Annotated in this window: 50 protein-coding genes (2 of these 50 only partly in view); 24 read left to right on the forward strand and 26 right to left on the reverse strand. The window is 73.0% G+C overall.

The features are described 5' to 3' along the window. The 5 genes from manD to ACYUD3_RS10675 all read right to left on the reverse strand — a co-directional run. A protein-coding gene (gene manD / locus ACYUD3_RS10655; RefSeq protein WP_470967201.1) for a D-mannonate dehydratase ManD crosses the window boundary here: on the reverse strand, positions 1-974 show its 5' portion. It extends 253 nt beyond the left edge of the window; only the first 974 of its 1,227 coding nucleotides appear in the window; it begins with the start codon at positions 972-974; the stop codon falls past the left edge of the window. Continuing rightward, positions 971-1,927 carry a 2-hydroxyacid dehydrogenase gene (locus ACYUD3_RS10660; RefSeq protein ID WP_470967202.1) on the reverse strand — a complete coding sequence of 319 codons (957 nt, stop codon included), beginning with the start codon at positions 1,925-1,927 and terminating at the stop codon, positions 971-973. Before ACYUD3_RS10660 ends, manD begins: the two co-directional genes overlap by 4 nt. A gap of 448 nt (positions 1,928-2,375) precedes the next feature. Then, the gene (locus ACYUD3_RS10665) at positions 2,376-3,362 is read right to left on the reverse strand and encodes a LacI family DNA-binding transcriptional regulator (protein WP_470967205.1); all 987 of its coding nucleotides are present in this window, start codon (positions 3,360-3,362) and stop codon (positions 2,376-2,378) included. 433 nt (positions 3,363-3,795) lie between these two features. After that, complete coding sequence (locus tag ACYUD3_RS10670) at positions 3,796-4,413, reverse strand: tRNA-specific adenosine deaminase (protein WP_470967207.1); 618 nt, start codon at positions 4,411-4,413, stop codon at positions 3,796-3,798. A 328-nt stretch (positions 4,414-4,741) separates the two neighbouring features. Continuing rightward, positions 4,742-5,179 (reverse strand): molybdopterin-dependent oxidoreductase, encoded by a 438-nt coding sequence (locus ACYUD3_RS10675; protein ID WP_470967209.1) that lies wholly within the window; start codon positions 5,177-5,179, stop codon positions 4,742-4,744. Positions 5,180-5,577: 398 nt separating this feature from the next. On the opposite strand from ACYUD3_RS10675, the gene ACYUD3_RS10680 reads away from it, so the two are divergent. The 5 genes from ACYUD3_RS10680 (at position 5,578) to ACYUD3_RS10700 (ending at position 10,365) form a co-directional block, all read left to right on the forward strand. After that, entirely contained in the window at positions 5,578-6,621 is a 1,044-nt protein-coding gene (locus ACYUD3_RS10680; RefSeq protein WP_470967212.1) for an aromatic ring-hydroxylating oxygenase subunit alpha, read from the forward strand. Positions 6,622-6,635: 14 nt separating this feature from the next. Next, positions 6,636-7,592, forward strand: a complete 957-nt coding sequence (locus tag ACYUD3_RS10685; protein ID WP_470967214.1) for a PDR/VanB family oxidoreductase — start codon at positions 6,636-6,638, stop codon at positions 7,590-7,592. A 111-nt stretch (positions 7,593-7,703) separates the two neighbouring features. Further along, positions 7,704-8,660, forward strand: coding sequence for a GlxA family transcriptional regulator (locus tag ACYUD3_RS10690; RefSeq protein ID WP_470967431.1), 957 nt, complete (start codon positions 7,704-7,706; stop codon positions 8,658-8,660). Between the two features lie 99 nt (positions 8,661-8,759). Further along, positions 8,760-9,791 (forward strand): type I glyceraldehyde-3-phosphate dehydrogenase, encoded by a 1,032-nt coding sequence (gap, locus tag ACYUD3_RS10695; protein ID WP_470967216.1) that lies wholly within the window; start codon positions 8,760-8,762, stop codon positions 9,789-9,791. Between the two features lie 205 nt (positions 9,792-9,996). Beyond that, entirely contained in the window at positions 9,997-10,365 is a 369-nt protein-coding gene (locus ACYUD3_RS10700) for a peptidase inhibitor family I36 protein (protein WP_470967218.1), read from the forward strand. Positions 10,366-10,477: 112 nt separating this feature from the next. Here ACYUD3_RS10700 and ACYUD3_RS10705 read toward each other — a convergent pair whose 3' ends face one another. Then, complete coding sequence (locus ACYUD3_RS10705; RefSeq protein ID WP_470967221.1) at positions 10,478-11,077, reverse strand: hypothetical protein; 600 nt, start codon at positions 11,075-11,077, stop codon at positions 10,478-10,480. A gap of 404 nt (positions 11,078-11,481) precedes the next feature. Here ACYUD3_RS10705 and ACYUD3_RS10710 point away from each other — a divergent pair, with 404 nt between their 5' ends. Next, positions 11,482-11,658, forward strand: a complete 177-nt coding sequence (locus tag ACYUD3_RS10710; RefSeq protein WP_470967224.1) for a hypothetical protein — start codon at positions 11,482-11,484, stop codon at positions 11,656-11,658. Positions 11,659-11,886: 228 nt separating this feature from the next. On the opposite strand, the gene ACYUD3_RS10715 is transcribed toward ACYUD3_RS10710, so the two are convergent. After that, positions 11,887-12,948, reverse strand: a complete 1,062-nt coding sequence (locus ACYUD3_RS10715; protein ID WP_470967226.1) for an amidohydrolase family protein — start codon at positions 12,946-12,948, stop codon at positions 11,887-11,889. Between the two features lie 233 nt (positions 12,949-13,181). Next, the gene (locus ACYUD3_RS10720; protein ID WP_470967229.1) at positions 13,182-14,099 is read right to left on the reverse strand and encodes an AfsR/SARP family transcriptional regulator; all 918 of its coding nucleotides are present in this window, start codon (positions 14,097-14,099) and stop codon (positions 13,182-13,184) included. A 252-nt stretch (positions 14,100-14,351) separates the two neighbouring features. On the opposite strand from ACYUD3_RS10720, the gene ACYUD3_RS10725 reads away from it, so the two are divergent. From ACYUD3_RS10725 to ACYUD3_RS10745, 5 genes are read left to right on the forward strand one after another with little or no spacing between them, the layout of a single operon-like run. Then, a complete protein-coding gene (locus ACYUD3_RS10725) occupies positions 14,352-15,317 on the forward strand; it encodes an ABC transporter ATP-binding protein (protein ID WP_470967231.1) in 966 nt (321 codons plus the stop codon). Further along, a complete protein-coding gene (locus ACYUD3_RS10730; RefSeq protein ID WP_470967234.1) occupies positions 15,314-16,102 on the forward strand; it encodes an ABC transporter permease in 789 nt (262 codons plus the stop codon). Before ACYUD3_RS10725 ends, ACYUD3_RS10730 begins: the two co-directional genes overlap by 4 nt. A 40-nt stretch (positions 16,103-16,142) precedes the next feature. Then, on the forward strand, positions 16,143-17,132 hold the full coding sequence (locus tag ACYUD3_RS10735) for a UDP-glucuronic acid decarboxylase family protein (RefSeq protein WP_470967236.1): 990 nt from the start codon (positions 16,143-16,145) through the stop codon (positions 17,130-17,132). Beyond that, entirely contained in the window at positions 17,129-18,268 is a 1,140-nt protein-coding gene (locus ACYUD3_RS10740) for a UDP-galactopyranose mutase (protein WP_470967239.1), read from the forward strand. Before ACYUD3_RS10735 ends, ACYUD3_RS10740 begins: the two co-directional genes overlap by 4 nt. Further along, positions 18,265-19,197 (forward strand): NAD-dependent epimerase/dehydratase family protein, encoded by a 933-nt coding sequence (locus ACYUD3_RS10745; RefSeq protein ID WP_470967241.1) that lies wholly within the window; start codon positions 18,265-18,267, stop codon positions 19,195-19,197. The genes ACYUD3_RS10740 and ACYUD3_RS10745 overlap by 4 nt, the downstream gene beginning before the upstream one ends. A gap of 63 nt (positions 19,198-19,260) precedes the next feature. On the opposite strand, the gene ACYUD3_RS10750 is transcribed toward ACYUD3_RS10745, so the two are convergent. The 9 genes from ACYUD3_RS10750 to ACYUD3_RS10790 are packed head-to-tail and all read right to left on the reverse strand — an operon-like array spanning position 19,261 to position 28,013. After that, a complete protein-coding gene (locus ACYUD3_RS10750) occupies positions 19,261-20,544 on the reverse strand; it encodes a UDP-glucose dehydrogenase family protein (RefSeq protein WP_470967244.1) in 1,284 nt (427 codons plus the stop codon). Between the two features lie 8 nt (positions 20,545-20,552). Continuing rightward, positions 20,553-22,028: a glycosyltransferase family 2 protein gene (locus ACYUD3_RS10755; RefSeq protein WP_470967246.1), complete on the reverse strand. Its 1,476-nt coding sequence runs from the start codon at positions 22,026-22,028 to the stop codon at positions 20,553-20,555. Beyond that, entirely contained in the window at positions 22,025-23,221 is a 1,197-nt protein-coding gene (locus ACYUD3_RS10760) for a glycosyltransferase (protein ID WP_470967248.1), read from the reverse strand. The genes ACYUD3_RS10755 and ACYUD3_RS10760 overlap by 4 nt, the downstream gene beginning before the upstream one ends. 21 nt (positions 23,222-23,242) lie before the next feature. Further along, positions 23,243-23,971, reverse strand: coding sequence for a thioesterase II family protein (locus ACYUD3_RS10765; RefSeq protein WP_470967251.1), 729 nt, complete (start codon positions 23,969-23,971; stop codon positions 23,243-23,245). After that, positions 23,968-25,002, reverse strand: coding sequence for an HAD-IIIC family phosphatase (locus tag ACYUD3_RS10770; protein ID WP_470967254.1), 1,035 nt, complete (start codon positions 25,000-25,002; stop codon positions 23,968-23,970). Before ACYUD3_RS10770 ends, ACYUD3_RS10765 begins: the two co-directional genes overlap by 4 nt. Then, on the reverse strand, positions 24,999-26,117 hold the full coding sequence (locus ACYUD3_RS10775) for an acyl-CoA dehydrogenase family protein (RefSeq protein ID WP_470967257.1): 1,119 nt from the start codon (positions 26,115-26,117) through the stop codon (positions 24,999-25,001). The genes ACYUD3_RS10770 and ACYUD3_RS10775 overlap by 4 nt, the downstream gene beginning before the upstream one ends. After that, entirely contained in the window at positions 26,114-26,374 is a 261-nt protein-coding gene (locus ACYUD3_RS10780; protein ID WP_470967259.1) for an acyl carrier protein, read from the reverse strand. Before ACYUD3_RS10780 ends, ACYUD3_RS10775 begins: the two co-directional genes overlap by 4 nt. Positions 26,375-26,403: 29 nt before the next feature. After that, positions 26,404-27,270, reverse strand: a complete 867-nt coding sequence (locus tag ACYUD3_RS10785) for a 3-hydroxyacyl-CoA dehydrogenase family protein (RefSeq protein WP_470967262.1) — start codon at positions 27,268-27,270, stop codon at positions 26,404-26,406. After that, on the reverse strand, positions 27,267-28,013 hold the full coding sequence (locus ACYUD3_RS10790) for a phosphopantetheine-binding protein (protein WP_470967264.1): 747 nt from the start codon (positions 28,011-28,013) through the stop codon (positions 27,267-27,269). The genes ACYUD3_RS10785 and ACYUD3_RS10790 overlap by 4 nt, the downstream gene beginning before the upstream one ends. 139 nt (positions 28,014-28,152) lie before the next feature. Between ACYUD3_RS10790 and ACYUD3_RS10795 the strand changes: the two genes are divergently transcribed. Further along, positions 28,153-29,136 (forward strand): FkbO/Hyg5 family chorismatase, encoded by a 984-nt coding sequence (locus tag ACYUD3_RS10795; RefSeq protein WP_470967267.1) that lies wholly within the window; start codon positions 28,153-28,155, stop codon positions 29,134-29,136. Between the two features lie 13 nt (positions 29,137-29,149). Here the strand turns inward: ACYUD3_RS10795 and ACYUD3_RS10800 are convergent, their stop codons facing one another. Next, entirely contained in the window at positions 29,150-31,351 is a 2,202-nt protein-coding gene (locus tag ACYUD3_RS10800) for a BTAD domain-containing putative transcriptional regulator (protein WP_470967269.1), read from the reverse strand. 530 nt (positions 31,352-31,881) lie between these two features. On the opposite strand from ACYUD3_RS10800, the gene ACYUD3_RS10805 reads away from it, so the two are divergent. Then, entirely contained in the window at positions 31,882-32,580 is a 699-nt protein-coding gene (locus ACYUD3_RS10805; protein WP_470967272.1) for a LuxR C-terminal-related transcriptional regulator, read from the forward strand. Positions 32,581-32,596: 16 nt separating this feature from the next. Here the strand turns inward: ACYUD3_RS10805 and ACYUD3_RS10810 are convergent, their stop codons facing one another. The 3 genes from ACYUD3_RS10810 to ACYUD3_RS10820 form a co-directional block, all read right to left on the reverse strand. Beyond that, positions 32,597-34,189, reverse strand: coding sequence for a benzoate-CoA ligase family protein (locus ACYUD3_RS10810; RefSeq protein WP_470967274.1), 1,593 nt, complete (start codon positions 34,187-34,189; stop codon positions 32,597-32,599). Between the two features lie 150 nt (positions 34,190-34,339). Beyond that, positions 34,340-35,377, reverse strand: a complete 1,038-nt coding sequence (locus ACYUD3_RS10815) for a DMT family transporter (protein ID WP_470967276.1) — start codon at positions 35,375-35,377, stop codon at positions 34,340-34,342. Positions 35,378-35,535: 158 nt separating this feature from the next. Further along, positions 35,536-36,138 (reverse strand): TetR/AcrR family transcriptional regulator, encoded by a 603-nt coding sequence (locus ACYUD3_RS10820; RefSeq protein WP_470967279.1) that lies wholly within the window; start codon positions 36,136-36,138, stop codon positions 35,536-35,538. A gap of 80 nt (positions 36,139-36,218) precedes the next feature. On the opposite strand from ACYUD3_RS10820, the gene ACYUD3_RS10825 reads away from it, so the two are divergent. From ACYUD3_RS10825 to ACYUD3_RS10860, 8 genes are all read left to right on the forward strand, one after another. Beyond that, complete coding sequence (locus tag ACYUD3_RS10825) at positions 36,219-36,713, forward strand: MarR family winged helix-turn-helix transcriptional regulator (RefSeq protein ID WP_470967282.1); 495 nt, start codon at positions 36,219-36,221, stop codon at positions 36,711-36,713. 167 nt (positions 36,714-36,880) lie between these two features. Further along, positions 36,881-38,008 (forward strand): ABC transporter substrate-binding protein, encoded by a 1,128-nt coding sequence (locus ACYUD3_RS10830; protein ID WP_470967285.1) that lies wholly within the window; start codon positions 36,881-36,883, stop codon positions 38,006-38,008. A 113-nt stretch (positions 38,009-38,121) separates the two neighbouring features. Further along, entirely contained in the window at positions 38,122-38,850 is a 729-nt protein-coding gene (locus tag ACYUD3_RS10835; RefSeq protein WP_470967288.1) for a polysaccharide deacetylase family protein, read from the forward strand. A gap of 239 nt (positions 38,851-39,089) precedes the next feature. Then, positions 39,090-39,542 carry a hypothetical protein gene (locus ACYUD3_RS10840; protein ID WP_470967290.1) on the forward strand — a complete coding sequence of 151 codons (453 nt, stop codon included), beginning with the start codon at positions 39,090-39,092 and terminating at the stop codon, positions 39,540-39,542. Beyond that, positions 39,542-40,822 carry an ATP-binding protein gene (locus tag ACYUD3_RS10845; RefSeq protein WP_470967293.1) on the forward strand — a complete coding sequence of 427 codons (1,281 nt, stop codon included), beginning with the start codon at positions 39,542-39,544 and terminating at the stop codon, positions 40,820-40,822. Before ACYUD3_RS10840 ends, ACYUD3_RS10845 begins: the two co-directional genes overlap by 1 nt. Positions 40,823-41,228: 406 nt before the next feature. Beyond that, complete coding sequence (locus ACYUD3_RS10850; RefSeq protein WP_470967295.1) at positions 41,229-42,941, forward strand: hypothetical protein; 1,713 nt, start codon at positions 41,229-41,231, stop codon at positions 42,939-42,941. Between the two features lie 52 nt (positions 42,942-42,993). Continuing rightward, positions 42,994-44,601, forward strand: coding sequence for a cytochrome P450 (locus tag ACYUD3_RS10855; RefSeq protein ID WP_470967297.1), 1,608 nt, complete (start codon positions 42,994-42,996; stop codon positions 44,599-44,601). Next, entirely contained in the window at positions 44,598-45,815 is a 1,218-nt protein-coding gene (locus ACYUD3_RS10860) for a polyprenyl synthetase family protein (RefSeq protein ID WP_470967299.1), read from the forward strand. Before ACYUD3_RS10855 ends, ACYUD3_RS10860 begins: the two co-directional genes overlap by 4 nt. A gap of 222 nt (positions 45,816-46,037) precedes the next feature. On the opposite strand, the gene ACYUD3_RS10865 is transcribed toward ACYUD3_RS10860, so the two are convergent. The 3 genes from ACYUD3_RS10865 to ACYUD3_RS10875 all read right to left on the reverse strand — a co-directional run bounded on the left by ACYUD3_RS10865 (position 46,038) and on the right by ACYUD3_RS10875 (position 53,180). Continuing rightward, positions 46,038-46,886 carry an alpha/beta fold hydrolase gene (locus tag ACYUD3_RS10865; RefSeq protein WP_470967302.1) on the reverse strand — a complete coding sequence of 283 codons (849 nt, stop codon included), beginning with the start codon at positions 46,884-46,886 and terminating at the stop codon, positions 46,038-46,040. A 110-nt stretch (positions 46,887-46,996) separates the two neighbouring features. Then, the gene (locus tag ACYUD3_RS10870; RefSeq protein WP_470967305.1) at positions 46,997-49,822 is read right to left on the reverse strand and encodes a WD40 repeat domain-containing protein; all 2,826 of its coding nucleotides are present in this window, start codon (positions 49,820-49,822) and stop codon (positions 46,997-46,999) included. 97 nt (positions 49,823-49,919) lie between these two features. Beyond that, a complete protein-coding gene (locus ACYUD3_RS10875) occupies positions 49,920-53,180 on the reverse strand; it encodes an nSTAND1 domain-containing NTPase (protein ID WP_470967308.1) in 3,261 nt (1,086 codons plus the stop codon). 395 nt (positions 53,181-53,575) lie between these two features. Here ACYUD3_RS10875 and ACYUD3_RS10880 point away from each other — a divergent pair, with 395 nt between their 5' ends. From ACYUD3_RS10880 to ACYUD3_RS10890, 3 genes are all read left to right on the forward strand, one after another. Next, positions 53,576-54,133, forward strand: coding sequence for a GNAT family N-acetyltransferase (locus ACYUD3_RS10880; RefSeq protein WP_470967310.1), 558 nt, complete (start codon positions 53,576-53,578; stop codon positions 54,131-54,133). A gap of 346 nt (positions 54,134-54,479) precedes the next feature. After that, positions 54,480-55,673 carry an AMP-binding protein gene (locus ACYUD3_RS10885; RefSeq protein ID WP_470967313.1) on the forward strand — a complete coding sequence of 398 codons (1,194 nt, stop codon included), beginning with the start codon at positions 54,480-54,482 and terminating at the stop codon, positions 55,671-55,673. A 72-nt stretch (positions 55,674-55,745) separates the two neighbouring features. Further along, positions 55,746-56,141 carry a YunG family protein gene (locus tag ACYUD3_RS10890; protein ID WP_470967315.1) on the forward strand — a complete coding sequence of 132 codons (396 nt, stop codon included), beginning with the start codon at positions 55,746-55,748 and terminating at the stop codon, positions 56,139-56,141. Between the two features lie 17 nt (positions 56,142-56,158). Here the strand turns inward: ACYUD3_RS10890 and ACYUD3_RS10895 are convergent, their stop codons facing one another. Beyond that, positions 56,159-56,986: an SDR family NAD(P)-dependent oxidoreductase gene (locus ACYUD3_RS10895; protein WP_470967317.1), complete on the reverse strand. Its 828-nt coding sequence runs from the start codon at positions 56,984-56,986 to the stop codon at positions 56,159-56,161. 43 nt (positions 56,987-57,029) lie between these two features. Beyond that, a protein-coding gene (locus ACYUD3_RS10900) for a hypothetical protein (RefSeq protein WP_470967319.1) crosses the window boundary here: on the reverse strand, positions 57,030-57,068 show its final stretch. The gene runs 279 nt beyond the window's last position; 39 of the gene's 318 nt are visible here — the last part of the coding sequence; its start codon lies beyond the right edge, outside the window — the gene reads right to left on this strand; it ends in the stop codon at positions 57,030-57,032.

Genomic DNA, 57,068 nt, shown 5'->3' on the forward strand with positions numbered 1-57,068 from the left:
GGGGAGATGTCGGAGGGGCCGTGCGGGCCGAGCCTGACCTGCCAGACATCGGCGAGGGCGGCGATCTTCCGCAGGTGGCTGATGCCGCCGGCGTGCGTGACGCAGGCGCGGACGTAGTCGATGAGCTGCTCGGTGATCAGAGTCTGGAACTCCCAGACGGTGTTGAAGACTTCGCCGATCGCGAGCGGGGTCGTGGTGTGCCGCCGGACGTGCCGCAGCACTTCCTGGTTCTCGGCCGGGGTGACGTCCTCCAGCCAGAACAGCCCGACGTCTTCGAGCGCCTTCCCCAGCCGGGCCGCCTCGCCCGGGGTGAGCCGGTGGTGGGCGTCGTGCAGGAGGTGCAGCTCGGGTCCGGTGTGGTCGCGGACCGCCGCGAGGACGCCGGGGGCGTGGCGCAGATAGGCGGCGGTGTCCCAGGTCTCCTCGGCGGGGGCGGTGCCGCGCCCGGCGGGCTCGTAACCGGCGCCCTTCGAACTGACCCCGTACACGGTGTCGAGTCCCGGCACCCCGGTCTGGGCGCGGACCGCGAGGAAACCCTCCGCGCGGCGGGCGTCGACGGAGTCGAGGAGCTGGGGGGTGTCCCAGCCGGTGGCGTGCGTGTAGGCCAGGATCCGGTCGCGGACGGGCCCGCCGAGAAGCTGATGGACGGGCTGCCCGGTCGTCTTCCCCTTGATGTCCCACAGCGCGAGGTCGACCGCGCCGACGGCGGTCATCGTCACCGGCCCGCGCCGCCAGTAGGCGCCCCGGTAGAGGTACTGCCAGGTGTCCTCGATCCGCGCGGGATCGCGGCCGAGGAGCAGCGGGACGACGTGTTCGCGCAGGTAGGCGGCGACGGCGAGCTCCCGCCCGTTGAGCGTGGCGTCACCCCAGCCGGTCAGTCCCTGGGCGGTGCTGACCTTGAGGGTGACGAAGTTGCGCCCGGGGCTGGTGATGAGGACATCCACGGCGACGATGGAGTCGGGCTTGCCGCTCATCCGGCCACCGCCACGACGTTGCTGAGGTCTTCGCCTGCCGCCAGGCGCCGGATGTTGGCGGCGATGTCCGCCGCCCGCCGGGTGAAGGTCTGCCGGGCGAGCCCCGAAGAGTGCGGTGTCATCAGGGTGTTGGGCAGCTCGTGGAACAGATGCCGGCTGGGCCGGCCTTCTCGGTCGGCCCCCGGGTAGTCGTACCAGACGTCGAGGGCGGCGCCGCCGATCGCGCCGGAGCGGAGGGCGTCGTACAGCGCGTCCTCATCGACGACCGGCCCTCGGCCGACGTTCACCAATATCGCCGTGTCCTTCATGCGGGCCAGCTCCTTCGCGGCGATCAGTGAGGTGGTGCCGGGGGTGAGGGGGAGGGAGACGATGATGATGTCGGAGGTGTCGAGGAGGGCGGGGAGGTGGTCGGGGGTGGCGGTCCAGGTGAGGTGAGGGGCATCGGTGTGTCCGCGTCGGGTGACGGCGACGCCCTTCGCGCCGAGGGAGTGGAAGTGCTGCCAGGTCCGTGCGCCGATGTGGCCGAAACCGATGAAGCCGACGGTGGCCTCGGTCAGGAGGCCCGGGTAGGACGGCGGTTCCCAGTGCCCTCGCCGCAGCGCCGCGTCCTGGCGGAGGAAGCCGCGCCGGAGCAGGATCGCGGCGGCGACGGCGTACTCGGCGATCGCGTCCTCGTGGTGGAAGGTGTTGGCGACCAGCGTGCCCGGCGGGAGCGCGGCGACATCGATCCCGTCGACGCCCGCGCCGGCGGCGTGCACCAGTTTCAGGCGGGGGGCGGGGACGGGGCAGGTGCCGGAGACGAGGACATCGGCGCCGGCGAGGGCTTCGCGCACCGCGCCGGGGTCACCGGGGTCGGGCCAGCGGACGGCGGTGCCGGGCGGGAGGGCGGCTTCGAACTCTTCGCGGAGGTGGCGGAGATGGGGGTCGGAGACGACGACGGTGAGTGCGGGCATGTGTTCTCCGGGGCTGGTGGGGGGCCGGGGAGTTCTGGGGGTGTGCGCGGGGGCGCTGGGGGTGGGGGGGCGCGGGGGGCGGTGGGTTGCGGGCGGAGACGTTGCAGGCGGGGGCGGCGGAATCCGGGGCGCTGCGGGTGGAGGCCCCGGGGGCAGGGGGTGTGGGGTCCGGCGGGCTGTGGGCGGGGGCCGCAGGGGCCGGCGGGCTGTGCGCGGAGATGCCTAGGGCAGGGGCCGCGGGATCCGGAAGGCTGTAGGCGGGGGCCGCAGGGGCCGGCGGGCTGTGGGCGGGAGGCGCGGGATCCTGCGGGCTGCGGGCGGAGATGCCGGGGGCAGGGGGCGTGGGGTCCGGAAGGCTGCGCGCGGAGACGCCGAGAGCGAGGGCTGCGGAATCCGGAAGGCCGCGCGCCGAGACGCCGAGAGCGAGGGCCGGTGGGGCCCGGGAGTGTCACGTCTCCTCCCGGTTCGCCGCGCGCGCCAAGTTCGGCTGTGCCGTCGAGTCGCGGACGACGAGTTGGGTCGGCAGCCGTAGCGTGCGGGGCTCGTGGTCGTCCCCGGTGACCGCCCGTGCGAGCAGTTCCAGGCTCAGTGAACCGGCGCGGGCCATCGGTACGGCGATGGTGGTGAGGGCCGGGTGGGCGGTGGCGGCGAGCGGCATGTCGTCGATGCCGACGACGCTGAGGTCCTCGGGGACCCGTACGCCCAACTGCCGTGCGCCGGCGATGACTCCGAGGGCGACGAGGTCGTTGTGGGCGATGACGGCGGTGGCGCCGGAAGCGAGCACGCTCGCGGCGGCGGCGGTGCCGCCGGCCACCGTCTCGGACTGCCAGCCCAGCACCTCCAGCCGCAGCCCCGCCCGTTCGGCCTGCGCGCGGGCCGCGTCGACGCGGTGGCTGTTGGACCAGGAGTGCTGGGAGCCCTGGACGTAGGCGAGGTGGCGGTGGCCGAGGGCGGCGAGGTACTCGGCGGCTTGGCGCAGCCCGTCGTCCGCGTCGGCGAGGACGCAATCGGCCGTCGTGCTCTCCCTGTTGACCAGGACGACCGGGGTGTCCCCGCACAGCCCCAGGACGTCCTGCGCGTCGAGCCGGGGCGCGCAGACGACGAGCCCCGCCGACCGTGCGGCGAGATGCGCGATCACCTCCCGCTCGCGGGCGGGGTCGAAGTCGGTGTCCGCGAGGACGATCGTCTGCCGCCGATGCCACCCCTGCGCCTGGGCCGCCTTGACGAAGGCGCCGAAGACGGGGTTGGCGATGTCCGGAACGACCACGGCGACGGTGCCGGCCCCCGGGGTGACCTCGACAGCCCGCACCGGCGGCTCGTACCCCAGCTCGACAGCCGCTTGCCGCACCTTGCGCAAGGTCTCCGCCCCCAGCCGCTGCGGATCACTGAAGGCGCGAGAGGCGGTGGAAAGCGCGACATCCGCACGTTTCGCCACGTCGGTGAGGGTGGGGGCCACGTTGCCGGTCCATTTCTTTCGACGGTGACCGCCGGGAGCCGATCCTCAACCAGGGGGATCCCAAGCGGCGTCCGCCATCGTCGGCAACCTTGCACAACCTTGTCAATCCCCGTGCACGGCCCAGCAGTTCACCGGCTCAGGGAAGCAGCGGATCCGGCCGGACCAGCACCTCCGCCAACGGCACCCCGTCCCGCACGGCAACCACCCGCCGCACCCGCACATCGGCCCACGTCCGAGGCCGGTACTTGGGCTCTCCGCCAGCGCGGATCAGAGGGCGGGCGCAGTTCCTCCCGCCCGCCGCCCGCAGGCCGCTTGAAGCTGACCCGGCAGGAGACACACGCGTAGTGCGGCTTGTGGCAGACCATGCCGTAGAAACACACCGGGTCACCGTACCCAGGGAAGAACCCCCGGCTCACGCCCGCCCCTTGACCGCCCCCGTCCCCCGCGCGTTGTACACCACGACGTCCGTGCGCTCCCCGTACGCCCGCAGTACGTCGACCGCCTCCCCCCGCAGCACCCCGGAGACGACCTCGATGCCGCGGCGGCCGAACTGTTCGGCCCAGTCCTCGCGCATGGGGCCCTCGTCGAAGCCGGTCAGGTCCTCCACCTCGCGGCCGTGGCCCGCGATGAGGAGGCGGCGGACGCCGGACCACATGGCGGCGCCGTAACACATCACGCAGGTCTGCCAGTTGACGACGAGTTCGAGGGCGGGGCCGCCGGGTGCGCCCAAGTCCCAGCCGCCGTGGGCGGTTTGGGCCAGGGAGAGGGCCACCACCTCGGCGTGGGTGGAGGAGAGCCCGGACGCCAGCACCAAGTTGACGCCCGCCGAGCGGATACGGCCGGTGGCGGTCTCGACGACCAGCGCGGCGAACGGACCGCCGGTGCCCTCCTGATGGTTGCGGGCGGCGAGGCGGTTGACGACGCGGACGCGGTCCTCGTCGGTGGGCAAAACATCGGGCACGTCGGCGAGTTCGGACGTCACCCAGTCAGGGAGCTGGACACCGAAACGGGTGGGCAGGGCGGAAGGCATGGCGGTCCTCACGGGAGCGGGGAAGCGGTGGACGACGACGTATCGGCTGCCGCCCGAGGCCACGCGAAAAGCGGAACCCGCCGGAAAGCGGAAACCCTGTGCGCGGCGGCGGACTCAGCCGTCCCGTCGGCCGTGAGCGATCCGCCCGCTGCTCCACGCGCACTGCCGGGCCCCGCGCCGGAGGTCGGCGCAGCACACGGAACGAACACGCACGGCGACCCCCTCCGTCCTGAGCTGAAGTGGCTGCTCACGCTGCCATGGGGTGATGTCCGGAACATTTCGGCCCGGTTTCCCACCGGGATCACGCCGCACCCCCCACCGAGCCACCTCAGCCCCAGGCGACGTACCCCCCGTCCACCCGAATCGCGTCGATCCCGCTGATGTGCCGCGCCCCGCACCGATCCTGCGGCAGCACCAACTGCGACCCGGCCCGATCGAGCGGCACACCGTCGAGCGTGACCGCCAGCAGCACGGGCGCCCGCCCGAAATCGGGATCGATCTCCGCCCAGGACAGCAGCGCCTGATGCCCGTCCGCCCCGTGCACGGCGATCAGAAAGCGCAGCCGGTCCTTGCGGCGCACCGGATCGAAGCCGGGCCCCGCGTCCATGAGGACGTCATGCAGCAGCGGACCGGTGAAGACATGCCGCTGCACCCCGCTGGACGCACACTCGAAGGCGACCTCGGCGCGGTGCTGCGGCCAGCCGAGCAGATCGGCCACCGCCAGCCGGCCCGGCCGGTCCAGATCCCCGGTGAGGACGAGTCGCACGGACCACCACCTCCCGAACGACCGTACCCGAACGCCCCAGCCCCACAAACGCACCTGCGAGCCACCCACGGCAAAAACATCGGCGCGTACGACTCCCCCGCCGCGAACCCCCTCGCACCTGCGCCGAGCACCCCGCCCCCGAGGTCACCCACTCTTAACAGCCGCGGAACGGACCCGACACGACGTTCCGCCAACGTCACCCTGACCGCAGGAAACCGGACAGGAGAGGAGGCGGCGCCATGAAGTTCGTACGCGGACGTCTCGCCGATCTCCGCTGCCGTGTCCACCAGTCGGCGTGGACGCGCGGCCGGGTCGCTCACGGGGTGCGCGGGGCGTAAGGCCTCAGCCCCACTTTTGAGCCTCGCCCCGTCAGCTCCGGCCCCCTGCGAAGGACCCCCATGCCCACGCTCGCCCAAACCCCCGTCACCCTCCCCCGAGACTGCACCTTCGACCCCGCCGACTGGGCGATCCTCGCCCGCCAGTGGTACCCGGTCGCCCTCTCGACGGAGATCGCCGAAGCCCCCGTCCCCGTCCGCCTCCTCGACGAACCCCTGGTGGTCTACCGCGCCGCCGGCGAGATCGTCGTCGCCGGCGACATCTGCCCCCACCGCGGCGTCCCGCTCAGCAAGGGCTACGGCGCCGGCGACGGGAGCGGCATCCGCTGCGGCTACCACGGCCTGCGCTTCGGGGCGGGCGGGCGCTGCACGGACGTACCCGCGCACCCCGCCGCGAAGATCCCGAGCCGGCTCAACCTGCGCAGTTACCCGGCCGTCGAGCGCTACGGCCTGGTGTGGACGTGCCTGGACCCCGGCGCGGAACCGGTGCTCCCGGCCATGCCGCACTGGGACGACGCCGGCTTCCAGCAGATCAACTGCCCCTGGATCGACATCGCCGCCTTCGCCGGCCGGCAGGTCGAGGGCTTCCTCGACGTCGCCCACTTCGGCTTCGTCCACCTGGAGTCCTTCGGCGACCCGGACAACCTGGAGGTCCCGGACTACACGCCGGTCCGCCATGAGCACGGCCACTCCGTCGACTACTGGAGCACCGTCAGCAACTACCCGCGCGGCACGAAAGAGGCCCCGCCCGGCTTCCGCTGGCTGCGCCGCTTCGACGTGCACCTGCCGTTCACGGCCACGCTCGTCGTGCACTTCCCCGACGGCGGACTGCTCAGCATCATGAACGCCGCCTCCCCCGTCTCCGCCCGCCACACCCGCATGTTCGCGCCCATCGCCCGCAACTTCGACACCGACCAGCCAGTGCGGAACGTATACGACTTCAACCGCACGGTGTTCGAGGAGGACCGCGCGATCGTCGAGGTCCAGAAACCCGAGAACCTCCCCCTGGACCCCAAACTGGAGGTCCACATCCCCGCCGACCGCAGCTCCATCGCCTACCGCCGCGGCCTGCGCGACCTGGGCCTGAGCCACTTCTTCACGGCGTGAAGGGGCCCCTCCCGATGCAGACCGTCGTCCACGCCGTCACCCTGGCCTGCCCGTCCGGCACGAGCCGCATGTACGAACTCCGCCCGGCCGACCCGGCGGACCAGTTGCCGCCCTTCGAGGCGGGCGCCCACATCGACGTCCACCTGGGACCGTCCCTGATCCGCCCGTACTCCCTCCTCAACTCCCCCGCCGACAGCGGCCGTTACCTGATCTGCGTACGCCGCGACGACACCGGGCGCGGCGGCTCCACGGCCCTGCACCGCGATCTCACGACCGGCGATCAGGTACGGATCTCCGCCCCGCGCAACCTCTTCCCGCTGCTGCCCGCCCGGCGGTACGTCCTCGTCGCGGGCGGCATCGGCGTCACCCCGCTGCTGTCGATGGCGGAGCAACTCGCCGCGAACGGGGCCGAGTTCGTCCTGCACCACTACACGGCCGGTGAGGCGCCGCTGCTGGAGCGGATCGAGGGGTCCGCGTTCGCCGGTCAACTCCGGTCGCACCGAAGCGACTTGGGCGACAGCGTCCGCGCGGGGCTGCCCGCCGAGCTGCGCGAGCCCGATCCGGCGGCGCTGGTCTACGTGTGCGGTCCGGACGGTTTCATGCGGCACGTCACCGAGGCGGCGACGGCGGCGGGCTGGCGGCCGGACCAACTCCACCTGGAGCGCTTCACCCCGGCCGCCCCGGAGCCCGGCACATCCGCCGGCGGCGAGTTCCGGGTCCGGGTCGCCAGCACCGACGCGAGCTACCTCGTACCGGCGGAGAAGACCATCGCCGAAGTCCTCACCGAGGCCGGCGTGGAGGTCGAGCTCTCCTGCGAGCAGGGCATGTGCGGCGCCTGCCTGACCCCGGTCCTGTCCGGCGAGCCCGACCACCGGGACGAGGTCCAGACGGAGGCGGAGCGGGCGGCGAACACGCAGCTCACGATCTGCTGCTCGCGTTCGCGGAGCGCGGAGCTGGTGCTGGATCTCTGAGGGGGCGGGGGGGCAGGGGGCGCGAGGCGCGGCGGGCCGGGGCCACTGGGGGCGCGGCCGTACGTCGGCTCCGTGTCCCTCGTCCCCACGTACCCTCTCCCCGTGCCCCCCGTGCCCCCCTCCCGCCTGCACCGCGTCGCCGTCCTCGTCCTCGACGGCGCGAAACCGCTCGACGTCGGTATCCCCGCGCAGGTCTTCACGACCCGCGCGAGCATGCCGTACGAGGTGCGGGTCTGCGGGGCGGCGCCGGGGCTGGTGGCCGGCGGGGACGGGCTCGCCTATCACGTGGCGCACGGGCTGGACGCGCTGACGTGGGCCGACATCGTCTTCGTCCCGGGGTATCGCTTCCCCGACCGCGACGACCCGCCGCGCGCCGTCGTCGACGCGCTGACCGCCGCCCACGCGCAGGGCACCCGGCTCGCGGCGATCTCGACGGGGGCGTTCGCGCTCGCCGCGACCGGGCTGCTCGACGGGCGGCGGGCGACGACGCACTGGCACTACACGCGGGCGCTGGCGGCGAGGCATCCGCTGGTGCGGGTCGACGAGAACGTGCTGTTCGTCGACGAGGGCAGCCTGCTCACCTCGGCCGGCGCCGCCTCCGGGATCGACCTGTGCCTGCACATCCTGCGCGCCGACCGGGGTGTGGCCGCGTCCAACCACGCGGCCCGGCGGCTGGTCGCCGCCCCCTACCGCAGCGGCGGCCAGGCCCAGTACGTGCCGCGCAGCGTCCCCGAGCCGTTGGGCGAGCGGTTCGCGGCGACCCGGGAGTGGGCGCTGCGGCATCTGGGCGAGCCGCTCACCCTCGCGGTCCTCGCGCGGCAGGCCGAGGTCTCGGCGCGCACGTTCTCGCGGCGCTTCGTGGAGGAGACCGGGTGCACGCCGATGCAGTGGGTGATGCGGGCCCGTATCGACCTGGCCCGTGAGCTGCTGGAACGCTCGGAGCGCGGGGTCGAGCAGATCGCCGCCGACGTCGGTCTCGGCACCGGCGCGAATCTGCGCCTGCACTTCCAGCGGATCCTCGGCACGACGCCGAGCGAGTACCGGCGCACGTTCACCCGGGGCGAGTGATTCCGCGTGGCGGGATGCTTGTGAACCATGGCGATCCGGCCACTGTCAGCGGTGCGCGGCACGGGCGAGCCTGGTGGACGAAGGGAAGGGACACCACTCATGACTCGCATCGCCATCAATGGATTCGGCCGCATCGGACGCAATGTGCTGCGCGCGCTGCTGGAACGGGAGAGCGCTTCGGGAACCGACGGCGCCTTGGGCAGCGGCGCTTTGGAGATCGTCGCCGTCAACGACCTCACCGAGCCCGCCGCGCTCGCCCGCCTCCTCGCCTACGACAGCACGTCCGGCCGGCTGGGCCGCCCGGTGACCACCGACGGGGACACCCTCGTCGTCGACGGCCGCCGCATCAAGGTCCTGGCCGAGCGCGAGCCCGCGCAGCTGCCGTGGGCGGAGCTCGGCGTGGACGTCGTCCTGGAGGCCACGGGCCGCTTCACCTCGGCGAAGGCCGCCGGTGCGCACCTGGCCGCAGGCGCGCGGAAGGTCCTGGTCAGCGCCCCGTCGGACGGCGCGGACGTCACCCTCGCGTACGGCGTCAACACCGGCGCGTACGACCCCGCCGCGCACACGATCGTCTCGAACGCGTCCTGCACCACCAACGCGCTCGCCCCGCTGGCGCAGGTCCTCGACGAACTCGCCGGGATCGAGCACGGGTTCATGACCACGGTGCACGCCTACACCCAGGAGCAGAACCTCCAGGACGGCCCCCACCGCGACCCGCGCCGCGCCCGCGCCGCCGGCGTCAACATCGTCCCCACCACGACCGGCGCGGCCAAGGCGATCGGCCTGGTGCTGCCGAACCTGGACGGCAAGCTGTCGGGGGACTCGATCCGGGTGCCGGTGCCGGTGGGCTCGATCGTCGAACTCAACACCATGGTCACCCGCGAGGTGACCCGCGACGATGTCCTGACGGCCTACCGCACCGCCGCCCAGGGCCGCCTGTCCGGCATCCTCGAATACTCCGAGGACCCCCTGGTCTCCACCGACATCACCGGCAACCCGGCCTCCTCCATCTTCGACTCGGCCCTGACCCGCGTGGACGGCCGCCACATCAAGGTGGTCGCCTGGTACGACAACGAGTGGGGCTTCTCGAACCGCGTGATCGACACCCTCGAACTCCTCGCGGCGGGCTGACCGAAACTTCCGCGCCCCAGACGGCCACCGCCCGATCCGGCGGTGGCCGTCTGCGCGGCGGGGGCGGCCCAGCCGTCGGCTCACGCCCTAGCTCTGTCAGCCCCGCGCACCCCCATTACCCGAAGGAGTGATCGGCAGGCGATGCCGCTCCCCCCTAGCATCGAACCGTTCGCGCTCGATCGACTCCAAGGAGTGATGGATTCCGTTGAAAGCATGGGCAATCACACGAGCGACGGCAGCCGCCGCCGTTCTGCTCGCACTGGCCGCCTTCCCCTCGACAGCAGCAGGCGCCCGGTCGTTCGGCGACTGTCCGGACAACCGGTTCTGCGCGTGGGCTTCGTACGACGGGAGCGGGGCCCGCGTCGGCTTCACCAATGGTGCGGACGACCTCAGCCGCGTCGGTCTGAACGCCGGGGCCCGGTCGGTCTACAACCGGACCGGTGCGACGTGGTGCATCTACAGCGAGACCGAGTACCGGGGCCGCAAACAGACCGTCTCCCCGGGTGTCCACTTCAACCCCGAGTTCGTCGTCCGCTCCCTCTACCGCCCCGACGGCCTCCGCTGCCGCACCTGACCGAACAACTCCCATAGAAACAAGGGCCGTCGGCACTCCCGGCGGCCCTTGCCGAGGTGGCACTCGACACTCAGGGCCGAGTGGACAGCGGCGGCGTCCGTACAGGGGCGGCTCAGCCGGACCGGCGTTGCGGAAGCGGGGCTCGTCTCAACCGTCCGGGCGGGACGGCCCGATGCCCTTGAGGCCTCCGCTCGGGGCCACGCCCGTCAGAGGCGATCGCCGAGTCGGTGCGCCGGAGCACACGCTTGCTGCGCCCGTTGACGACCACGATTTCTTCCTCGACGTGCCCCAGCCGGATCAGACGAGCGACGGTCTCCGGATGAAGGAGGCCCATCAGATGGAGGGCCTTCCCGGACGAGCGGTCGTTGCAGATGGAGGAGACCGCGGTGACCTTGTCCTTGAAGGCCTTGTGCAGTGTCTGCTTCTGGACCCGACAGGAGTCGGCGGCCTTCTGCCACGTTCCCCCGCTCGCCAGCAACTCGGCGATGAGCAAGGCTTTCTCCGCCTCGACGGACCGCTCTATGGCCCTCAGACGACACAGCGCGTCGAGGAGTTCCTCGGCCCCGCCCGGCCGGGGCTGTTCGGCCAACTCCCGCAGCCGTGTCATGGCTTCACGCAGTGCGCGGGTCGGCAGCGGGAGCGTGAGGCCGTCACCGTACGATTCGGGACTGTCGTCGAAATATGACGGCCCGAGCCATCCCCGTTCTGTCATCCGTCGAAAATAGCTGACAGCTTCTGCGCGGCATCAGGCCCGGAATCAGCCACTCACGCCTTGCCTGAATAAATGCGCGCGACGCCCGCCGCACGGCTCTCATCAGCGCTATTACTGGTTGATGGATCAGAAAGCCATGAATCCGAACCAGCCAGATTCCCGCCGGAGGCTTGTCAAATCACGTTTTCGCACTCTCGGCGGGCGAACTCGTAGGTTCAGCGCCCCCGTTACCCTTGGGGGAAGGGAGACTGGCCGCCACCGCACATGCGAACGGCCCCCGATGGCGCGGGAGCCGTCTCCACCTTCGTCCGATCGAGGAAGGTCTGCTTGAAAGAAACCATAAGGCGCTCTCGGGGCATCGGGCAAGACGGAATCGCGCGGACGTCGGCAACGAGGGGGCGTCGATGACGGTACCGGCCGGTGCGTGGGCAAGGGCATTTCTGATGTTTCCCGTGACACTCCTGATCGCCGCGCTCAGCCTGGTCTGGCTGATCGCGGTGGCCGTCCCTCCGGCTCGCCAGTACGCACTGGAAGTCGGTAAACAGGCGGCCGGTATGGTGCGGGCCCTGACTCGCCAGTAGCCGGTGCCCCGAAGCCGAGTGCGCGGCCGGTACGTCCACCGGCCGCGCATCGTGCGGTGCCGACTCGCGATCGCCCGCCGAGGTCGCCCAAGTCCTGTGTGCGAAAGGCGCGTTGGCCTGGGCCCAGCATCTCGACGGCTGCCGGTCGGCGAAGCTCGCCCGGCGGGCGTACGCGGGTCCATGGCAGCCTCCGCCGGCCGACTTGTGCCGCCGGTCCCCCCACGGCGCTCACCCCCGCCGCCGCACCACCCTCCCCCGCAGCACCACCACCTCCGGCCGCCCCAGCACCCCCAGATCCGTCCGTGGGTCACAGCCGTACACCACCGCGTCCGCCGGTGCCCCCGCCACCAGCCCCGGCAGGCCCAGCCACTCGCGGGCGGTCCAGGACGCGGCGGCGAGGGCGTCGTGGGGGCCGAGGCCGGCCTCGGTCACCAGGGCCCGCACCTCGTGCGCGACCCCGCCGTGCGGGCGGACGTCGGTGCCGGCGAGGACGGTCACGCCCGCCTCGACCGCCTGGCGGACCAGCTTGGGGTGGGCCTCGGAGCCGCGCAGGTACCAGTCGCGGGGGGCGCCTTGGGGGGCGTGGTCGCGGATGTCCTGGGTCGGCTTGGTGATCATCGCGAGGGTGGGGGTGAGGGCCGTGCCCTGGGCGGCCATCCGGTCCAGGAGGCCCGCGTCGAGGCACATGCCGTGCTCGATGGAGTCGACCCCGGCGAGGACGGCCGCCTCGCCGCCGGACTCGTGCGTGGAGTGGACGGCGACCCGGCCGCCGACGGCGTGCACGGCGTCGACGACGCCGGTCAGGACGTCGAGGGGGATGGCGTCGCCGTCGTGGACCCAGTCGACGACGAGCTTGACCCAGCCGGTCCGCAGCGCCTGCGCGGCGGCGGCGCGGGCCATCTCGGCGTGGTCCAGCGGCAGGCCCCAGCCCGCGAAATACTGCCCGGCTTGCGTGATCCAGCGCCCGGCGTGCCAGGCGCGGGGCTGGTCGGGGGCGGTGCCGAACCAGTCGGGCGGGTCGGCGGGCAGACCGGGTACGCGGACGGCGGTGACACCGGCGTCGACATGGCGGGCCAGGTCCTCGCGCAGGAGGTCGTCGTCCAGCGGGGTGCCGTATCCCTCGGCGAGGCCCGGGTGGGTGTGGGCGTCGACGAGACCGGGCAACAGCCAGCCCTCGGCGACGAGTTCGGCGCCGGGGACGGGGTCGGTGGTCCAGCGGTCGCCGTCGGCGTAGAGGTCGACGTACTCGCCGTCGGGGAGGGCTCTGCCGCGGACGCGCAGCACGGTCATGGTGGGGCTCCGGTTTCGAAGTGGGGCTGGTTCAGGGGGAGTTCGGGGTTTTCCGGTCGGCGCGGCGGACGCTCGACGGAGGCTCGGCGAAGGCTCGATCCGGCTCGGCGAAGGCTCAGCAGCCTCCGGCCCGGCGAAGGCCCGGCCGGCCTCCGGCCCGGCGAAGGCTAAGCGCCCTCGGCAGACACCCGGCAGCTTCCGGCGACTTCCGGCGGCATCCGCCGGCATCCGCCTCAAGCGACATGCCCCACCCCCGCATGCACCCGAATCGTCCCCCGCGGAGTCTCCGCCAGCGCCGCCAGCCCCTCGTCAACTACCGCCGCCGCCACCCGAGTCCGCCCCCCATGGATCGTCCGGTCCGGCATGAGCAGCGCGGTCACCACCCCCAGCCGCTCCCGTACCGCCTCCGCCGCCGCCCGCGCCCGCTCCAGCGCCGGCTCGGCCGCGAGGTCGTCGGGGAACGCGGCCACCCGCAGCGACCCGAACTCCGTGCAGACCAGGCCGTGTCGCCGGTCGATCTGGTCCCGTATCTCCCGCGCCAGCCGCATCTCGCGCCCGAACGCGGCCCCCGCGTCGGCGGCCCCGCGCCGCTGCTCGGTGTTCAGCAGCAGCACCGCCCCCGCCCCGGCGGCGAGTTGGCGTACGACCCTCCCGCGCAGGTCTTCCAGGGCGCGCCGTTCGGGCCAGCGGGCGGAGGGGCCGGGCGCCGGGGTGAGCGCCGGCCAGAGGGCGAGCGCCGAACGCAGGGTGCGCAGCGCCTCGTTCTCCGCGCCGCTCTCCAACTGGGCGAGTCCCGCGCGGGCTTGGCGGGCGAAGGCGAGGGCGTCGACCTCGTCGGGGTCGACGCGCAGGACGTAGCCGGAGCCGTGGGTGAGCAGGACGGCCTGAGGGAGGCGCCGGGTGCCGCTCGCGGCGTACCACTCCTGGGCGGCGATCCAGGAGCGCAGTTCGGAGACGACGTTCTGGACCATCTTGCGGGCGGTGCGCGGCGGGGGGCCGTCCCAGAGGGCGGCGAGGAGGTCGTCGACGGCCACGACGGTGTTCGCGCGCAGGGCGAGGCAGTGCAGCAGCGCCCGGTGCTTGGGGCCGCCGAGGGGGAGCGCCGTGCCGGCCACGGTGAGGTCGACGCTCTCCAGTACACGCACGAGCATGGGTGGGGGTCCTCTCGCGGTTTTCGTTATTGCGCAACTGAACGCCAGCTGTTCCGCGAATTCCAGCGGCTCCCGGCAGAACTAAGGGTTTTCGCAGCTCGGAGGGTGTCCGGTTACCTGCGGATGAGCGGGCGATGGCGGCGCTCCCTGGCCGGACCCCGGCCCCGGCGAGGAGCCTGCACACAGGCTGCGGGGGGCTTTCGAAGGGAAGTGTGATGCGGGTTCTGACTGCCGTCGTCGACGGGCTGTGCCGTGCCGTCCACTGAACACGCCGTCCGCACACGGGACTTGGTCAAGCGGTATCCGAAGCGCGACCGCGCCGCCGTGGACGGGCTGACGTTCTCCGTCGCGGCCGGCGAGATCTTCGGGCTGCTCGGCCCCAACGGCGCGGGCAAGACGACGACGATCGGCGTGCTGACGACCCGGGTGGTGCCCACCCGCGGCGAGGTGTCGGTGGGCGGGGTGGACCTGCTGCGCGACGGCGCCGAGGCCCGCCGCCGGCTGGCCGTCGTCAGCCAGCACAACAATCTCGACCGGGGCCTGACGATCCGTCAGAACCTGTTGATGCACGGCCTTTACCACGGTCTCTCCCGCTCCGAGCGGCGCCGCAGGGCCGACGGGCTGCTGGCCGAGATGGGCCTGGCCGACCGGGCCGGCGCCAAGGTCGGCCAGCTCTCCGGCGGCCAGCAGCAGCGCGTGAAGATCGCCCGCGCGCTGATGCACGAGCCGTCCGTGCTCTTCGTCGACGAGCCCTCCACCGGCCTCGACCCGCAGTCCCGGCTGTTCGTGTACGACAAGCTGTCCGCGCTGCACGCCAAGGGCGTCACCGTGGTCATCACCACGCACGACATGGAGGAGGCCGCCCGGCTGTGCGACCGGGTCGGCATCATGGACCACGGCAAGCTGATCGCCCTGGACACCCCGAAGGCGCTCACCGCGTCCCTGCCCGGCGGCACGGCCGTGGACCTCGTGGTCGACGGCGACGCACGGGAGTTGACGGCGGCGCTGGCCCGCGAACCGGGCGTCTCCTCCGTCGAGTCGGCCGATCCCGCCGCCCCGGGCCGCCTGCGGCTGCACACCACCGCCGACCCCACCCCCCTCCTCGCGCGCGTCCTGCGCGTCATCGGCGAGCACGGCTGCGAGGTGCGCGACGTCGGCGTGCGCCGCCCGAGCCTGGAGGACGTCTTCATCCGCCTGACCGGCAGGGGACTGCGATGAGCGCGGCACAATCCGTCACCCGTGCCTGGCACGGCTTCCGTACGACCCTCTGGCGCGACCTGTTCATCATGGTCCGCGAACTGCCGCGCGTGCTGGCCCAGACGATCGTGCAGCCCTTCTTCATGCTGCTGGTCCTCGGCAGGGTCCTCACCGAGATCGGCTACGTCCGCGAGGACTACGCGGCCGTCCTGCTGCCCGGCATCATCGCCCTGACCGCGTTCCTCGGGGCGCTCCAGAACACGGCGCTCGGCCTGGTCTTCGACTTCGACCTGACCCGGGAGCTGGAGGACCGGCTGCTGATCCCGGCCCCGCTGTATGTCGTCGCACTCGCGAAGATGGCGTTCGGGGCGCTGCGCGGGGTGCTGTCGGCGGTGGTGATCCTGCCGGTCGGGTTCCTGCTCCTCGACACGGTGTGGTCGGGGCGTGAACTCGCCCTGGCGGCGCCGCTGATCGTGCTCGGCTCGGTGGCCGGGGCGGCGGCCGGGCTGCTGCTCGGCACAAGTGTGGAGTCCCGCAACATCGCCGTCTGGTTCGCGATAGCGGTGACGCCGCTGACGTTCACGGGTGCGACGCAGTACCCGTGGCCGCTGCTGGAGCACACGCTGTGGTTCCAGGTGCTGTGCGCCCTCAATCCCCTCACCTACCTCAGCGAGGCGCTGCGGGCCGTGACCGCGCCCGGGGTCCCGCACATCGCGCTCGGCGTCGACGTCGGCGTCCTGGCGGCCTCCGTCCTGTGCTTCGGGGCGCTGGCCGTACGGGGCTTCCACCGGCGCGCGCTGGACTGAGCCAGACATTCGACCTCCGCAGCATCCAAAGGAGTTGGCCATGAGCGACGTTGCTCCACCGCCGGGCGCCGCGCCCGGGCCCCGGCGGGTCGTGGTGACCGGCGGCGCCGGTTTCCTCGGCTCCCACCTGTGCCGCGCCCTCGTCGCGGACGGCAGCGAGGTGATCTGCGTCGACAACCTGTGCACCGGCCGCCTCGCGAACCTCGCCGACCTGGCGGACCACCCCCGGTTCAGCTTCGTCGAGGCGGACATCACCGAGCCGCTGACGGTCGACGGACCGCTGACCGCCGTGGCGCACCTGGCCTGCGCCGCCTCCCCCGTCGACTACTTCAACCTCCCCGTCGCCACCCTGCGCGCCGGCGGCCACGGCACCTACCACCTCCTCGAACTCGCCCGCGCCAAGGGCGCCCGCTTCCTGCTGGCGTCGACCTCCGAGGTGTACGGCGACCCCCTGGTCCATCCGCAGACCGAGGAGTACTGGGGCAACGTCAACCCGGTGGGCCCGCGCGCGGTGTACGACGAGTCGAAGCGGTTCTCCGAGGCCATGACGGTCGCCTTCCGCAAGGAGTTCGGCGTCGACACCGGCATCGCCCGCATCTTCAACTCCTACGGCCCCGCGATGCGCGCCGACGACGGCCGTGTCGTCCCCACCTTCATCTCCCGCGCTCTGCAAGGCGATCCGCTGCCGGTGATGAGCGACGGCCGCCAGACCCGCTCGCTGTGCTACGTGGACGACACCGTCGCCGGCCTCCTGGCCCTGCTGGCCGGCGCCGAGCCCGGCCCGGTCAACATCGGCAACCCGAACGAGATCACCGTCCTTCGACTCGCCGAGCTGATCCTGGAGATCACCGGCAGCCGCTCCCCGCTGGAGCACGTCGAGCCGCACCCGGACGACCCCCGGCGCCGCAAGCCGGACATCACCCGCGCCCGGACCCGGCTCGGCTGGGAACCCCAAGTCGCCCTGGACGACGGCCTGAAGCGGACCGTCGCATGGTTCACGAACACTCTCACCGGAGGCACCCGCCGATGACCACCCCCAGCATCGCGATCATCGGCGGCGGCTGGAGCGGCTGCACCGCCGCCCGCCTCCTGCACGACCAGGGCTACAAGGTCCATCTCTACGAACGCGACCAGCAGTTGGGCGGCCACTCCCGCTCCGAGGTGCTCGGCGGAGTCGTCTTCGAGCCCAACGGGCCGCACATCTTCCATACTTCGAACACGGCCGTCGCCGACTTCGTCCGACTGCACGGCATGCGGCGGGCGTTCCAGCACAAGGTGCTGACCGAGATCTTCCTCGACGGCGAGGACGAGCCGCGCTACCTGTCCTGGCCGCCGCAGGTCGACGAGATGCGTGAACTCCCGCTGTGGGGACGGATCGAGAAGGAGCTGGCGGACCTCCCCGAGACCCCGTCGACCGCCGACTTCCAGGCGTACTCGGAGTCCCTCATGGGCCCGACGCTGTACGACCTGTTCGTACGCGAGTACACCGTCAAGCAGTGGGGCCGTGAACCCGCCGAGCTGTCCGCCGACTTCGCGCCCAAGCGGCTCGACCTGCGCACCGACGGCAACCGGCGGCTTTTCAAGGACACGTGGGAGTTCTACCCGGAGCGCGGCTTCCAGGAGATCATCGAGCGGATCGCCGAGCCGGTCCCGGTGACGGTCGGCGCGACCCTCGACCACACCGACCTGGAGGAACTGGCGCGCGAGCACCAGGCGGTCGTCGTCACGGCGGCCCTGGACGACTTCGCGGGCAGGCCGGACACCCTGGAGTGGCGCGGCATCCGTACCGTCTCCCGCTACCTCCCCGTCGACGACCCGGCGGCCACCCTCACCCCCGGCTACCAGGTCAACCGCCCCTCGCTGCGCCGCCCTTACACCCGCACCATCGAGTCCAAGCACGCCACCGGGCAGCGGATCAAGGCGACCGTGGTGAGCGAGGAGTACCCGGGGGCGCCGTACCGGCACTACCCCGTGCCGACGGTCGGTTCGCGCAACGAGAAGCTCAACGTCCGGCTCCAGCAGGAGATCCGGGAGAACGCGCCGCTGCCCGTCTTCTACTGCGGGCGGCTCGCCAACTACCTGTACATCAACCAGGACGAGGCGATCGCGCAGGCCATGGCGTGCGCCGAAGAGGTCCACGGGCACTTCGCGCGGGGGGCGGCGTGAACGTCCTCGTCACCGGCGGCGCCGGTTTCATCGGCTCGCACCTCGTCGACGCCCTGCTGCGCGCCGGGCACGCGGTGAGCGTCCTGGACGACCTGTCGACGGGCAGCCGCGAAAACCTGGCCACGGCACGGGAGTTGGGCCTCAAGGACGGCGATCTGCACGTCCTGGACATCGCCTCCCCCGAGGCCGCCGAGGCCGTCGGGCGGATCCGTCCGGAGGCGGTGCTGCACCTCGCCGCGCAGCCGTCCGTCGGGGTGTCGATGCGCGACCCCCGCCTGGACGCGCACAGCAATATCGCCGGTCTCCTCAACATCCTTGCCGCCGCCCGGGACGCGGGCACCCTCAAGGTGGTGTTCGCCTCCAGCGGCGGCACGATCTACGGCGAACCCGCCCCCGCGGACCTGCCGTTGACGGAGTCGGCCCCGCAGTCCCCGCGCTCCTTCTACGGCCTCTCCAAGAAGGCGGGCGGCGACTACGTCCGTCTCTTCGCGGAGCAACACGGCCTGGAGCACGCCTGCTTGGCGCTCGGCAACGTCTACGGTCCGCGCCAGAACCCCGAGGGCGAGGCCGGCGTCATCGCCATCTTCGCCCGGCGGCTCCTGGACGGCCGGCCGTGCCTGGTCTTCGGCGACGGGCACAACACGCGGGACTACGTGTACGTCGCCGACATCGCCGACGCGTTCGTGCGCGCCCTCGGCCGGGGCGGCGGGCTCATCAACGTCGGTACGGGCGTGGAGACTTCGGTGCTCGGCATCCACGCGGCGCTCGCCAAGGCGGTCGGCTCGGACGCGGCGCCCGTCCATGAGGCGGCGCTGCCCGGGGAGGTGCGGCGGATCTTCCTGTCGGTGGAGCGGGCGGAGCGGGAGCTGGGGTGGCGGCCCCGGGTGTCGCTGGAGGACGGGATTCCCAAGGTGATCGAGGCGCTGTAGCGCCAACTGCAAGGGCGGCCCGGGGAGTTCACCCCGGGCCGCCCTTCTTTAACGCGCCCGCTCTCATATCGTCGCCCGCCCCACCGCCATGCACGTGAAGCCGAGCGCGCTCAACTCCCCCCGGTCCAGGGCGTTGCGGCCGTCGTACACGACCTTCTGCCGCATCGCCGCGCCGATCTCCGCCCAGTCGGCGTCGCGGAGTTCGGCCCACTCGGTCACGACGATCAGGGCGTCGCAGTCCTGCGCCGCCTCGGGGACGGTCTTCGCGCGCTTCACCCGGGCCCATGGCTCAGTGGCGGGGAGTTTGGCCAGCGGGTCCCAGCCGGTCACCTCGCAGCCCTCGGCGAGGAGGCGGGCGGCGAGGACGGCGGAGGGGGCCTCGCGCATGTCGTCGGTGTCCGGTTTGAAGGTGAGGCCGAGGAGGGCGACGCGGCGGCCGTCGAGTCCGCCCAGCTGCTGGCGCAGGCGCTGGACCGCGCGGCGCGGCTGGAGGTCGTTGACCTCGATGACCGCCGACAGCAGCTGGAAGGGGTAGCCGCTGTTGGAGGCCATGGCGCGCAGGGCGCGGGAGTCCTTGGGGAAGCAGGAGCCGCCGTAGCCGAGGCCCGCGCGCAGGAAGTGCGGGCCGAGGCGGTGGTCCATGCCGACCGCGCGCGCCACCTCCACGACGTCGGCGCCGGTCTGTTCGCAGACGGCGGCGATCTCGTTGATGAAGGTGATCTTCGTGGCGAGGAGGGCGTTGGCGGCGAGCTTGACCATCTCGGCGGAGGGCACGGTCATGACCTCGACCGGCCCGTCGACGCCCTCGTGCAGGGCGGCGACGAGCTGGGCGGTGGTGTCGTCGTAGGCGCCGACGACGATCCGGTCGGGGTGCAGGAAGTCCTCCACCGCGCGGCCCTCGGCGGTGAACTCGGGGTTCGCGGCGTAGCCGACGTGGCCGAGCCCGGCCGTGTCCAGGGCGCGGCGGACCTTCGCGCCGGTGCCGACCGGGACGGTGGACTTCAGGATCACGGCCTTGAGGTGGGCCGCGCCCGCGAGGTCGGCGACGACCGACCAGACCCGGGAGAGGTCGGCGTCACCGGAGGCGGTGGGCGGGGTGTCGACGCAGATGTACGCGACGTCCGTCCCGTCGAGCGCGGCGGCGGCGTCCAGGGTGAACGTGAGCCGTTCGCGGTTGTCGCGGATCAGTTCCGCGAGCCCGGGTTCGTAGAGCGGGACCTGTCCGGCGTCCAGCATCGCGACCCGGTCCGGGACGATGTCGCGGACCGTCACTTGGTGTCCCAGTGAGGCGAGACAGGCACCGGTCACCAGACCGATGTAGCCCGCCCCGAAGACTGCCACCCGCATAACTTTCCCTACCTGTCGGTTCGTTGGCGTGGCCTGAGCATGCCTTGCTCTTCCAGCATGGTCAGCAGACCGGCGACGGAAACCGGATCTTCGTCCGGGTCCTGCGGGGCGCCGTAGGGCGCGGCGTCGGTGCGCAGGGCGCCGGACACCTCTTCGACGAGGGTGTCGAGGTCGTCGTCCGCGCCCAGGAACAGTGCCCGGCGGAAGGCGGCCGTCCGCTCCAACTTCGCTGTGCCGTCGCCGAGTTCGATCAGTCCGAGGCCTTCGGCGTCGGCGTCCTTGACCAACTCCGCGAGCCCTGAAGGGGACAGGCGCCAGCCCGGGGTGCAGCGCAGCCGGAAGGGGGCGGGGAAGGACGTCGGCGGGACTTCGGTGACGAAGCGCACACGGCCTTCGTGGGCGTACTCGGCGCGGATCAGCCTCAGGTCGGCCAGCGGGTCGGCGAGGACCTTGCGGCGGCCGTCGGTGAGCGTGGACCAGGGCCCGGCCAGGGTGACTTGGACGTCGGGGAGGCTGCCGTCGAGGACGGCGTCGACGCTCGCGCGGACGTCGTCGTGGGTGGCGCCCTCGACGTCGATCACGACGTCGACGTACGGGACGAGCCACTGGCGGCGGGCCACGCGGCCGGGGCGCATCGTGGGAATGCGGTCGGTGAGGTGGGGGCGGATGAAACCGAGGAGGCGGCGCTGGTCGCGGTCGATGGTCGGGGCGCCCAAGTGCCAGGAGCGGGCGGCGCGTTCGGGGACGAAGACGCCGCCGGCCTGGGAGAGGCGGTAGCCCAGCTCGCTGTCCTCGCCGAGGATCAGCTCCGGGTCGGAGTCGCCGGCGGCGCGCAGGAGGTCGCGGTGGGCGGAGGCGGTGGAGCCGACGAGGGCGGTGCCGACGCTGGGGCCGGCCTGCCGCAGGTCGTCGGTGGCCTTGAGGACGGCGTCGATCCAGTGGTTGGGGCGGCTGGCCTCCTGCGCGTACAGCCGGTCCTCCGTGCCCTCGGCGACGGCGGCGCGCACCTCCTCGGGGGTGAGGTCGCCGGGCCTGAAGTCGACGGCGCGGCGGCTGCCGAGGACGACGAGGTAGCGCGCGAGGTGATGCCACCGCAGCTGCGCCTCAAGATGCTCGCGGAAGGCGATGGTGTCGGCGTCGATCCATACGACGACGTCCCCGTCGGCGGCCTCCGAGCCGCTGCGCACGGCGTGGCTGCGCCCCCAGCCGCCGGCCGCGGAGGAGATCAACCGCGTGTTCTCGGGGGCGAGTTCGGGCAGCCGGAGCGCCGGTTCGCTGTCGTCGTCGACCACCACGACCTCGGTGAGCCGGGCCGGGTAGGACTGCGCGGCGAGCGCGGCCAGCGTGAGGTCGAGGGCCTCCTGTCCGCCGTGCGCGGGCACCACGACGCTGGCGGTGAGCCGGGGTTCCCAGGCGCCCAGCGCGGGCGGCCGGAGCGTCCCGTGGTCGTTGCCCCGGACGCGGGGTTCGGACGGCGCGGTCATCGCGGAAGTCCTTCCAGGTGATCCACCGCGGCCTCGACGGGCGGCAGAGTGAGCATGTGCCGCTGGGCGGCGCGGACGCGTACGGCGGTCTCGGCGTCGGCGAGAACCTGTGCGCAGGTCTTGGCGACGAGGTCGGCCTCGGCCTCCTCGATCCGCTGGCCCAGGCCGAGTTCGGTGACGCGTTCGGCGTTGTGCAGCTGGTCGCCGAAGAGCGGCAGCACGGCCAGCGGCACACCGGAGCGCAGGGCCTCGCGGACGCTGTTGTAGCCGCCGTGGGTGGCGAACAGGTCGGCGCACTGGAGCAGCAGGGGCTGCGGGAAGTGGTCGACTATGCGGACGTGTTCGGCGGCGAGGCTCTTGTCGACGGGGATGCCGCCGGTCGCGACGATCGCCGTGCAGCCGAGCTGGGAGAGTCCGGCGATGTACGCCTCGGGGACGATGGACAGCGGGTTCTCGGTCGCCGCGTCGGGCAGGGTGCCTTCTTCGGGGGTGAACCCGGTGAGGAGCGTGCCGCTGGCGGCGAGCACCAGCGGCTTGTCCGACGGGAGTTGGGCGATCCACTCGGGCAGGGTCTCGCCCCGGGTGACGGTCGGCGGCTGCTGGTAGGCGAAGGCGTCGGGGGCGCCGGGGCGGGCGAAGGAGAGTTGCGCCGGTACGCAGTCGAGGCGGCCGTGCCGGTAGAGGGTCGCCGGGTCGAAGTCGCCTGGCAGGCCCAGCTGTTGACACCGTTCGGCGAGCGCTTCGGCGACGGCGTCCGGGTCGAGGAACTGGCCGGTGCCGGAGGGGGCGGGAATGTGGACGACGCCCAGGGTCTCGGCGACGAGCAGGCCGGCCATGTCGGTGCCGTCGCGCAGGACGAGTTCGGGGCGGAACTCCCCGGCGAGGGGCAGCAGGGTGCGGTAGTTGTCGACGACGTGCGGTCCGCAGCCGGTGAGGGTCCACAGGCGCTGGTCGAAGAGGTCCAGGTCGGCGGGGAGGGTGACGTGGCCGTCCCGGAGGGCGCCCATGACCTGGTCGGCGAGTTCGGGCAGGACGGGGGCGGTGCGGATGCCGTCCTCGGCCGCGAAGACCTTCGCCGGCCCCGGCGGGGCGATGACGAGGAGTTCGTGCCCCGCGGCGGCGAGCGCTCGCGCCAGCGGGAGCATCGCGCGGGCGTGGGAGGGCGTGCCCGTCAGGGTGCACAGGACGCGCATGGGGAGCCTTTCACCGGTGTGCTAAAGGGAGTTGGTCATTTCGCCGACGAGTTCTTTGGCGTGGGGGGTGACGAAGAAGTGGCCGCCGTCGAACATCCGCAGGGCGAACGGGCCTTCGCTCAGCCCCGCCCACGCGCGCAGCTCGCGCTCGCTCGCGCGCGGGTCCTCGGTGCCGCCGAAGACGGTGAGCGGTACGGTCAGCGCGGCCTCGGGGGTGTACCGGTAGGTCTCGTTGACCTCGAAGTCGGCGCGCAGCACCGGCAGGAAGACGTCCAGCAGGTCCGGCTCGCCGAGCACCGACTCGGGTGTGCCGCCGATCTCCCGCAGATGCGGGACGAGTTGGGGCGTCGGCAGGTCGAACAGGCGGGTGCGGACGTCCGGGAGGTGCGGGGCGGCGCGGCCGGAGACGAAGAGGTGGACGGGTCCGGTCAGCCCCTCCGCCCTTATCCTGCGGGCGAGTTCGAAGACGACGAGCGCACCGAGGCTGTGCCCGTAGAGCGCGTACGTCCCCTCGAACTGGCTGGCGGCGCTCTCCAGGAGGTCGTCGAGGAGGGCGTCCAGGTCTGTGTGCGGCTTCTCCTGGTAGCGCTCGGCGCGGCCGGGCGGCTGGAGGGGGAGGACGTCGACGCCGGGCGGCGCGAGGGCGCGCCAGTGGGCGAACGCCACTGCTCCGGCACCGGCGTTGGGGTAGCACAGCAGCCGGGGTCGGTCGGGGGCGGGGGCGCCGAGGGGCAGCCAGGGGGTGGTCACCGGACCTCCACCGTGAGGTAGCCGGGGGGTTCCTGGACGCGGCCGAGGTCGGCTTCGAGGACGACGTGGTCGCCGTCGCGCGCGGCCTCGGTGAACCCGGCGAACGCGTAGGTGACGTACATCATCCGGTTGCGGCCGGTCTCGACGAACTCGGCGCGCAGGGCGGCGCCGGCTGCGGCGGCGCGGCCCATGATGTGGTTGAGCAGGACGGTGCCGACGCCCCGGGACATCACCCGGCAGGACATCAGCATCATGCGCAAGTGCCAGTGTTCGGCGCCGAGTTCGACCAGGGCGAGGCCGATCTTGCCGTAGGAGCCGTAGCGGTCGGTGAGGGAGGCGACGAGGAGGAGGTGGTCGTCGGAGCGGCGCAGCTCGTCCAGTTCCTCGTAGGAGTAGGTGCGGCCGGTGGAGTTCAGCTGGTTGGTGCGGACGGTGAGTTCCTCCGCGCGCTGGAGGTCCTCGGTTTGAGCGGGCGCGATGGTGAAGCGCATACCGAGGGTGGCGAGGAACTCCTCGCTGGTGCCCGCGTGTTGATGCTCGGCCCGGTCGCGGACGACGGCGCCGGCGTACATCTCGCGGCGCAGCCGGGACTCGTCGGTGACGAAGCGGGGGGTGAAGCCCTCGCCGTCCAGGGCGTTCAGGTCGGCGGCGTCGACGGTGGTGACCGCCGGGTGCGCGTGGGCGACCTCCTCGCGTTCGAAGGGCTGGTCGTCGACGAAGGCGATGGCGTCCAGGCCGATGTTGAGGGCGGTCGCGATCTCCTTCACGGAGGCCGACTTGGGGTTCCAGCCGATCTGCGGGTAGAGGAAGTACTGGTCCAGGCCCGCCTGTTGGAGCCGGGCCATGGCCGCGTCGTGGTCGTTGCGGCTGGCGACGGAGTGCAGGACGCCCTGTTCGTCGAGGCGGCGGATGTGCGCGACGGCCTCGGGTCGGACGGTGACCTCGCCGTCCTCCAGGAGGATGCCGTCCCACAGGGTGTGGTCCAGGTCCCAGACGACGCACTTGATCTGGCCCCGCTTGAGCCCGCTCACCGGGTCACCTCCTGATGTGCCTGTTCGGCGATCGTGATCTGCTGGAGTTCGGTGGAGCCCTCGATGATCTCCATGACCTTGGCGTCCCGGTAGAGCCGGGCGACGGGGTGCTCCGGGGAGCAGCCGGCCGCGCCGTGCAGCTGGACGGCGGCGCTCGCGCAGGCGGCGGCGGTCGTCGAGGCGTGGTACTTGGCGATCCAGTTGGCCATGATGGCAGCCGGGTCGTCGGCGTCCTTGAGCCGTCCGGCCTCCCGGCACAGCAGCCGCGAGGTGCGCAGTCCGGTGACCATGTCGCTGATCTTCTGCCGCACCAACTGCCGCTCGAACAGCGGCCCTTCACTGGTCTCGCGCCGGGTGGTCCAGGCGACGCTGGCGTCCAGGCAGGCCTGGATGATGCCGACGCTGCCGCTGGCGACGCTGAACCGGCCGAAGTCGAGCGCGGAGGTCATGACGGTCCCGGTGGCCCAGCCGAGCGGGCCGAGCACGGCGTCGTCGCCGAGCCGTACGCCGTCCAGGACGACTTCGGCGAGCATGCTGGCGCGGGTGCCGAGGACGCCGTGCAGCGGGCGCACGCTCACGCCGGGGGTCTCGCGGGGCACGAGGAACGCGGTCATGCCGCCCTCGGTCTTCGCGAACAGCAGGAACAGGCCCGCGACTTGGCCGCCGGTGATCCACTTCTTGCGGCCGTCGAGAACCCAGCCACCGTCCTGCTTCACGGCGTTGGTCTCGCACACCGTCGGGTCGCTGCCGCCCTCGGGTCCGGTGAGCGCGAACGCGCCGAGCAGCGAGCCGTCGGCCAACTGCGGGAGCCAGCGCGCGCGTTGGGCGTCGTCGCCCCAGTGCCGCACCGACCAGGCGGCCATGCCGTGCACGGTGAGGAGGCTGCGCAGGGACGAGCAGCCCCGGCCGATCTCCTCGTGGAGCTGTCCGACGGTGACCATGTCGAGGCCGGGGCCGCCGTCCTCGGGGCCGAGGAACGGCGCCCACAGGCCGAGTGCGGCGACCCGCTCCAGCAGCTCGCCGGGGATCAGCTCGGCCTGGTCGAACTCCTCGGCGCGGGGCCGCAGTTCGGTGTCGACGAAGGCGCGTACGGCGGCGAGCGGTCCGGCGGTCATCCGGCGGTCGCGGTGGCCGCGGTGATCCGCTCGACGACGGCCGTGATCGCGGTGACCGAGCGGAAGTTCTCGCGGCGCAGCTCGGTGTTGGGGACGCGGACGCCGAACGCGCGCTCCACGAACATCACCAGCTCCATCGCGAACAGGGAGTTGACGAAGCCCATCTCGAAGATGTCCTGGTCGTCGTCGAAGGTGATCTGCGGGAACCGGCCGCTGATGAACTCGCGGACCTGGCCGCGGACTTCGGTGCTGCTCATGAGTGTTGTCTCCTTGGGGGTACGGGGGTTCAGCCGGGGAGGAGGGCGCCGGCGTCGCCGTAGCGGTAGAAGCCCTCGCCGGACTTGCGGCCGTGCAGCCCCGCGTCCGTCATCTTCTTCAGCAGCGGGCAGGGCCGGTACTTGCTGTCGGCGAAGTGCTCGTACAGCACCTCGACGCTGTGCAGGATGGTGTCCACGCCGATCAGGTCGGCGGTCTCCAGCGGGCCCATCGGGTGGCCGAAGCAGCTGCGGAACACCTCGTCGACGGTCTCCGCGTCGGCGACGCCCTCATGGACGAGGAACGCGGCCTCGTTGACGGTGAGCATCAGGACGCGGTTGGAGACGAAGCCGCACGCGTCGCCCACGTCGATGGCCTTCTTGCCCATGGAGTCGAGGAGTTCGCGGACCTTCTTCAGCGACTCCTCGGAGGTGTGGTGGCCGGGGATCAGCTCGACGGCGGGCTTCATCGGCACCGGGTTCATGAAGTGCACGCCGACGATCCGCGCCGGGCGCTTCGTGAGCGAGGCGAGCCGGGTGATGGGGAACGCCGAGGTGTTGGCGACGAACACGGTCTCCGGCAGGCAGGCCGCGTCCAGGCGCGGGTACAGCTCGCTCTTCAGCTCCCAGTTCTCGGTGATGTTCTCGATCACCACCTCGGCGTCCGCGAGCAGCCCCAGGTCGGTGCCGCCGGTGATCCGGCCGAGGACCTCGTCCGAGTCGATCTCGGGGCCGCCGAGCATCGCGCTCATCCGGCAGTTGAGGCCGATGCGCGCGATCGCCCGGTCGACGACGCCCTGTTCCCGGTCGACGAGCGCGACCGTGTGCCCGCTCTGCGCGAGGTTCTGCGCGACGCCGATGCCCATGACACCCGCGCCGACCACTCCGACGTTCGTCACCGCTGCACTCCTTCCGCCGCCTTCGCGGCGATCAGTTCCTTGCCGAAGGCACGGACCGTGGGGTTGCCGAGGAGGACGTCCACCGGCAGTCCCCCGAACTCCGCCCTGACGCGCGCCATCAGCCGCACCGCGGCCAGCGAGTGCCCGCCCAGGTCGAAGAAGCTGTCGTGCGCGCCGACCCCGTCGATCCCGAGGATCTCCCCCCAGATCCCGGCCAGCGCGCGCTCCACGTCCCCGGCCGGCTCCTCGTACGGCACCGACAGCGCGGGCCGGGGATGCCGGGGCCCCTCCGCTTCCGCCCCGTCCGCGAGGGACGTCGTCCACTGCGCGAGCCGGTGCGCCAACGGGCCGACGGACACGACGAGTTGCGGGGTACGCCCGTGCAGCGCGAGCGTCCGCTCGAACGCGTCCGTGCCCTCCGCCGCGTCCATCCCGTAGCCCTTGACGGTCGCGCCCAGCGAGTCCTCGGTGCGCTCACCGACCAGCCAGGAGTCCCAGTTGACGGTCAGCCAGGTGGGGCCCAGGGCGTGGACGTACGCGTCGAGGGCCGCGTTGGCGGCGGCGTACGGGGCGTGCGCGAGGCCGCCGAGGAGGGCGGAGACGGAGGAGACGGCGAGGCGGACGGGGGCCTCGTCGGGGCCGAGCAGCTCCTCAAGTACCAGCAGCCCGCCGGACTTTGCCCGGAAGTGCGCCTCGCAGGCGTCCCGGCCGAGGTTGACGGCCGCGGGCCACTGACCGGGCACCGTACGGGAATTCGGGGTACGCGGGGCGGGCGGGGTTACCGGCAGATGGGCCCGCGCTGGAAGGGCCGCACTGTGCGCGGGAGTCCGGCTTCCTAGCCTCGGGAGACCGTAACCTCCGTCCCTGCCCGGGGAGCTCCCCATGACTTCGCCGCCCGTGCTGTCCTCGCGTTTCCTGCCGCCCGGCGCCGCCGGCCCCCGGCTCGGCGCGCTCACCTACCTCGCCGGACCGGCCGGGGCGCGGGAGCCCGCGGGCACCGGGCTGACGGTCCGCATGGGCGCGGCCGGTGACGCGCTCACCGAACTCTGGTCGGCCGGGGAGCCGGTGTGCGCCGGCGAGTACGCGGGCCTGCGCTACACCGGCTGCCGCGACTACCTGTTCTGCGCCGGCCGCATCCCGCGGGCCGCCGAGTACTCCGCCGCGACCCGCCGCACGTACGAGGACCTCTTCACCCTCCTCGCCCGGCTCGGGTACAAGCGGCTGGTGCGGGTGTGGAACTACATCGGCGACATCAACGGCCCGAACGCCAACGGCCAAGAGGTGTACCGGGACTTCTGCATGGGCCGCAGCCACGCGCTGGAGCAGCTGGGCATGCTGTACGGCATGCCGGCGACGACGGTGATCGGCACGGAGGGCGACGGCATCGGCGTCGCGCTGCTCGCGGCGCGGGCGGCCGAGCCGGTCAACGTCGAGAACCCGCGCCAGACGCCCGCCTACCACTACCCGGCGCGCTACGGCCCGCGCTCCCCCAACTTCGCGCGCGCCACGTACGTTCCGCCGGGCGGCGACCCGGCGGCGCGCGGCACGGTGTTCGTGTCGGGCACGGCGAGCATCATCGGCCACGAGACGGTCCACGTCGGCGACGTGCGCGCCCAGACGTTCACGGCCCTGGAGAACGTCTCCCTCCTCATCGGCCCCGAGAACATGGCGGGTTACGGCGTCCCGCACAAGTACGGCCTCTCCGATCTGCGCCGGGCCAAGGTGTATGTACGCCATGCCGAGGACATCCCGGCGGTCCGCGAGATCTGCACGGAGCTGCTGCCCGCCGACGGGACGGCCGTGTATCTCCAGGCGGACGTGTGCAGGGGGGACTTGCTGATGGAGATCGAGGGCGTGGCGGACTGAGACTCCCGTACGTTCAGGCCGAGTCCGGCTCCTGCCAGACCTCCTCCGCCCCCGTCCGATGCCACGCGGCGAACTCCTCCGCGCGCCGGGGATTGCCCTCGAGACCGGCGAGCAGCACCCTCAAGTCGTCGCCCTGCACGGTGAGTCGGCCGTTGCCCAGCAGTCTCTCCAGGAGCCGGGTGAGCGCCTTGTCGGCGAGGCCCGGCAGGGCGAGCCGCATCACGTTGCTGTGGGCGGCCTTCCAGCACGGCAGGCGTTCCGCGAAGCCGGACTCGGCCGCGATGACGATGAGCACCGGCCGGGGGGCGTCTCCCGCCGTGAGCGTGGCGATGAGCTCGGGCAGCTCGTCGTCCATGCGGTGGGCGTCGTCCAGGAGCAGCAACACCGGTCCCGCGGCGATGAGTTCGCGCAGCAGGGCGAGGCAGGCGGCGGCGAGTTCGCGGCGCGGGAGGGCGGCCGGGGTGACGCCGAGCGCCTGGCGCAGCGCGGGCAGGAGGTCCTGCCGCCGGTGCGCGCCGGCATGTTCGGTGAGCCGGCGGTCGGTCTCGGCCTGTCCCTCGGGTCCGCCGATGCGGGAGCGGACGAGGTCGGCCAACGTGCGGGCCGCGTCGGGCCGTTCGCCGGGCGGCGCGCTCGCGGTGAGGACGGCCGGGGCCGCCGCCGGATCGTCGGCGACGCGGTGCGCGAGTTCGTCGAGCAGCCGGGTCTTGCCGATGCCGGTGGCACCGAGGAGACAGGCGAACGCGGGTTTGCCGCTGTGCGCGACCCAGCCCATGAGGCCTTTGAGGACGTCGAGTTCGGCGGTGCGGCCGATGAACGGGGTCGGGGCCTGCGGGGCGAGGGCGAGCCGGGGCGGCTGCGGAATCGGCTCCGGCGAGAGGCCGGGGCCGGCGGGGCCGGGTCCGGGCACGGTCGCGGCGGCGAGGCGCCGGCAGTCGTCGAGGACGCTCGCCTCGATGAACGGGACGGTCTGTCCCTCGCCGCCGTGCGAGACGACGGCCTCACCGGAGTGCATGGCGACCCGGATCGCGGCCTCCGGGCAGGTGTCGGCGGCCCAGCGGGTGATGGCGCCGACGGCGGTCAGGGCCCGCTCGGCATGGTCCGGAAGCCGCCCGGCGGCCCCGAAGTACCCGCACCACGTGGACCCGGGCCCAGGCGCGAACACCCCGCCGCAACGCCGTATCTCCTCCCGCACGAAGCCGCGCACGGCGTCGGTTGCGGCATCGGCGGTGATCATCACGACGGTGATGTCCCGGCGCTCGGCACGGCGCAGCCCCGGGTCCGGATCGCGTACGAGGTCCAAAGCGGCCCGGGGTTCAGGAGTCATCCGGGGTTCAGCAACCACCGCCGAGTCCACCCGGGATTCAGCAACCGCCACCGCCTCCCCCCGCCGCTCCGCCCGACCCACACCCCCCAAGTCCACCGCACCGCCCCCCACTTGAGCCGCACCCCCCGCAAGCTCCAGCCCCGGATCCTGATTGAGGATCGCGTGCTCCAACCTCCGTACCCGCTCCGCCGGTTCGACCCCAAGCTCGGTCACGAGCCGCGCCCGCAGCCCCCGGTACGCGGCGAGCGCCTCGCCCTGCCGGCCGGAGCGGTACGCGGCGAGCATGAGCAGCTCGCACAGCCGTTCGCGCAGCGGCTCGGCGGCCACGGCGAGGGTGAGTTCGCCCATGACCTCGTGATGGCGTCCGCAGCCGAGGTCGGCCTCGAAGCGGTCCTCCTCGGCGGATCTGCGGCGCTCGGCGAGGAGTTCGGTCTCCGGCCAGCGGTAGCCGAGTTCGACGAGGTCGGCGAGCGGGTCGCCGCGCCACAGGGCGAGGGCCTCGCGCAGCACCCGGGAGGACTTCTCCGGCTCGCCCGAGCGCAGCAGCGCGCGCCCCTGTTCGGCGAGGAGTTCGAAGTGCCGGCCGTCTATACGGGCGGGGTCGGTGTGCAGCAGATACCCCGGCGGGTGGGTGAGCAGCAGCGGGGCGTCGGGTCCGGTGTCGGCGGCGAGCAGCTGCCGCAGCCCCGAGGCCGCGTTCTGGAGCATCTTGCGTGCGGTGCGGGGGGCGTCGTCGCCCCAGATGGCCTTGAGCAGCCGGCTGACGGCCACGGCTTCGTTGTCGTGCAGCAGCAGACAGCCGAGCATCGCGCGCTGGCAGCTTCCGCCGACCGGGAGGTCGACGCCGTCGACCTGAACCCGCAGCGGCCCTAGCAGTGAGAAGTTCATGCACGTTCCCTGAGCGACTGCTTGTGTTTTCAGGTTGCCGTTTTCGGAGATCTCTATTTTCGGCTCGCCAACGGCGTGAAATATCCGGCGCTTAACGCGCCTCATCGAGCCAGAACAATTTTGACCCTACAAGCTTCAAGGAACGACGGTCGACTAGGGGAACCCCTAGCCCGTGCCGATAAATCACCCAAAAGACAACAATCACCCCTGGCCGACCTTGCCAGCTTTCCACTCAATGGAAAACCCCGCAAGCGTCCTGACGTCCAAATTCTGTACACGGACCAACCTTGCCGCCGCGTGCAGCATTTTCATGTTCTTACCAAGAGATCCGTTATGCGTGTTCCGAGATCTTGACCAACCTCCCGTATCACAAGGCAGACTGAGTCCAGGCGCCGCTGCCTCTCCCCCGCTGGTCAGCCGTGCGCGGAAAGGAGCTGTGCCATTCCCCGGCCACTTTGCCGCTGCCCGCTCCTATAGCGAAGCCTGGTGTCCGGCCCCCGTTCCCCCCACATCGCGAAAGAGGTACCGCCTTGCCCGCCACCCCCACAGGCAGGTACACCACCCAGGCCCCTCGCCCCCGGCAGTCCGCCGACCCCGTCACCCGGCTCGTGCACGTCGACTCGCGGCTGCGGATCACCGCCGCGAACGAGCCGTTCCACGACGAGTTCGTCCAGGACCCCGCCGAACTTCCCGGCAAGCCGTTCCCCGCCTACTTCCACGAGAGCGCGCAGCCCTATCTCCGGGAACACTTCTCGCAATTACTGACCGCCACGCAGCCGGACTTCAGTGTCCCGCTGACGATGGTGAACGCCGCCGGCGAGAACGTCGACTGTCTCGTCTCCTGTCTCGCGCTGACCGTCAATCTGCACATGTCGTGCACCGACTGCATCGCGGTCGCCGCGATCCGCCCGGACACCCTGAGCGACTTCACGGCCCCGCTGCTGCCCGCGCCCCCGGCCCTCGCCGAGATCCCCGGGCATGTCCTGGAAGGGCTCGCGGCCGGTCTGTCCACCCACCAGCTGGCCTCGCGGCTCGGCCTGAGCAGCCACGGCATCGAGTACCACGTCAGCAGCATGCTCAGAAAACTCAAGGTCCCCAACCGCTCGGCCCTCGTCGCCCGCGCCTACGCCCTGGGCATCCTCATCCCCAACTGCTGGCCCCCACGCGTACGCCCCCAGTACATGACCCGCGCGGCCTTCCCGTCCGCCCCCTCGGACACCCCGGTCTGACCCGGGCCGCGCGGTCTCACCCGCGCCGCGGAAGCGCGCCCTCTCCTTCCCGCACCGCCCTCCGCAGCCTGGCCCGCGCCTGTTCCCCCACCCCCCGCCGGTCGACCTTCCCCGTCCCGTTCGTCGGCAGCGCGGTGAACAGCAGGATGTGCCGCGGCCGTTTCGGTCCGGAGAGGGTTGCCCGGCAGAAGTCCAACAGGGCTGATTCATCGGGGAGTTCGCGCCCCGCCGGGACGACGCAGGCGACCGGCCGGTCGAGCCCGTCGGCGTCGGGGGCGGCGACGACACAGACCGCGCCGACGTCCGGATGCTGGAGGAGGTGGTGCTCGACCTCGGTGGGGGCGACCCAGTAACCCCCGCTCTTGATCATGTCGTTGGCGCGCCCATGGCACCGGTAGTGACCGTCGCGGTCACGGGTGAAGACGTCCCCGGTGTTGAGCCACTCGCCCTGGAACATGGCCCGTGTCTCGGGGGTGCGGCACCAGTAGCCGGTGGCCGCCGAGGGCGCGCGCACCTTCAGCACGCCGGACTCCCCGGGCGCGACCTCGGTGCCGTCGGGTGCGTCGATGCGCAGTTCGTAGCCGGGGACGGGGGTGCCGAGGGTGCCGGGGCGGGTGCGTCCTGGCCGGTGGGAGAGGAAGACGTGCAGCGCCTCGGTCGTGCCGAGCCCGTCGGTGAGGTCGACGCCGAAGCGGGCGAGGAAGCGGTGCTGGAGCTCGGGGGGCAGCGGTTCCCCGGCCGACACGGCGAGCCGTACGGTCCGGAAGGCGTCGTCGGGGACGCCGGGGGCGTGCAGGAGGGCGGCGTAGGAGGTGGGGACGCCGAAGAAGACGGTCGGCGCGTCGTGCGCGAGGTGGCGGGCGAGGCCCGCCGGGGTGGGCGGGGCCGGGTCGAGGACGGCGGCGGCTCCGGCGGCCAGCGGCAGCAGACAGGAGTTGCCGAGGCCGTACGCGGAGAACAGCCTGGCCACGGAGAGGCAGCGGTCGTCGGGGCGCAGTCCGAGCACCTCGCGGCCGTACCCCTCGGCGACGGTCCGGATCGAGCCGTGCCGGTGCATCGCGGCCTTGGGCAGGCCGGTGGTGCCCGAGGTGTACAGCCACAGCGCCGGCGAGTCCTCGGTGGTCCGGTCCGGCGCCCCGTCCCCGCCCGCGCCGAGGAGTTCGCCCCAGCCGACGCGGGCGACGGGGGCGCGCGGGTGCACGGGGGCGTCGTCCAGTACGACGACGGTGTCGAGGTCCGGCAGCTCCCCGCACCCCAGCGCCCCCACGACCCGCTCGCCGAACTCGGGCCCGGCGAGCAGCTTGCGGCAGCGGCAGTCGCGGATGAGTACGGCGAGTTCGGCGCCCGAGGTCATCGTGGACGCGAGGACCGGCACCGCGCCGATGCGCAGCAGCGACAGCAGTGCGGTCACCGCCTCCGCGCGGTCGGCGCAGTGGATCAGCACCCGTTCCTCGGGCCGCACCCCGAGCGCGCGCCACCCCCCGCTCGCCTCGACCACCTGTGCGGCCAACTCCCCGTAGCTCAGGGTGACTTCACCCTCGATGAGCGCGGGCCGGTCGGCCCGGCCGCGGGCGAGGAGATAGCCGGCGGCGTTGAAGGGACTGCTCATGGTTCCTCCCGAGGGCGCCGGTCCAGCGACCCGCCGCCGTCGGCGGATCCGCTGTCCGATCCGAGGATCGGCCAACGGTGATCGGCGCCTCAAGGCGCGTACGCAGGGCGCTCGGGGCACTCGGGTCTTCTGAAAGGCCTTGCGCCCGCTTCAAAGAGACTCGGCCGGCTCTCCGCGCGTCGGCGCCGTGAGCACCGCGAGGCACGCGACGACCAGCACGATCCCGGCCCACCCCGCCGCCGGCACCCGCTCCCCGACGACCAGCACCGCCAGCACCGCCGCCACCGCGGGCTCCAGCAGCGTCAGCGTCGTCGCCGTACTCGCCGGGACCCGCGCGAGCCCCCAGCCGAAGAGGAGGTATCCGAGGAACATCGGGACGACGGCCATGTACACGCCGACGGCCGCACTGGTCCCGGAGTCGAGCAGCGGTCCGCCGGTGGCGAGCAGGACCGGCATCAGCAGCAGCCCGCCGATGCCGAAGACGGTGCCCATGGCCGCGCGGGAGGTGTGGCCGGCGCTGATCAGCCGGTGCGCGGCCCAGGAGTAGACGGCGTACGTGAGCCCGGCGAGCAGTCCGAGCCCGACCCCGAGCACCGTCTCGCCCGCCGTCCGCCCGCCGCTGCCGGCCCGCGCCGCCTGCGCCGCGCACAGCAGCGCCGTCCCCGCGAGCCCGAGCAGCGCGCCGGCCGTCCAGCGCCGGCTGAGCCGCCGCCCGTCCACGACCCGCTCGATGAGCGCCGAGGCGAGCGGCGCCGAACCGATCGTGACGACCGTCCCGGCGGCGACCCCGGCGAGGTGCATGGAGGTGTAGAACGCCAGCGGATACCCGGCCACGGAGACCGCCCCGAGCAGCACCAACCCCCGCCGTTCCAGCAGCCGAGGCCCCTCACGGAGGATGCGGGGCACCGCGAGCAGAGCTTGCAGCAGCCCACCGAGCCCCATGGCGACGGCCCCGATGGCGAGGGGGCCGACGTCCGGGGCGAAGGTGGCGGCGGTGCCGGTGGTGCCCCAGAGGACGGCGGCGAGCAGGACGCAGAGGGAGCCGATGCTGGAGGGGGCGGGCCGCGTCCGGTCGGGCCGGGGTGAGGTGGGCGGGCTCAGAACATCCGGCCGGGGAGGAGCGGGCGGGCTCGGATCGGGCCGACTCGGAGCGGGCTCCGGCAGCTCGGGCCGGCCCGGCTCAGGCACGGTCTCGGCGGGCCTGGGCGGAGCGAGCCGTCGGCCACCGGCCCGCGCACCGGTCCCGTCCGCACGCCTCCCTCCGGAAACCGTCTCCGCTCCAGCCGATCCGCCCCCTGCGAGGGCTCCCGCGGCTCCCTCGCTCCCCGCCTCGTCCTCCACCCCCCTCACACCCTCTCCAGCAACTCGACAGCCATCCCCCGCGCACGAACCAACCGCGCGCCGTCCCCCTCCAGTCCCGCCCGCGAAGTCGCCCCCTCCAGCAGGAACGCCAGGTGTTCCGCCAACTCCGCCGCCTTCTCAGGGTGTTCGGGCAGCAGGCGGGTGAGGTGGCCGGCGAGGAGGGACTCGACCTCCTCCTTGTGGCGGCGTACGACGTCCCTGCCCTCGTCGCCGGCGGGGAGTTCCGCGGCGGCGTTGAGGAGGCCGCAGCCGCGGAAGCCGTGCTCGTAGGCGAAGGCCGCGTGGTCGGCGTACGCGTCGAAGACGGCGAGCACGCCGGCCCGGGGGGCGTCCCCGGCCTGCGCGAGGCGGCGGCGGTACAGGCCCAGCCACTCCTCGTGCCGCTCGTCGAGGTACGCCCTGACCAGGTCGGCCTTGGAGGCGAAGTTGTTGTACAGGCTCATCTTGGCGACGCCCGCCTCGGCGGTGATCGTGTCGATGCCGGTGGCCGCCACCCCGTCCGCGTAGAAGCGGCGCGCGGCGGCGGCGAGGAGGCGTTCGCGGGCGCTCGGCTTCCTGCGCGGGCCCGTCTCTTCGGTCTCGTTCATCGGCCCCACCCTCCCAGAATTAGGTAGACCAGTCTACCTAGCCCCGGCGACACCGACCCCCGCTGCTAGGGTCCCCACTCATGGAAACCCCCTGGCTGTCCCCGGCCGAGCTGCACACCTGGCGCTCCTTCAGCGACCTCACGCTGGTCATGGAGGACGCCCTCGACCAGCAGCTCCGCCACGACTCGGGGCTCAGCCACCTCAACTACTCGGTCCTGGTCTTCCTCTCGGAGGCCCCCGGGCACCGGCTGCGCATGACCGACCTGGCCGCGCACCTGAAGATCGCCCGGACCCGGCTGTCGTACACCGTGGCCCGGATGGAGGAGACGGGGTGGGTGCGGCGGGAGGACAGCCCCGGGGACAAGCGGGCGCAGCTCGCGGTGCTGACCGAGGCGGGCTTCGCTACGCTGAAAGCCGCGGCGCCGGGGCATGTGGCCCTGGTCCGCGCGACCGTCTTCGACCGGCTCACGCCGGAGCAGGCGCGGGCGTTCGGGGAGGCGTGCGCGATCGTGCTCGCGGGGCTGACCGGGCCGGAGCGGCCGGCGCTGCCGAACGATCTGCCCTGGCGGCGCTGAACCTGACCCACCTCCAGAGGACGTCCGCGACGCGTGACCGGGGGCACCTCTCCCCCGATGTTGCAGTTTTGCAATACCTCGCTAAGCTGGGCCACAGGTTGTTGAACCCTCAAACGGCCTCCTGTTTGCGCACCCCGTTTTTCCCACCCGCCCCGAAGGAGCCCCTCGTGAAAGCCACCCGCAAGGTCTGGACCGTAGCCATAGCACTCGGCGTGGTGGCCACGACCGGCGCGGCGTACGCGGCGACCCCGCAGCCGGCCCGGACCACGACCGAAGAGGCCCAGCTCCAGAAGCTGTACAAGGACGCGGTCGCCGAGGGCGGCCGGCTGGTCGTGTACGCCGGCGGCGACAAGCCCGGCCAGGCCGACTATCTGAAGGACGCCTTCGTCAAGAAGTTCCCGAAGATGAAGGTCGACATGGTCGTCGACTTCAGCAAGAACCATGACGCCCGCGTCGACAACCAGGTCGACGAGCACCACGTCGTCGCCGACGTCGTCCACCTCCAGACCGTCGACGACTTCCCGCGCTGGAAGAAGGAGGGCGTCCTGGAGAAGTACCGCCCGGTCGGCTGGAACCAGGTCGACAGCCGGATCAAGGACAAGGACGGCTACTACACCGGCCTGTTCTACTTCGCCTTCGCCGACGTCACGGCCACGAAGCTGGGCTCCAAGGCGCCCGTCGAGGCCGCCGACTTCCTGAAGCCCGAGTTCAAGAACAAGCTCGTCTTCACGTACCCGAACGACGACGACGCCGTCCTCTACTACTTCAAGCAGCTCACGGACCGGTACGGCTTCGGCTACCTCCAGAAGCTGCTGGCGCAGCACCCCAAGTTCGTGCGCGGCACGCAGGACTCCTCCGACCTGGTCGGCACGGGGGACTACGTCGCCAACTTCGGCAGCGGCGGCAGCTCGAACGGCCTCTCCCAGGTGACCCTCCCGGAGAAGTCCCCGTGGGTGGCCTGGCCGCAGACGGGCGCGATACTGAAGGACGCCCCGCACAAGGCCGCCGCCAAGCTGTACCTGAGCTGGATCCTCTCCAAGCAGGCCCAGACGAACGACATCGGCACGTGGAGCAGCCGCACGGACGTCGCCGCGCCGGCCGGCCGCAAGGGCATCTTCGACTACAAGAACATGAACCCGCTGGGCCTCGGCGCGTTCATGAGCGACCGCACCGCCCTGGACCGCTACAAGGCGCGCGTCAACCTCTATGTGGGTGACGTCCAGGGCGTGAACCCGTCCGACCCGAAGAACGTCCTCGGCCTGTACCCGGTGAGCCAGAGCGGCACCCAGGGCTGACCCCCGGAAGGCCGGTGCCCCCCACTCCCTGGGCACCGGCCTTTCCTGTGACAAATTCCGCATATTCCCGCCAAATCTTCGCTTTAGCCGGACATTCGGTCATCGTCGACGGCATGCCCAACTCCCGCATCCGGCGCCCCGCCATGATCGGCGGCGCGGCCCTCCTCACCCTCGCGCTCGCCGCGATCGGTACGACGGCCCAGGCGGCCACATCGGCCGACACCCACACCACAGGCGCCCCCAGCGCCGCCATCGCCTACCGGACGGCGATCCCCGGCCGGACCGTGGCCCTCACCTTCGACGACGGCCCTGGCACCGCCACCGCCCAGGTCCTGGACCTGCTCGCGCAGTACCACGTCAAAGCGACCTTCTGCGAGATCGGCGACAACGCCGCCGCCCACCCCGACCTGGTGAAACGCGTCCTCGCCGAGGGCCACCGGCTGTGCGACCACACCGTCGACCACCCGCAGCCGATGCGGACCCTGCCGTACGAGAAGCAGGCGTACGAGATCACGGCCGCCAAGCAGATGATCGTCAAGGCGGCGGGTCCTGGTACCCGGATCAGCTGGTTCCGGGCGCCCGGCGGGGACTTCGGCGCCGAGAACCGGGCGATAGCCGTCCAGGACGGGCTGCGCCCGCTGGGCTGGACCGTCGACCCGCGCGACTGGAGCCGGCCCGGGGTCGACTCGATCGTGGCCACCGTCAAGCAGGAGGTGCGGCCCGGCGGGATCGTGCTCATGCACGACGGCGGGGGCGACCGCAGCCAGACGGTGGCGGCGCTGCGGGAGCTGCTGCCGTGGCTGGTCGGGCAGGGGTACACGTTCACGTTCCCCGCGAGCTGAGGGGGACCGGCGAGGGGCGTCCGGGGGCGGCGGGGGTGAATTGATCAGGCCGCCCTGGGGTGACTGGTCAATTCGGCCGTGCTTCTGTCGCATCGCAGGTCAGAGGGGTGACGTGCGGCGTCGGAGCAGCTAGGGGGCCGTGAGAGGCAGGGCTCGGGGACCGGCTGGGACCAGGCGGCCCCGGCTGCTGCTAGCGTCCTGCCTCGGACGGTGACAGGACGTGACAGGAGGAGGGGCGGATGCGGACCGGGCTGCTCGTACCCTGCGCCGCGCTGGCCGCCGTCCTCCTCAGTGGCTGCGGCGCGCCGGACGGCGGGCTCCGGGTCGAGGGCCCGGCGCCCTCGGCGCTGCCCTGGTCGGGGCCGACATACATGACGGACTGGTACGGCCGCTCCTGGCAGCACCCGAGCGAGGTCGTACCGGTCGGGCGGGTCGTGCTGGAGCAGTTGACGTGGCGCGGCTGGGGTTCGGCCCGGCCGACGGCGCGCGGGGTGGTCTCGGACCTGACGTGCCTGTCCGGCTGTCCCGGCGGGAAGACGCCGAGCTACCGGGTGACGGTCGCCCTCAGCGGTCTCGTCCGGCGCGGTGACGTCGCGTACTACGGTCACGCGCGGCTCACCCCTGTCCGTCCGCCCGCCCCTTTCTGGATGGACGGCAACGACGACCTGGTCCTGGACGTACCGGAGAAGTGATGCGCGACATGCCGCCGGCCGGGGGCGACGGTACCGGACGTGGCCGTGCGCGGCTGCGGGCTCCGGCCTTGAACGTGGGGACGAAGGTCGCCCTCGCCGTCGCCGCCACGGCTGTGTGCGTGTCCGGCGCGATCGGCGTGCTCGTGCACCACATCACCGCCCAGGACCAGCTGAACGCCGCCCGTTCGGCCTTCGACCAGCAGCTCCAGAACGCCGCCGAGGACCACGCGGCCGGCCGCCCGACCCACGCCCGCGTCGACCCGTCCGACCTGCCGCCCCCGGTGGCGAAGGCGGTGCGCGGCAAGGTGCGTGTGACGTATCTGGACGACGGCGTCCTGTGGGCGGCGACCGAGATCACCGGCGGGCAGGTCCTCGCGCTGGAGCGGCCGTACGACCCTGAGGAGCACGCCCTCGACACCCTCGACCGCACCCTCCTCGTCACCGGTGCCACCGCGACCGTCGTCGTCTCCCTCGCCGGTCTCCTCCTCGGCGTGCGGATGGGCAGGCGGGCCACCGCCGCCGCGCAGACCGCCGAGCGGATCGCCGAGGGCGACCTCGACGCCCGGGTCCGCCCCGACGGCCGCGACGAGATCGCCCGGCTCGCGACCGCCGTCAACGTCATGGCCGACGCGCTCGGGGCCCGGCTCGAAGCGGAGCGCCGGGTGACCGCCGACATCGCGCACGAGCTGCGCACCCCCGTCGCCGGTATGACCACCGCCGTCGGTCTGCTTCCGCCCGGGCGGGCCTCGGAGCTGGTCGCGAGCAGTGTCCAGAAGCTGCGCGGGCTCGTCGAGGACGTTCTGGAGGTGGCCCGGATGGACGCCCAGGTCGCGGTCGTCGACACCGAGCAGCGCGAGGTCAGCGCGATGGCGCGGCGTGCGGTCGCCGGTCTGGAGGGCGTACAGGTCCAGATCACGGAGGACGCCCTCGTCCGCACCGACCCGCGCCGCGTGGAGCGCGTCCTCACCAACCTCGCCGCCAACGCCCTGCGGCACGGCGCCCCGCCGGTCGAACTGGAGGTGGACGGCCCCCAGATCCGCGTCCGCGACCACGGCCCCGGCTTCCCGCCCGACCTCCTCACGGCCCTCCACACCACCGGCCCCCAGCGCTTCCACACCACCTCCACCACCGGCGGCACGGGCCTGGGCCTGACCATCGCCCTGGGCCAAGCCCGGCTCCTGGAGGCCGAGCTGACGTTCCGGAACCATCCGGAGGGGGGAGCGGAGACGGAGCTGACGTTGCCGATGCCGCCGGATGAGAGGGATTCGGAGCGGTTCTGAGGGGGTGGGGGGCTGGGCGGGGGCGGCTGTTTGGGCAGCGGGGGGGCTGAGGGTGGGTGGCTCGGGGGCTGGGGGTTTTGAGCGGGCGGGGGGGTGCGCTGCGCGCGGACGACTCGGGGTGCGAGGCGGTTCTGGTCGGGCGGAGGCTTGGGGGGCGGGCGGAGGCTCAGGGTACGGGGTGGTTCCGATCCGGCAGGGGGTTCCGATCCGGCGGAGGGTGCCATGTGCGGGGCGGTTCTCGGTGCGGGGGCCTTTCGGCGCAAGGCAGTTGGGCGCTTGGGGGCGTGTGCCGGTGTGCGTGTCGGTCAGGGGTTCGCGCCGTTCTGCGCTCGCCCCTTCGTGTCCCCTCTCTCCATCACTCGTTCGCAGTACGGCCCTGCCCCCGACATGAGTGCGAGGTGTCTCCTTGCTGACCCATCCGGTGCCCTCAAGTGTCCCCCGGCCCGAGGTGACCGGCCGGACGGGGCGGATGAACTCCGTGGACCGCCTGTTCGCGTCGTTCACCGGCGCCGACGCCTCGCCCCCGGCGCCCTTCATGGTCTGCCAGATCCTCGACTTCCCCTTCGGCTCCTTCGAGTTGGACGACGTACGCGCGCGGGTCGCGCAGCGCTCGCCGTACCTCCCGGCCCTGCACACCGCCTCGGCCCCCGGCACGAGGTCCTGGCTGCGGACGCCGCCGGACACCGGACTCCACGTCGGCGAGGCGCAGGAGGTGCCGGCCGGCCGCCTCGGCGCCGCGACCGACGCGGTCCTGCGCCTGCCGCTCCCCACCCGCCCCGCACCCGCGTGGGACCTGCACGTCCTGTCCAGCCGGACCGAAGGGGTCCAACGAATCTGCTTCCGCGCCGACCACGCCGTCCTGGACGGCATCGGCACCGCACACCTCACGGCCGAACTCCTGGCCGACGGACCGGTCAGGGGCCCGCGCGCGTACCGGCCGCCGGCCAGGTGGTCGTACGCGTGGGTGCGCACGTGGCCGGTGAGGGGGTTCCGGCCGGACGAGGTGGTGCCTGCCGGGTGGGGCGCGGGGGCGGGCGGGGGTTCAGCGCGTGACGAGGGTGCGGCGCGAGGCGGAGATGCGGCGCGCGGCGGGGGTGGTACGGCGCCGGGCAGGGATGCCGTGCCGGGCGGAGACGCAGCGCGTACCGGAGGTGCGGCGCACAGCGGAGATCCGGCGCGCAACGGGGGTGCGGCGCGCGGCGGAGGCGTGGTGCCGGACGGAGGCGCAGGGCGTACCGGAGATGAGGCGCACAGCGGAGATCCGGCGCGCGGCAGGGGTGCGGCGCGCGGCGGAGGCGTGGTGCCGGACGGAGACGCAGGGCGTACCGGAGATGCGGCGCACAGCGGAGTTGCGGCGCGTAACGGGAGTGCGGCGCGCGGCGGAGACACAGTGCCGGGCGGAGGCGCGTCGCGTAACGAGGGTGCGGCGCGCGGCGGAGATGCTGTGCCGGGCGGAGATGCGGCACCCGGCGGGATCCCGGCGCCCTGCGAAGACCCAGCCCCCGCGTTCGTCGACATCCCCACATCCGTACTGCGGGAAGCCGCGAGCAAATGGGCGGTCGGCGTCAATGACGTGTACCTCGCGGCGTTGGCCGGGGCGCTCGGGCGGTGGCAGGTGGGGCATGCGGGGTATGCGCGGGACCTCATGGTGATGATGCCGATGTCGGTGCGTACGGAGGCGGCGCGGCTCGCCGTGGGGAACTCGGCGCTGGCGGCGCCGCTCCGGCTGCCCTGTGCGCTGCCCGCCCCGCGCGACCGCCTCGCCTCGGTCACCGCGCAGGTCACCCGGCACAAGACCTCCGGCCTGCGCGAGACCGGCTGGCGCACCTTCTCCCGCACCCCGCCCGCCCTGCTGACCTGGGCGGGCACCCGCGCGGGCTTACGGCTGGCCGCCAGCCACATCGCCCTCCCGGACACGTACGACGTCTTCGCCGCACCCCTCCTCGCCACCAGCATCTTCGCCTTCAACTCCCCCGACCTGCTCGGCTACTTCTCCCTCACCAGGACCCCTACGACCGCCCGCTTCGGCGTCCTGCCCGACCGCTCCCGCACGGCAACCGGTGAGCTGCCCGGCCTGTTCGTCCGGTCCCTCGACGAGCTCAACGAACACGCACCGTAACCAGTTCCGCCCTGTGGTCGTTCACCGGAAAAGCGTAATAAGGGGGAGGCAGATGGACATGTCCGCGCAGCCGGCGGAGCTCGACGCTTCGCGCGCCCTGCGGTTCTGGATGGACCCGGCGTACATCGCGCTGCGGCACGCCGGGGCGGGCCCGGTCGTACGGGTGCGGGTCGGGCCAGCGACCGCTTTCCAGGTCAACGACGTGTCGCTGATCCGGAAGGTCGCCTCGCGCGAGGACACCTTCCCGTTCTGGGGTGCCGACCCGTGTGTCCGGGACGTCGTCGCGGGCGGGCTGCTCGGGGTCGAGGGCAAGGTGCACCACGCGCGGCGGGCGGTGCTGAACCCCGCGTTCGCGGCCGGCCGGCTCACCGGGCTCGCGGTGACCGCGCGGGACACGGCCGAGCGCCTGCTGCGCGCGCTGCCCGCCGACCGCCCGGTGGACATGTGCCACGAGATGACCCGCTTCGCGTGCGGCCTCATCATCGGCTGCGCCCTGCGCAGCGAGCTGTCCCCGACGGCGCTGTCGGCACTCGCGGCGACGCGTCCCACGTTGTCCACGGGAGTGGCCTGGCGCGTCGCGCTGACGCCGTGGCCCTGGGCGCCCGTACCCAGGCCGCGCGCTTTCCGCCGTGCCCTCGCGCGGCTGGAGGAGGTCGGCCAGGAGGTGTGCGCCCGGCATCGTCCGGACGACGACGGGCAGGACGTGCTGTCGCGGCTGAGGCGCGCGGCGGGCGGGCGGCCGGGGACCATGGCGGACGACGTGCACACCTTGCTGCTCGCCGGCCTGGAGACCACAGCCTCGACACTCACCTGGGCCTGCTACCGGCTGGGCCGCCACCCGGAGCACCAGCAGGCCCTACGGGAGGAGGCGGACGCGGCCCTGGGGCAGGCTCTCTGGGAGGCGGACGCGGGGCTAGGGCGGCGGCTCAGCCAGGAGAAGGCCGACGCGGACCTCGGGCAGGCCCTCCGGGAGGAGGCCGACGCGGACCTCGGGCAGCCCCTCCGGGAAAAGGCCGACGCCACCCTGGGGCGGGCCTATCGGGAGGAGGCCGGCGCGGCCCTAAGGTCGGACCTGAGCCTGGGCCAACTCCCCCTGGCCACCGCGTTCATCAAGGAGGTCATGCGGCTGCACGGCGCCCCCTTCCTGATCCGCCGCACCCGCCACGAGACGACCCTGGGCGACCGCCGGCTACCCGCAGGCGCCACCGTCACCCTGCCGCTAGGCGCCCTCCGCCGCGACCCCGCCCGCTTCGACCGCCCGGACACCTTCGATCCCTACCGCTGGCTGCCCGGGAGCACCTTCGCCGCACAGCGCCAGTTACCCGAGGACGTCTCCGCCGCACAGCACCGCCTGCCCGAGAACACCCTCGGCCCGCATCCCCGCCTACCCGGAGACACCCCCGCCCCACACCCCGAACCGTCCCCACACCCCGAACCACCGCTCCCCGCAACCTTCCCCTACGGCCTAGGCCCCCGCCACTGCCCCGCCGCCCCCATGGCCGACGTCATGGTGCCGGTCGCGCTCGCCGCCCTGGTCGTCTCCCGCACCCTCCGCACCACCCACCCAGGCCGCCCGGTACGCCTCGGCATGGAGCTGACCCCCACCCCGAACGGCCTGACCATGACCGCCACGCCCCGCGAACGGGAGACCCGCCGATGAACCCGGCCCCGGAGAAGACGACGCCCTCGACTGCGGTAACCAGCGGCGCCCCACGAGCCGGGAACCCGCCCCCCTCGGCCGACGGCATCTCATCCCCGGACACCGACCACCTCCAGCAACGCATCACCCGCACAGCCGCCCGCATAGGCCACCACATAGACCTCCTCTGCCCCAGCGCGGCAGCCCAGGCATGCGCCACCTGGCTGCCCCCCGCCCTCACCCCCGAAGTCATGAACACGCCCACCCTCGCCCGCCGCCTGCAACGCGCGCTGAGCGCCCCGGTCCGGCATCTCACCGAGGCCACGGGGCGACGGTGGCGGCCCGTGCTGCTCTGGGAGGCCGTCGAACTCCTCGGCGGGGACGCCGAGCGGTACGGGCCGCTGATCGCGGCGGTGGAGCTGATGCACACCGGCTCGCTCATCGTCGACGACGTCCAGGACGTCTCGCCGCTGCGGCGCGGACGCCCGGCGGTCCACACCGTGTTCGGCGTGCCGACGGCTCTGAACGCCGGGACGGCCGCCTACTTCCTGTGGGACAGGGCGGTCCACCTCACCTGCCCCGACGACGCCCGCCGACGCGGCGAGCTGCGCGAACTGCTGCTGGCCGCCCTGCGGGCCGGACACGCCGGGCAGGCCCTCGACCTCCAGGGCCACCGCGAGGAGATGGACCGGGCCGTGTCCGGCGGCGACCGGCACGCCGTGCTGCGCCAGGTCCGGCTGACCCACCGGCTGAAGTCCGGCGCCCCGGTCGCGGCGGGCCTGGAGACGGCCGCGATCGTCACCGGCGCGGGCCCCGAACTACGCGCGGCCCTCGGCGAGTTCGGCTCCGCCGTGGGCACGGCGTACCAGATCGCCGACGACCTGGCCGACCTGCGCGGCGTACGCCGGGCCGGGGCCCGCACCAAGGAACCCGCCGAGGATCTGCGCGCCGGCAAGGTGACGATGCCGCTGGCCCACGCGGTCACCCTGTTACCGGCCCACCGGCTGGACCAACTCTGGCGACGGATCGGGGATGCCCCGGCCGACCACGCCGAAATAGCCGAGGTGTGCCGGGAGTTGGAGGCGTGCGGGGCGGTGGAGGCCTGCCGAGAGGAGGCCGCCGGCATGGTCCACGACGCCTGGACCCGACTCGCACCCCTGCTACCGGCCGGGCCGGAGGGCCGGTTGCTGTACGACCTCGCCGCGCTGATCGTCCGAAGCGACCAGGTCGCTTGAACGGACCGGCGGAGCGGGCGGACCGGCGGAGGAGGCAGACCCGCAGAGGGAACGGACGGCAGAGGAGGCGGACCGGCGGAGGGGACGGGCGGCAGAGAAGGCGGACCGGCGGAGGCGGCGGGTTGCGAAGAGGGGCGCCGCCCCTCATACGGAACCTCTCGCCCTCTCGCCGCCGGCCCCCCGTACACCCCGCACCGCACCCCACACCACCCCCTCACCCCCTCACCCCCCTGCAAACTCCCCCAACACCCCCGCCGCCGCCCCCGGTTCGACCAGCCACTTCAAATGGCTGCCCGGCAGCGTCCGCACCTCGTACGGGTTCTCCGGCGTCAGCGCGTCCCCCTCCCGGATCATCCGGTCCTGCATGGCGAGCGGGATGCTCGTGTCCTCGGTCAGGCGGACGTACGCCTTGGGGATGCGGCCCCAACTCCCGGCCTGCGCGCGGTCGTCGGCGGAGCCGGTGTCGAGGTTCTCGTCCGGCTGGTAGGTGTTGAGGACGGTCAGGAACTCGTCGTCGGTGCCGTCGGCGAGGAGGGCCGCCTTGACGCGACCGAGGACGGTGGGGTCGGCGGTGCGGAAGTTGGCGCGCAGCAGGCCGAGTTGAGGGATGTCGCCGACGATCGTCGAGGCCAGCGCCGTCCCGTCGAGGGCCGCCATCTCGGGCTCGGAGTAGTAGGCGCCGACGGGGAGGTCGACGGGGGCCCAGGAGGAGACGTACACGATGCGGTCGATCAGGTCCGGGCGCCGGTTGGCCGCGGCGGTGGCCGTGATGCCGCCGCGGCTGTGGGAGACGAGCACGACGGGGCCGTTGGCCTTCGCGCGTTCCAGCACGCCGATCAGATGGGCCGCGTTGTCGGCGAGCGTGACGCCCTTGATCGCGCCGGGTGCCGTGGCGAGCCCGGCGGGGTCCTGCGGGGCCTGGTAGGCGTGCGGGAAGGTCGCCGCGAAACCGTGTCCCGGCAGGTCGACGGCGACCGACCGGTGTCCCAGGAGGCCGAGTTCGGCTTGCAGCGGCGCGAAGGAGAAGGAGTTGGCGAAGGCCCCGTGGACGAGGACGAACGTCGGTCGCATCGGTCGGTCTCCAAGTCACCCTGTGGCGCAGATGCACGGCATACGGACGCGGCTCACCCTAGTCGCGGGACGATCATGGGACGAGCCCTTGATCAGCTGCCTGCCGGCACTCATCCGCACACCCCCCGATACCCCTCGTCCGGCACGTACTCCTCCCACTCCTCCCGATCGGGCCCCCCTCCCGCCCGCGCGCACACCTCCCGCACCGCCTCCCCGGGATCAAGGTCGTAACTGCGCACGGGCACATGGACGCTCCCCGCCCGCAGCACCTGACCGCTGAAGGTCAGCGAAGTGATCGCCTCCCCGGCCGTCGGCAGGGCGTCCCCCACCGGCTGCCGGGTCTCCGTGTCCCACAGCTGGACGGTCCCCGCGTCCCCGCCGGCCGCCAGCGTCCGCCCGTCGGGGCTCAGCGCGAGCGCCGTCACCGCTTCGGGTACCTCCACGGCAGGCTGCCGGAAGGCGTCGGCCAGCACCGCCGCCCGCCCGTCCCGCCAGAACGTGACCCGCCCGGCGGAGTCACCGGTGGCCGCCCGCGCTCCATGGACGTCCCGCGCCACGGCGTCCGTGCCCGCGTCGGCCCGTTCCGTCCCGCCCGCCGCGGCTGAGGCCCGCCAGTCAGGCGTCGTCGGCGCCTGCACGTCGTAGGAGTGGACGGTGTCGTCGGAGAGGTAGCGCAGGATCGGGCGCACGGGGTCCCAGGCCAGGGTGGCGTACGGCTGCCAGGCGGTCAGGGGGCGGCGGAAGACGGGCAGGTCCGGTTCGGACAGGCGCCACACCCGCAGTTCCGCGCCGTCGGTGGTGGCCAGGAAGTCTCCGTCCGGGCTGAAGGCCGCGGCGTCGATCCGGCCGTCGTCCAGGGAGGCCAGTTCGCGTCGCGTGCGGAGGTCCCAGACGTGCGCGCCGTTCGCTGAGGTCAGCGCCAGGCGGTCGCCGGCGCCGAACAGCAGATGTACTGCGTCGGCGTCGCACACCCCGTCACCGGGCAGCGTGCGGTGGTCGTCACCCTCCCAGATCTCCACCTCCTTCCCTGTCTCGCATACGGCCAGCCGCCGGCCGTCGGGGCTCGCGGCGACGTCGTCCAAGGCGCGAGCCCTCGTCTCGTACAGCAGCCTCCCCCCGACAACGGACCGCAGCCGCACGGAGTTCCCGTCGTCCGTCAGATAGCTCGTGGTGTTGACGGCGAGGTCGGTCGTGCGGCGCGGGAGGGGGCGCAGGGCGCCGGTCCAGCGGCGGACGGCCGTGTCCCACAGGCGGATGCCGGTGCCGTCGGAGAGGGCGAGCACCCGGGCGTCGGGGCCGGCGGCGATCAGTTCGGTGCCGGCCGGGAGGGGGCCGGTGGCGGCGACGCGGCGGGCGGTCACGTCCCACGCCTGCCAGGTGGCGCCGTCGGCGGTGAGGAGGGTGCGGCCGTCGGCGGTGAGGAAGGGGCCCGGGCCGTCCGGGTCGGGGACGGTGAAGGCGTCCAGCTCGGGCTGGGCCAGCGCGCCGAGGACGGCCCGGCGGGACTCGGGGAGGTGGGCCAGGTTCCAGGCGGCGGCGCTGAGCCGGAGCGCGGTGCGCGGGTCCGTCGTGCGCAGGGAGTCCGCGACGGCGGCGAGGCGGCGGGCGGCGGCATCGCTGTGGCGGCGGGCGTCCTCGCGGTACTGGACCCAGGCGAGCAGCCCGGCCACCAGGGCGACGGCGACAACGGCCGACAGCGAGGCCAGCAGCAGCCGGGAGCGGCGCGCCGCCCGCTCGGCGCCCTGCCGTCCGGCGACCGCCGCCTTGATGAACTCCCTTTCCACTCCGCCGAGTTCGGCGAGTCCCTGAGCCCTCTCCAGGCGGGTGCCGTGCCACAGGGCGCCCGGGTCGCGGCCCGCCTCCCGCCAGGCGTGCGCCGCCTCCGTCAACCGCCGCAGCTCGCGCAGCCGTTCGCGGTCCTCCTCCAGCCAGCCGGCGAGCCGGGGCCAACAGGTCAGCAGCGCCTCGTGGGTGAGCCGCACCCCGTCCTCGTCGACGGTCAACAGGCGGGCGCGGGCGAGGCGTTCGACGGTGTCCGGGTGGGCCCACGCGCCGGCCTCGGCCCGGTCGAGCGGGCGCCCGGTGTCGGGGGTGCCCGGTTCGCGGCCCGGTGCGACCAGGCGCAGCAACAGGCGCCGGGCGGCGGCCTGTTCGGCGGGGCCGAGGCCGTCGTACGCCTCCTCTGCGGTTGCCGCGATTGCGCCGTGGGCTCCGCCGGACGCCTCGTACGCGGCCAGGGTCAGGCGGTGGCCGGCGCGGCGGTGCCAGGTTTCCAGGAGGGCGTGGGAGAGCAGCGGCAGGGCGGCGGGGGCGCCCTGGACCTCCTCGATCACGCGGGTGGTGAGTTCGGGGGCGACGAGGAGGCCGGTGCGGGCGGCGGGGCCGGTCACCGTCTCGCTCAGTTCGGCGGCGGTCATCGGGCCGAGGGCGAGCGCGGCGCCGTGCAACGCGTCGGCCAGGGCGCGGTGTTCGAGGCAGCGGGCGTAGAAGTCGGCGCGTACGGAGAGCAGTACGCGCAGTTCGCTGCCGGGTTCCCTTGCGGACAGCAGGAGTTGGAGGAAGCGGTCCCGTTCGGCGCGGTCCTGGCAGAGGGTGAACAGTTCCTCGAACTGGTCGACCACGAGCCAGCGTTCACCGCCGGATGACAGCAACTCCCCGTGTGTGGTGGCTGGTTGAGGGCCGGGGGTCAGGATGCGCAGCTCCGCCGGACATTGAGCCCGTTCCCGCAGCCGTGGCAGCAACCCGGCTCGCAGCAAAGACGACTTGCCGCTGCCGGAGGCCCCGAAGAGCACCGCGAGCCGGTGCCCCGTCATCAGTTCCTCCAGTTCGGCTACCACCCGCTCCCGCCCGAAGAACAGCTCCCGGTCGCCGGGTTCGAACCGCGCGAGCCCCCGGTAGGGCGCCTCGTCCCGCACGGCCCCCTCGGGACGTCCCACGGCCGTTCACCTCCTCCATCCGTCCGGTACGCCTCCATAGAGGACGATCCGGCGCCGGAGGTTCCGCTTTCTTCAGGTGATCAGCGGTGAGTATGCGTCAACTCCCCTTCCCCAGCGCCCAAGAGAGCTCCCGCCCCACCCGGACCGGCCTGCCCGCTTCACTCACCCCGCACGTCTGCCGATACCGCACCCCAGGAAGAAACCGTCCCCATTCCTCCGGAGTGAGATCACGGGCCACCCGCGCGCAGACCTGATCGGCGGTGCGGCCGGGATCGACGCTCCAGAGCCGGGCGGAGTAGTCATGGCTCCCGGTGGCCAGCGTGTGCCCATCGGGGCTGAAGTCGAGGGCTCCGACGATCGCGTCGTGCCCGGTCAGCGTGGCCCACACGGTGTGCCGGGCGAGGTCCCACAGCACCGCCGTGTGGCCGGCGCCGGCGGTGGCGAGGACGCGGCCGTCGGGGCTGAACGCCACGTCCTGCACGGGCCCTGCGCCTCCGACGAGGGTGACCTCGGGAACTTTTCCGGCGACGTCCCAGAGGATCACCCGCCGGTCGTGGCCCGCCGTGGCGAGCACGCGGCTGTCAGGGCTGAACGCCACGGCGGCGACCGGTCTGTCGTGGCCCCTCAGCGTGGCGGCCCGGGTGCGGTCGGCCACGTTCCACAGCACGGCCGCGTCGGAGTGGGCGGAGGCCAGCAGCCGGCCGTCGGGGCTGAACGCCACGGCGTTCCCGGGGGCTCCCGCGCTGTGCAACGCGGCCAGGCGGGTGCCGAGTTGGGCGTCCCACAGCATGACCTGCCCGTCCGTGCCCGTGGTGGCGACCAGCCGGCCGTCGGGGCTGAAGTCGACGTCCATGACGCGGCCGGTGTGGCCCGCGAGTCTCCTGGGGGGCCGGATCCCGTGGAGGTCCCACAGGGTGAGGGCGTGGTCGGCGGCCCCCGGCCGGTCCGAGGTGCCGCTCGTCGCGGCGAGCGTTCCGGCGTCAGGGCTGAAGGCCAGCGCGTTCACCGGCCCGTTCCCCTTGTCGAGACGGGCTGTGGGGACCCGGCGCCGGGTGTCCCACACCGTGATCACCCGGTCGTGTCCGGCGGTCGCGAGCGCGCGGCCGTCGGGGCTGAACACCACGTCCGTCAAGCGGTCGGTGTGGCCGGAGAGGGGGATGCGCGTCGGGTCCCACAGGATGACCGCGCCGTCCTCCGAGCCGGTGGCCAGCAGCGTGCCGCTCCGGTCGAACGCCATCGCGCGGATGTCGGCGGCGTGACCGACGAGCCCGGCCTTGACGGCCTTGCGCTCCAGGTCCCAGAGGATGACCGTGGCGTCGTGTCCGGCGGTGGCGAGCGTCCGGCCGTCGGGGCTGAACACCAGGGCCCGTACCTCACCGGCGTGGCCGCTGAGTCCGACCGGGTCCCTTCGGCCGCTCAGGTCCCAGAGCCGGACGGTGTGGTCCTGGCCAGCCGTGGCGAGCGTACGGCCGTCGGGGCTGAACGCCACCGTGTCCACGCTCCCGGTGTGCCCGGTCAGCGCGGCGGTCTCCCTGCCGGTCCGCGTCGACCCGAGCCGCACCGTCCCGTCCGTACCGGCCGCCGCGACGGCACGGCCGTCAGGGCTGAACGCGACCGCGTTCGCCCGCCACTGCCGGAACACGGCCCTCTCCCGGCGGCTCCCGACGTCCCACAGCCGTACGGTCCCGTCCGCCGACCCGCTCGCCAGCAGCCGGCCGTCGGGGCTGAACGCCACACTGCGGACCGTACGCGCGTGGCCGGACAGCACCGCCGTCCTGCGGCGGCGCGCGACGTCCCACAGCGCGACGGCCGCGTCGTCGCCGCCGGTCGCCAGCAGCCGCCCGTCCTGGCTGAACGCCACACCGCGCAGCCACGATCCGTGCCCGGCCGGCGCCGCGAGCCGGGTACGGCGGACCGGGTCCCACAGCCGCAGTCCGTCGCGGCCCACGGTCGCCAGGGTGCCGTCGCGGCCGAAGGCGACCCCGGTCACCGCGTCGCTGTGCGCGGGGATCTCCGCCCGGTAGTACTGGAGCGTCGACATGCTCAGCAGCGCGCCGCGCGCCTCGGCGGTGGGGGCCGTGTGATACGCCTCCACGGCCAGCAGCATCGCCGTACCCGGCCGGGAGTCCGTCAACTCCAGTGCCTGGGCGGCGAGTTGACGTGACAGCCGCTCTTTCCCCGCCACGACGGCCTGTTGCCGCAGTTGCAGCGAGAACATCCCGGCGCTTGCCACCATCGCGAGCAGAACGGCGAGGCTGACGACCAGATGCCGCAGCCGGCGGCTGCCGCGCGCGGCGGTCCGGCGCTCCTCGGCCAGCGTGTCGAGCCCCGCGTCGAGGAACGCCCCTTCCTGCGGGGTGAGTTCGCCGCGCCGCCCGGACCGGACGAAGCACTCCTCGGCGGCGGCGAGCCGGGTCCCCCGGTACAGGGCGCCCGGGTCCCGCCCGAGCGCCTCCCACTCGGCCGCCGCCTCGGTCAGCCTCCGGTGCAGGCGCAGGTGTTCACGGTCCTCGTCGATCCAGGCCCGCAGCCGGGGCCACGAGGTGATCAGCGCCTCATGGGCGAGGTCCACGGTGGCGCCGTCGACGGTGACCAGGCGGCCCCGTACGAGCCGCTCGATCACCGCGTCGTCCGCGCGGTCCTCGGTCAGCGCGTCCAGTTCGGCGCGGTCGGCCGAACGGCGCGTGTCCTGCGCGCCCTCCCCCGGCGTGACGAGCCGCAGCAGGACGTGCCGCATGTGCACGGCCTGGCGCGGCGGCAGCCCGCGGTAGATCTCCTCGGCCGTGCGGGCGATCGCGCCGTGGACGCCGCCCGCGGCCTCGTACCCGGCGACGGTGAGCATCCGGCCCCTGCGGCGGTGCCAGGTCTCCAGCAGCGCGTGGGAGAGCAGCGGCAGGGCGCCCGGTTCACCGGCGGCCTCCTCGACGACGCGTGCGGTCAGCGCGCGCTCCACGATGAGCCCCTGGGCCGTGGCGGGGACGAGCCGGCCCCGGCCGAAGAACCGGTCCGCGTCCCGTGGTTCGAACCGCGCCAGCCCCTGGTACGGCGCGCCGGCGTCCTCGTCCTGCGCGGACTGCCGCGCGGCCAGCAGAGCGGCCTCCTCGGCGGCGGCGCGCCAGCGGCGCTCCCACTCCTCGCGCTCGCCTCCGCACGCCTGGACGTAGGCCAGCACGACCTCGAGCGACGGCAGCCTGGTCCCGTCGGCCGCGCGGGACAGCCCCGTCGCCGAGTACGCGACCCGCCGCGCCATCTCCCGGTAACCGAGTCCCCCCGCCTCCGCGCGGAGCTTGCGCATCTCGTACGCGAGCCGCTGGACAGGACCCGCGCCCGGATCCAACGGTTTCTCACCGCGCCCCACGCCGACCCCCGTCCGCCTTGCCTGGCCCACTTGTCACGCTACGGGCGCCGAAGTCGGCCGGTAAGGACGGAAATCGTCACTCGCGTTCTTTGATGAGTGCGGCGGAAGACCCTCGGCAAGCCCCTCGCCCTCACCGCGGCCCTGTCCTTCGGCACGCTCGCACCGGCGCAGGCGGGCGCCGCTGCTTCCGGCTCAACCCCGACGGCACAAAGACCTGTCTGGATCACAGCAAACCGGTCGGGCTCCTGCACCATGCGCTGGGCCACGCGATAAGCACCACCCCCCTCCCCTCAACAGGAGCGGCATCCTTTCGGGTGGTTTAGATGCGTTCACCCCCTTAAGGAAGGGCGTGCTACTTACGTTGCGTCACGTCCGCCGATCCAGTAGGAGCGCTCTTGCTGTACGTCGACCACGCCGCGGCCTCCGACCTCCCTTTGCTGGCGGCAGCCCGCGCGGAGGCCGTCGCGTGGTTACGGCAGCGGGGGATCGACCAATGGCACGTCCCGCTGCCGGCCGAACGGCTGCGGGCGGTCGTACGGTCGGGGTGCCTGTACGTCGTACGGGACGGCGGCGGCGCGATGGCGGCCATGTTCGTGCTGGAACCCGAGCCGATCGGCGGCCTGTGGACGGCCGAGGAACTGCGCGAACCGAGCCTGTACATGCGGTGGTTGATCGTGCGCCGGGCGTTCGCCGGACGCGGCCTGGGCGGGCGGGCCCTCGGCTGGGCGAGCGACCGCGCGGCGGCGTCCGGGCACCTGTGGCTGCGGGGCAACGTCAACACGGGCAACGACCGGCTCCAGGACTTCTACCTGCGGCAGGGCTTCGCGCACGTCCGGACGGTCGCCGGGGGCGGGGAGACGGGGGACGCGGGATGGCTGGTGCAGCGGGCGGCGGTACGGGACGGCCGGCACGGGCTGCGGGGGCCGGACGAGCCCGTCCTCAACTCGCCTTGACCGGCCCGCACTTCCTACGACGCCCCCTGACCGGCCCACACTTCCTGCGCCGCACCCCAGAATCACTCACCCGCCCCTGCGCGCAATCCGGCGAACGGGTGACCCGGAGGTACACGGAGGCACGTCCGAGAGCACAGAAAAGACCCGTACCGTCCGGCTACATCCCGAGCGCCCGCTTTACGCCTTTCATCGTTTCTTAAGCCGGGATACGTGTAGTACAGGACGTCCGACGAGACCTTTCCCGAAAGAAGTCGCCCATGCCTCAGACGAACACCGTGCTCCCCCGGCGCCGGGCGCGCGAGCTGATGCGGCCCGTGCCGGACCCGCTGGAACGGGTGCGCCCGGCATGAGCGAGGCACTCGACAACCGGATCGTCTCCGGTGTGTTCCGGGGCAGTTGGCGGGATCTGATGACACCGCCCTTGCGGGAACGGGCCGTTGTCGTCGCGGACGGCCAGCTCGCGGCGCTGGCGGCGGCCCGCGCGCATCTGTACGGGCGGGGCGAACTCCTCGTCGTGGGACGGGAAAGGGTCGACGAGTCGCTGTGCGCGCAGCTGCCGCGGCTCGTCTCGACGAACCCGCTGCGGCCGGGCCGGGTCTGGCTGACGACCAGCGGCAGCACCGGCCACCCCCGGCTCCTCGCGCACACCCTGGCCAGCCTGACGACGCTCGACACCGCGCCGCCCGCGCGCCGCTGGCTGCTGCCGTACTCGCCGGGCACGTACGCCTGGTGGCAGCTGGTCTCGCTCAGCCTCGCGCACCCCGGACAGGACCTGGTGACCGCGCCCGGGCCGCGCCCCGAGCAGTGGCTGCCGGTCGCGCTCGCGGAGGGCGTGGACGCGGTGTCGGCGACCCCGTCGTTCTGGCGGCTCGCCCTCGCCTCGGCGGGCCCCCGGCTCGCGGCCCTGCGCCCGCGCCAGATCACCCTCGGCGGTGAGCCCGTCGACCAGTCGCTCCTGGACCGGCTGCGCGAGCTCTTCCGGGGCGCCCGTATCAGCTGGATCTACGCCTCCGCCGAGACCGGCGCCTGCGTCGTCGTCCATGACGGCAAGGCCGGCTTCCCGGTCGAGTGGCTGGAGCGCCCCGGCGCCGGCCGCAAGCCGGAACTCCGGGTGCGGGAAGGGCAGTTGTACGTCCGTCCGGTGCGCGGGGCCGAGGAGATGCCGGAGTGGGTCGCGACCGGTGACCGCGCGGAGTTCGTCGGCGGGCGCGTCGTCCTGAGCGGGCGGCTGGGGCAGGACCAGATCAGCGTGGGCGGGCTGCTGCTCTCCGCCGGGCAGGTGCGGGACGTGCTGCTGGCCCATCCCCGGGTGCACTGGGCCCGCGTCTTCGCGCGTACGGCGCCCTTCGTCGGCTCGGTCGTCGCGGCGGACGTCGTCGCGGACGTCGGCGAGGAGGAGCTGGTCGCGTGGTGCACGGCGCGGCTGCCCGCACATGCGGTGCCCCGGCTGGTGACGTCGCTGGAGACGGTGCCGCTGGGGGCGAGTCTGAAGAGCCGGCTGCACCGGAGCGGGGAGCCGCCGCGCCGCAACCATGTGTGAATCGGCGGCTCCGGGGGCCTGGCGGCGGGCGGGCGAGGGCCGTTGTCAGTGGTGGCTGCGATGCTGACCGGCATGAGTCCTTGGAACCTCCTCGACCTCGACCGGGCCCTGCGCGACAGCTGGGCCGCCGACACCAGCTCGCCCGACGAGCAGGACCCCTGGGAGCCGGACAACCCGGCCTGGGGGCACTGCGACATCACCGCGCTCATCGTCCATGACGTCTTCGGGGGCGAACTGGTCGTCGGCGAGGTGTACGACGACGGCGCCCGGCGCGGCTTCCACTGGTGGAACCGGCTGCCCAGCGGCGTCGAACTCGACCTGACGCGCGAGCAGTTCCGGCGGGGGCAGACGATCACCGCCGAACGGGTCGTCGTGCGCCCGCCGGGGCCGCTGCGCCGGTGGGAGGAGTATCTGCTGCTGCGGGAGCGGGTCGTGTCGAGACTCGGGGCGCTGCCGGAGCCGTACTGAGGCCGGCCGGCTCGCGTCTAGCGCGGAGTGACCTGGAACCCGAAAGGGACGGCCCCGAGGTCCAGTGCCGTGGCCCCGCCGTCCACGGTCAGCGCGGCGCCGTTGACGAACGACGCGGCCGGTGACAGCAGCCAGGCGACGGCCTGCGCCACCTCGCCTGGCTCTCCGGGCCGCCCGGCCGGAAGCAGCCGGGTGGCCTCCGCGTAGGCCGCGTCCACGTCCCCCGGCCCGTCGCCGCCCGCCTCGGCCCCCAGCCCCGCCTCCCGCGCGAACCGCTCCATCCGCCCGTCGGCCATCTCCGTGCGCACCCAGCTGGGGCAGACGGTGTTGGCCCGCAGCCCCTGCGGCCCGTAGTCCACGGACAGGGACCGGCACAGCTGGAGCAGCGCCGCCTTGGAGGTGGCGTAGGCGGCGTTCGCGTACCCGTTGCGCAGGGCGGCGACCGAGGCGACGGCGACGACGGAGCCCCGGGCCTCGAGCAGGTGGGGCAGCGCCGCGCGCAGCAGGAGGAAGGGTCCGGTGAGGTTGGTGCGGAGCACCAAGTCCCAGTCCTCGAAGGAGAGTTCGCCGACCCGGCCGCTGCGGGCGACGCCCGCGTTGAGGACCAGCCCGTCGAGCCGCCCGAACCGCTCGACAGCGGTCCCGACCAGCCGGCGTACGTCGTCCGGGTCGGTGGTGTCGGCCGGGCAGGCCAGTGCGCCGGTCTCCTCGGCGATCCGCCGCAGCGGCTCTTCCCGGCGGCCGGAGACGACGACCTCGTGCCCGTCCTCCCGGAGCAGCCGCGCCGTCGCGGCACCGATCCCCGTGCCGCCACCGGTCACGATCACCACACGCGCGTCCGCCATCTGAGTTCAGCCTCCTGCTCGGCCCCGATCGGGCCAGACGATCTTATGCGGCCTCGAAATGAGCGGCGGCGACCACCAGGTC

The organism is Streptomyces sp. AMJ-169 (assembly GCF_055597585.1).

Excerpts from the sequence above, each read along its gene's own strand:
- ACYUD3_RS10660 (WP_470967202.1), bottom strand. The coding sequence starts at position 1,927 with ATGCCCGCACTCACCGTCGTCGTCTCCGACCCCCATCTCCGCCACCTC.
- ACYUD3_RS10810 (WP_470967274.1), bottom strand. The coding sequence starts at position 34,189 with ATGAGCAGTCCCTTCAACGCCGCCGGCTATCTCCTCGCCCGCGGCCGG.
- ACYUD3_RS10730 (WP_470967234.1), top strand. The coding sequence starts at position 15,314 with ATGAGCGCGGCACAATCCGTCACCCGTGCCTGGCACGGCTTCCGTACG.
- ACYUD3_RS10825 (WP_470967282.1), top strand. The coding sequence starts at position 36,219 with ATGGAAACCCCCTGGCTGTCCCCGGCCGAGCTGCACACCTGGCGCTCC.
- ACYUD3_RS10845 (WP_470967293.1), top strand. The coding sequence starts at position 39,542 with ATGCGCGACATGCCGCCGGCCGGGGGCGACGGTACCGGACGTGGCCGT.
- ACYUD3_RS10755 (WP_470967246.1), bottom strand. The coding sequence starts at position 22,028 with ATGACCGCGCCGTCCGAACCCCGCGTCCGGGGCAACGACCACGGGACG.
- ACYUD3_RS10775 (WP_470967257.1), bottom strand. The coding sequence starts at position 26,117 with ATGACCGCCGGACCGCTCGCCGCCGTACGCGCCTTCGTCGACACCGAA.
- ACYUD3_RS10895 (WP_470967317.1), bottom strand. The coding sequence starts at position 56,986 with ATGGCGGACGCGCGTGTGGTGATCGTGACCGGTGGCGGCACGGGGATC.
- ACYUD3_RS10715 (WP_470967226.1), bottom strand. The coding sequence starts at position 12,948 with ATGACCGTGCTGCGCGTCCGCGGCAGAGCCCTCCCCGACGGCGAGTAC.
- ACYUD3_RS10760 (WP_470967248.1), bottom strand. The coding sequence starts at position 23,221 with ATGCGCGTCCTGTGCACCCTGACGGGCACGCCCTCCCACGCCCGCGCG.
- ACYUD3_RS10670 (WP_470967207.1), bottom strand. The coding sequence starts at position 4,413 with ATGCCTTCCGCCCTGCCCACCCGTTTCGGTGTCCAGCTCCCTGACTGG.
- gap (WP_470967216.1), top strand. The coding sequence starts at position 8,760 with ATGACTCGCATCGCCATCAATGGATTCGGCCGCATCGGACGCAATGTG.
- ACYUD3_RS10865 (WP_470967302.1), bottom strand. The coding sequence starts at position 46,886 with ATGCGACCGACGTTCGTCCTCGTCCACGGGGCCTTCGCCAACTCCTTC.
- ACYUD3_RS10840 (WP_470967290.1), top strand. The coding sequence starts at position 39,090 with ATGCGGACCGGGCTGCTCGTACCCTGCGCCGCGCTGGCCGCCGTCCTC.
- ACYUD3_RS10885 (WP_470967313.1), top strand. The coding sequence starts at position 54,480 with ATGAGCGAGGCACTCGACAACCGGATCGTCTCCGGTGTGTTCCGGGGC.
- ACYUD3_RS10740 (WP_470967239.1), top strand. The coding sequence starts at position 17,129 with ATGACCACCCCCAGCATCGCGATCATCGGCGGCGGCTGGAGCGGCTGC.
- ACYUD3_RS10710 (WP_470967224.1), top strand. The coding sequence starts at position 11,482 with ATGACGGTACCGGCCGGTGCGTGGGCAAGGGCATTTCTGATGTTTCCC.
- ACYUD3_RS10820 (WP_470967279.1), bottom strand. The coding sequence starts at position 36,138 with ATGAACGAGACCGAAGAGACGGGCCCGCGCAGGAAGCCGAGCGCCCGC.
- ACYUD3_RS10860 (WP_470967299.1), top strand. The coding sequence starts at position 44,598 with ATGAACCCGGCCCCGGAGAAGACGACGCCCTCGACTGCGGTAACCAGC.
- ACYUD3_RS10685 (WP_470967214.1), top strand. The coding sequence starts at position 6,636 with ATGCAGACCGTCGTCCACGCCGTCACCCTGGCCTGCCCGTCCGGCACG.
- ACYUD3_RS10800 (WP_470967269.1), bottom strand. The coding sequence starts at position 31,351 with ATGAACTTCTCACTGCTAGGGCCGCTGCGGGTTCAGGTCGACGGCGTC.
- ACYUD3_RS10750 (WP_470967244.1), bottom strand. The coding sequence starts at position 20,544 with ATGCGGGTGGCAGTCTTCGGGGCGGGCTACATCGGTCTGGTGACCGGT.
- ACYUD3_RS10705 (WP_470967221.1), bottom strand. The coding sequence starts at position 11,077 with ATGACAGAACGGGGATGGCTCGGGCCGTCATATTTCGACGACAGTCCC.
- ACYUD3_RS10835 (WP_470967288.1), top strand. The coding sequence starts at position 38,122 with ATGCCCAACTCCCGCATCCGGCGCCCCGCCATGATCGGCGGCGCGGCC.
- ACYUD3_RS10780 (WP_470967259.1), bottom strand. The coding sequence starts at position 26,374 with ATGAGCAGCACCGAAGTCCGCGGCCAGGTCCGCGAGTTCATCAGCGGC.
- ACYUD3_RS10720 (WP_470967229.1), bottom strand. The coding sequence starts at position 14,099 with ATGCTCGTGCGTGTACTGGAGAGCGTCGACCTCACCGTGGCCGGCACG.
- ACYUD3_RS10890 (WP_470967315.1), top strand. The coding sequence starts at position 55,746 with ATGAGTCCTTGGAACCTCCTCGACCTCGACCGGGCCCTGCGCGACAGC.
- ACYUD3_RS10735 (WP_470967236.1), top strand. The coding sequence starts at position 16,143 with ATGAGCGACGTTGCTCCACCGCCGGGCGCCGCGCCCGGGCCCCGGCGG.
- ACYUD3_RS10855 (WP_470967297.1), top strand. The coding sequence starts at position 42,994 with ATGGACATGTCCGCGCAGCCGGCGGAGCTCGACGCTTCGCGCGCCCTG.
- ACYUD3_RS10680 (WP_470967212.1), top strand. The coding sequence starts at position 5,578 with ATGCCCACGCTCGCCCAAACCCCCGTCACCCTCCCCCGAGACTGCACC.
- ACYUD3_RS10795 (WP_470967267.1), top strand. The coding sequence starts at position 28,153 with ATGACTTCGCCGCCCGTGCTGTCCTCGCGTTTCCTGCCGCCCGGCGCC.